We start from the raw sequence: 57,671 nt of genomic DNA, 5'->3' as shown, positions 1-57,671 counted from the left end.
GCCACATCTAGAGCTCCGGATGAGGAAGAATTGACTATGTTGAACAATTATTATTCCAGTATGCTCCTAAAGGTCGAAGGAGAAGGAATCGAGGCCCAAGAATACTTGTCCATTGGTGCCTTTGAAATGGATAAAAACATTTCGGAAAGCCAATTGGCCGCATTGGCCTTAACCGCGCACACCATTTTAAACTTGGATGAAACTATAACTAGAGGCTGATTATGAGTGAGAAAAAAATTATAGAGGAAAGGTCGTTGATATTAAATCGACGATCATTTTTGGGCAAAACAGCCCTAGGCGTGGGTGGTGTAGCGTTGGCCTCCTTATTGGGTGCAAACCTATTTAGAAAAGATAAAAATGGTATACTTACCAAGGATGATAGTTTAAACGGAGTAAAGGGCATCTTAAATTCCCTTCATCATCCTGCCAAAATTAAAAGGGTAATATATCTGTTTCAAAGTGGCGGACCGTCTCAATTGGAACTTTTTGATTATAAACCTTTGCTGAACCAAAGACGAGGTGAAGACCTCCCGGAATCTATTAGAAACGGGCAGCGTCTTACTGGCATGACCGCTGGACAGGACACATTCCCATTGGTAGGTTCCTTGCATAACTTTAGTCAACATGGCAAAAATGGCACCCATATAAGTGACATTCTTCCATATACAGCGAAAATGGTAGATGAACTCTGCATCATAAAGTCGATGTATACCGAGGCTATCAATCATGACCCGGCAGTTACATTTTTTCAAACAGGTTCCCAACAACCTGGAAGACCCAGTATAGGATCTTGGTTGAGCTATGGTCTGGGCAGTGAAAATGAAAACCTCCCAGCCTTTACCGTTTTATTGTCCCGAGGTACTGGAAGACCAAATGGACAGCCACTATACACCAGATTATGGGGCAACGGCTTTTTACATTCCCTTCATCAGGGAGTGCAATTTAGAGCCGCCAAAGACCCCGTATTATATTTGAATGACCCAAAAGGCATTACCAAAGAGGTTAAACGTGAAATGCTGGACAATCTAGCAGCATTAAACGATAAACATTATCAGGAATCAGGCGACCCCGAAATTAAAAGCAGAATTGCCCAATACGAAATGGCATATAGGATGCAAACATCCGTCCCAAATGTCATGGATACAACCAAAGAGCCCGATTATATCTATGAAATGTATGGACCCGAAGCCAAAATTCCGGGTACCTATGCTGCCAATTGCCTATTGGCAAGAAGATTGGCGGAACAGGACGTGCGTTTTATCCAGTTATACCACATGGGTTGGGATCAACACGACAATCTTCCAGGGGCAATTGCTAAACAGGCAAAAGATGTAGACCAAGCCTCAGCCGCTCTGGTAGCAGACCTCAAGCAGCGTGGATTATTGGAAGACACCCTGGTGGTTTGGGGAGGGGAATTTGGAAGGACCAATTATTCTCAAGGACTTTTAACCGATACCAACTACGGCAGGGACCATCATCCAAGATCTTTCACTATTTGGATGGCAGGTGGTGGAATTAAACCGGGGATTGTTTATGGGGAAACGGATGATTTTGGATACAACATTGTCAAAGACCCGGTCCATGTCCACGATTTCCAGGCTACAATGCTTCATTTATTGGGCATAGACCATGAAAAATTAACGTATAAGTACCAAGGAAGAAGGTTTAGATTAACAGATGTAGAGGGACACATTGTAAAAGATATTTTGACCTAATTTCAAATGGGATAATTCAACAATATGTTTAAAGGGTTTCATGTTAACGGTTGAAAGGCCTTTGAAATTTATTGGTAGAAACATAAGAAAATAACACAAAATAGACCAAGGTAAGGACACCCCGCTCCGGATGTTCCTATATGAAATATTGATAGAATAAATGATACTACAGATAATAAACATTGGGCGCCTTCACCCCCTATTGGTCCATTTGCCCATTGGCATACTTGTATTGGCTTTTCTAATGGAACTCTACTTTAGAAAAAAAGCTTCCGGAACAGAATACAACATAATTACATTTGCCCTTGCAATAGCATCATTGACCACGATATTATCAGTAGGTAGCGGTTGGTTATTGGGGGAAGATGGAGGTTATGATGAGACCTTATTATTCAGACATCGCTGGATGGCGGTAGGTTTGGCCGTTGGCGCCACCTTGCTCTATCTTATTAAGAAATATCCTAGAGCCTGGTCCAAAGCTATTTATCTGCCTCTATTTATAGCAGTAATTGGGCTCTTAAGCTTAACCGGACATTTTGGGGGGAGCATGACCCATGGCGAAGACTACCTTTTTAATAATAAAGAAACCAAAAAAATTGTTATTACTGACGTTAACAAGGCACTCGTTTTCAACGATATTGTAAAGCCAATTCTGGATAATAAGTGCGTAAGTTGCCACAATCCCAATAAAATTAAGGGAGGCTTAATTATGACCAACAAAGCGCAGCTCCTTATTGGTGGTGACTCAGGAAGTATTTTAGAGGCCAAAGAGGGTGAATTACCTAGTTTAACACATCACATTAAACTACCTATGGAAGACGAGGACCATATGCCGCCAAAGGGTAAAGTTCAACTTACTGCTCAAGAAATTGAATTGTTGGAATGGTGGATCGGGCATGAAAACTGCTTTGATTGCGTTGCTGGGACATTGGACAAAACGGAGAAAATCAGTGCTATTCTAAATTCATTGGAAGAGGACACCTCTACAAGGGCCCTTATTGCGAAAGAAGTGGAAATAGTTTCAGAGGATTGGTTGGCTACCATAAACATAAATGGCCCTGTTATTACAAAATTGGCTGCAAACAATCCATTATTGATAGTAAACTTGTCCGGTCTTAAAGATTTAGGAAAAAGTAATCTTAGGGTCTTAAAAAAGTATGCAGAGAATATTGTTGAACTCAATTTGAGTAACTCAAATTTTAATGATACTATTTCTTCCTATTTAGCTTCATTTAATAATCTCACCAAATTGCAATTGCAAAATACGTTGATAACAGACAAGTCCATGCAAACATTAAGTGATTTAAAACACTTGGAGTCACTAAATATATACGGTACCGAAATAACTGACCAGGGTTTGGAACAATTAAACACCCTTTCCAGTTTAAAAACTTTATATCCATGGAATTCCAAAATCACGAAGGAAGCCTTGGAGGGCTACAGCAGTAAACATCTGGCTGTTACGGTCGTAAGTTTAGATGAAGACCTCTTTACTCCGTCGAGCTTGGAACCACCTTCCATAATTGCAGATACCGATTTTTTTACGGATTCCATCGAAGTAACCTTAGATTATTTCTTTAAGGGAGTTGACCTCTATTACACTCTGGATGGGTCCGAACCGGACACTACTTCCATAAAATATAATAGCCCTATTGTACTCGACAAATCGGCCCAGATCAAAGCCGTTAGCTTTAAAAAAGGATGGGCATTAAGTCCAGTAAAAACCGTCAGTTTTAAAAAATCGAACATTCTTCCAAGTTCCATAACCCTAAACAATAAACCCAACGACAAATACAAGGGTAATGGAGGAAAAACCTTAATAGATCTAAAAAGGGGGTCTATTAATTTTGTTGATGGAAATTGGATCGGTTATGAAGGGAGTAGTTTTGCAGCAACCCTAAAACTCAAAAAGGAAGAATTGATTTCCTCGGTATCCATAGGCGCATTTTCTTCACCGGAGAAATGGATCTTCTACCCTGTAGGCTTTAAGATATGGGTCTCCACTGATGGCAGCAACTTTAAATTAGTACATACAGAAAAAATAAGGACTGAACGCCCCAATTCAGATACCAAATTCCAATTTTTTGACCTCAACATACCACCTACGAAATCCAATTTTGTAAAAGTAGAAGTAATGAGTCAACTTAAGAATCCTTCCTGGCATCCTAACCCAGGAGGCAAAAGCTGGTTATTTGTAGATGAGATCGTACTTAACTAATAATAATCCATATTCCCCTCCAAAAGTCTTGTGTAACAATTATTACATATAGATTTTCAGATAGTACTATCTTTGCAAATTAATTAAATCATATGGAATATATACTTCAACCATGGCCATGGTATGTTTCTGGGCCTTTGATCGCTCTAACAATGTTATTACTGGTCTATTTTGGAAAAACATTTGGTATGTCGTCCAACTTACAAACACTTTGCTCTATTGGTGGTGCTGGAAAATATTCAGACTATTTCAAGATCGACTGGAAGTCCCAACGCTGGAACCTGACCGTTGTTCTAGGTGCAATTATTGGTGGATTTATAGCAACCCAATTTTTGTCGGATGGTTCGGCAATTGCTTTGAGCAGTGAAACCATTTCCGATTTAAATACTTTGGGGTTTACTGAGGTTGGAGAATCACTCCTACCCCCTGAGATTTATAGTTGGGAAAATGTGTTGAGCATAAAAGGGTTATCAATCTTGGTCATTGCTGGATTTTTAGTAGGCTTTGGAACCAGGTATGCCGGAGGATGTACCTCGGGCCATGCCATTACTGGCTTAAGCAACCTACAATTGCCCTCGCTTATAGCTGTAATCGGTTTTTTTATAGGGGGACTCATAATGACCTTCTTTATTTTACCCCTCATTTTTGGGTCATAAACCGAATCGCGAGATTTACACCGTCCACGTGATGGCAAAATATTCAATTCAAAAATAATAATAACGGCAATCAATTAATAATAAGCTTCGGGCTGCAGAAATTGTTCTCAGCGAAAAGTATATAACATAAAAAAAATGAAATTCTTAAAATTCTTGTTAGTAGGTATCTTCTTTGGTATTGTTCTGGTTAAATCGGAAGCAGTATCATGGTATCGTATCTATGAAATGTTCAAGTTTCAATCTTTTCATATGTACGGAATTATTGGCTCTGCGGTATTTCTAGGCATACTATTTATATGGGTATTTAAGAAATACAAGATAAAAAGTATTGAAGGCGAAGCCATTGATCTGGTACCGAAGGATAAGGGGGTTGCAAGATATATACTTGGGGGCACCATCTTTGGATTTGGATGGGCATTGGCAGGAGCCTGCCCTGGACCTATGTACATTTTGGTAGGCACTGGTATTTTTAGTATGTTAATAGTCATTGCAGGCGCCTTATTGGGAACCTTTACCTACGGCTTACTACAGAACAAATTGCCTAATTAAGACAAAACCTCCCCCTTCAACAAAAATTCAGATCGAAAATTTACCACTAAGGAACAACCTAAAGTTTGGTGAAATTAATCATAAGAAACTAACCAGTCCTTAACTTAAAAGGCAGTTGGCTTGTTTCAATATAGAAGTACGGGCTTATGAAGCTATTCTCTGCTTAAACAATTTCAGCACTTAATCCCGCATTCAGAAGCTTACTACATCTAGGTTCCAAATCGTTATACTCCCCTGTTTTAACCGTACATTTTCCATTGTAATGGACAATTAAGGAGCATTGCTCCGCCTGCTCCGGAGTATGGTCACAGGCCATAATTAATGTTTCAATAACGTGATCAAAAGTATTAACCTCATCATTGAACAAAACAATCTCATTTTGTTTTAGCGTCTCCTCTTCCAAAAGCAATTCTTCCGAGACTTTTTCTTTGGTACTCATAGAATTCAATTTTAATACCTTCTAAAATACATATTTTACAGCAACCCAATTATTCTTTTCAAGGTTTTTTTCAAATTTTAACCCTTCTTCCGTACATCTTTCAGTAATCTGGGGTATATCCTGTACATAAAAGCCACTCAGGAACATAATTCCACCTTTTTTAAGGCATTTTACATAGGCCGGAATATCTTCCAACAATATGTTCCTATTTATATTGGCTATGATAATGTCGTATTTTTGATCCAACAGTAATTCTGCGGTACCTTCAAAAACATTGATATGGCCACAATTATTCCGTTCAATATTTTCTTGAGCATTAAGGTAGCACCAGTTATCAATATCTATGGCATCTATATTAATCGCCCCCTTCATTGCTGCCAAAATAGCTAAAACCCCGGTTCCACTCCCCATGTCCAAGACAGATTTACCATTAAAGTCATGATCCAAAATATGCTGTAACATCATATGGGTAGTTTCATGATGCCCTGTACCAAAACTCATTTTGGGTTCTATAATAATATCATATTCCACTTTGGGTTTATCGTGAAAAGGCGCTCTAACAACGCACTGATCACCCACCTGAATAGGATTAAAATTACTTTCCCATGTAGCGTTCCAGTTCTCTTGTTCTATCTCCAAAAAATCATAATCAATATTAAACAATGGATTTTCAAGAATCTGTAAGTCATCCAAAATATTGGGATTCCAATCTTCCTTTTTTATATATGCTTGAACCCCATCTTCTGTTTCCACGAAACTTTCAAATTGCACCTCTCCCAATTCCGCTATCAGGATATCTGAGGCGGGTTGAAGAGGATCTACCTTAAAATTATACTCAATATATATAGAATTCGACATTTTATTAAAATTAGCTAGTTGGATACCCTATTAGAGGAAAAGAACCCGTTGAATTATCAACGGGTCTTTTAAATTATTTTAATGTACAAAAACCTCAAAAAAGTGATTTTCAACAGAACTTGATATAATGTATTTTTCTTTACGCTAATGCTTTAATTATAGCAATAAAGTCATCAGCAACTAAAGCGGCTCCCCCTATTAGACCACCGTCTACATCCGGTTTAGAGAAAATCTCAACGGCATTGTTAGGTTTTACACTACCTCCGTAAAGTATGGAAACATTATTAGCTATGCCTGCGTCATAGGCATTGGTTATTGTATTACGAATAAACGCATGCATTTCCTGTGCTTGTTCCGGGGAAGCAGTTTCTCCCGTGCCTATTGCCCAAACAGGCTCATAGGCCAATATAATTTTATTCCAGCTAGAAGCATCCAAAGACAATAGCGCATTTTTTAATTGGCTTTCCACTACTTTAAAATGATTTCCAGACTTACGATCTTCCAATTCCTCCCCAAAGCAAAACATTACCCTCATGTTATTTGCCAAGGCAGCTACTACCTTTTTAGATAAAATTTCATCCGTCTCCCCAAAATAGGCCCTTCTTTCAGAATGCCCAATAATAACGGTCTCTATACCAATACTCAAAAGCATATTGGCCGAAATTTCACCGGTATAAGCTCCATTTTCAGCAAAATGCATGTTCTGGGCAATAACCTCGATGGAGGACGATTTCAAGTTGTCGACTGCTGCGGACAAATTCACAAAAGTTGGTGCCACCATTACTTCTGCCTTAGTATCCGGAAGTTTAGCGGAAAGTTCTGCCAACAACACTTCCGTTTCCCCTAAATTCTTGTTCATTTTCCAATTTCCTGCAACTATTTTACTTCTCATTTTAAATCTAATTTATATTGTTCTCTTTTCCTTAATCAAGGTCTTCTGCCTTTTATTTTCAGACAAATGCCTATTCCAACTATTCAAACTTTAAATCCTCCAAGTCATTGTAATGTACTTTTTGGATGATTGTACCATTCTCTAAAACCAAGACGCCCGGATTGGACCGTACGATCGTTTTCAATGTGGTTTCATCCGTAAAATAAAAATCGAAACCCAATTGATATTCCTTTTTCATTTTTTGGGTATACTCCGGACCGGAAGCGGACATTCCAATAACCTTATACCCGTTTTTTATTGCCTTATCCGTAACCGTTTTTACTTCACTAAAAACACTGTATTGGCTCTTTGCCAGATCATAGGCAATCACCATGACCAATTTAGGCTCTTGTAACATGGAAGCCGTAAAATCTTCCCCCTCCCGCTCAATGGCAAAATCATGTATGGGGGGCTCGTATCCCTTTTGAATTTCCTTAGTATCCACACCTATAAACTCGCCATCTACAGTTGGGTAATCTCCATTGGTCACCACTACTTTTTCTTCTCCGTCTACACTAAACTTCCAACTATAATCGAAAATGGCAACCGGTGCATTTTCAGGAACGCTCATGCCTTCTTCTATATTGGCTCCAATTTTATAGGGCCTAAAATCTATTACCGGTAAGTGTTTAAGTACATAATAGGCAAAGATAGTACTAACCAATAAACCAACACCAACAATAAGTCTTTGGCCTTTATCCCCGAAAGGGGATTTAATAAATTTTGCCCCCAAAAATAGTATTATGATAAGCGCCAATAAAATTATATCCTTGGTAAAGGATTCCCAAGGTGTTAATTTTATTGCATCGCCAAAACAACCACAATCGGTAACTTTATTGAAATAGGCAGAATAAAAGGTAAGGAAGGTGAAAAACACAATCATCAAAAGTAGACTCCATAGTGTAAATTTAACTCGAAAACCTATTAAAAGCATAACGCCCAGCAATACCTCCAGTATTACAACAAAAATAGAAATCCCCAAGGCATAGGGCATCAAAAAACCCAAATCAAGGACTCCAGGACTAAAATATTCCTCCAGTTTAAAGGAAAATCCAACTGGATCATTTAATTTAATTAACCCACTGATAATAAATAAAAAGCCGACTATAATTCGGCACAATGCCACTATATATTTCATATTCTAATTCAATTCTCTATTTGTGAATCCAAATCCAAATTGGACTTGAAATTTTATCCTTTTCTTAAATAAATAAATTTCATGTTAACACACCGTTCAGTTTCCAATATATTAAAATGGAATTCTAGGATTCTGTTTCTTTTCCTAAATGTATCATTGCAAATACGGCATAGTTGATCATATCTTGATAGTTGGCGTCTATCCCTTCACTGACCAATGTTTTCCCTTTATTATCCTCTATCTGCTTAACGCGCAACAACTTTTGCAAAATCAAATCTGTTAGCGAACTTACCCTCATCTCCCTCCAAGCTTCCCCGTAGTCATGGTTCTTGTTTTCCATCAAGGTTTTGGTAATGGAAATATGCCTATCAAACAAGGCCACCGCATCGGAAGGAGAAAGATCTGGTTGATCAACAATGCCTTTTTCGATTTGTATCAAGGCCATAATGGAATAATTAATAATTCCGATAAATTCAGAAATCTCATCCTCATCTATCTTGCGTACCTCATTTTCCTGCAAACTTCTTATGCGCTGTGCCTTAATATATATCTGATCAGTAAGTGATGGAAGCCTTAAAATTCGCCATGCACTGCCGTAATCTTGCATTTTTTTCAGGAAAAGGTCCCTACAAATTTTAATGACGGCATTGTATTGCTCGGAAGTATTATGCATTTAATCTTTCTAATTTGTGTAAATTTCGCTTAAAATTTTAAACTATTCAAAAATCGAGGTTTAAACTTAAATTCCCAAAGTTTTACGACCTTTTATCTTATAAAAATCATGACTATTAACTGTAAAGGAAATTTATTGGATTTAAGTACCCCAAGAGTCATGGGCATACTCAATATAACTCCTGATTCGTTTTATGATGGTGGCAAATATAAGAGTGAAACCGACATTATCGCCCAAGTAAATACCATGTTGGACAATGGCGCAACCTTTATAGATGTTGGAGCTTATAGTTCAAGACCAGGTGCAGACCATGTAGATGAGGAAGAAGAGTTGACAAGAATTATTCCGATTGTAAAACTATTGCTCAAGACCTTCCCCGACATCCTTTTATCTATAGACACCTTTAGAAGCAGGGTTGCCGATGAATGTCTTACCCTTGGGGCTGCTATAATCAACGATATATCCGCGGGAAATCTAGATTTGAATATGTTATCCATAGTTGGGCAGCACCGCGCACCGTATATTATGATGCATATGAAAGGTATCCCCAGTAACATGCAGGATAAAACCAATTATAGAGACCTTCTGGGAGATATACTTTATTATTTTTCCGAAAAAGTAGCCTTGGCAAGGACCTTCGGCATTAACGATATTATTGTTGACCCCGGCTTTGGTTTCGCAAAAACCTTGGCACAGAACTATGAAATTCTAAAAAAAATTAATTTATTGCACTCCCTGGAACTACCCATATTGACTGGTATCAGTAGAAAGTCCATGATTTACAAATTACTGGATACCACTGCTTCAAATGCCTTGAACGGAAGCACGGCCTTACATATGTATGTATTGACTAATGGCTCACATATACTGAGGGTTCATGATGTTAAGGAAGCAATGGAGTGCATTCGAATATATAAAGCCATTAATGCACCCCATACGCTTTAAGAAATAATTGAATTATTGATCAAAAGGAAATTTGTTTAAAATTGGACTAAAACATTTTTTATAAATTAATATGCGGTTATAGCTTATTTCCTATTTTTACCAAAACCACAGGATTGGATTTTTTAAACTTCTTAGATTTTAGTGTTACGGATATCATAGACATCTTTTTGGTGGCTGTACTCCTGTATTATGTATACCAATTGGTGCGCGGAACAGTGGCCATTAATATTTTTATTGGTATTGTCATTGTTTGGGCATTTTGGAAGTTGACCGAAGTCCTGGATATGAAAATGATAAGTAGTATGGTAGGTGGTTTTATGCAAGTGGGACTAATTGCCCTTATCATTGTTTTCCAACAGGAAATTAGAAAATTTTTGTTAATGGTAGGATCTACCAATTTTGCTTCCAAACGCAACTTTCTAAAACACTTTAAATTTCTAAAAGAAGACGGACTAACCATAGGCACTAATGTAGATGCAATTATAGCAGCATGTGAAAGAATGGGAAGCACCAAAACGGGTGCTCTTATTGTTATTGCAAGAAATAATTCCTTGGACTTCGTAAAGTCTAGCGGTGATAAGATGTATATAGAAATCACCCAGCCAATCCTTGAAAGTATTTTTTATAAGAATAGCCCCTTACATGATGGCGCTATAGTTATTGAAGATAATTTTATAGTAGCTACACGGGTAATTCTTCCAGTTTCTAATGAACGTTCCATACCGTTGCGTTTTGGATTAAGGCATAGGGCTGCCGTTGGCATTACCGAAAAGACCGATTCCCTATCCATTATTGTGAGCGAGGAAACCGGTATTATCTCCTATATTAAAAATGGGGAATTTGTACTTTTTAAAGATTTAACGGAACTGGGCAATTTAATAAAATCGGATCTGCACTAATCCCTTACCAGATATTCTAAACTTACGCCACCTCTTCTGCTAAAAATTGCGCTTCATACAGATTTTGGTAGTACCCTTTTTGCTTTAATAGCTCTTTATGTGTTCCTGTCTCCACGATTAATCCGTCCTGCATTACCAATATTTTATCGGCCTTTTTAATCGTTGCCAAACGATGGGCGATAATAATGGAAGTACGCCCCTCGGTAATTTTTTCTGTGGCGCGTTGTATCAACTGTTCGGAATAGGTATCTACTGAGGAAGTAGCCTCATCCAAAACCAGAATGCTGGGATTACTTACATATGCCCTTAAAAAAGCTATCAACTGACGCTGACCACTAGAAAGCATAGTCCCTCTTTCCTTAATATTGTAGGTATAACCCCCAGGAAGACTGGAAATAAACTCATGAACCCCTATCTGCTTTGCAGCCTGCTCCATAAGCTCTATAGTTATAGCATCATTCTTAAGAGAAATATTATTGGCAATGGTATCGGCAAATAGGAATACATCCTGCAACACCACGGCAATTTTAGATCTTAAAGAGTTTAATTTGTAGTCTGTTATATTGATTCCATCGATTAAAATAGCACCAGAATTAATTTCGTAGAAACGATTTAATAAATTAATTATAGTGGATTTTCCCGCACCTGTTGCCCCTACTATGGCAATTGTCTCTCCCGCCTTAACTTTAAAGGAAATTCCGTGCAGCACTTCTTCATTTTCCAAATAACCGAAACGCACGTTGTTAAATTCAATATCCCCTTTTATACTTTCCTTATCTATAGTTCCTATATCTTGAATGTTACTGTCCGTATCCAAAATTTTAAATACCCTATTGGCAGCTACCATCCCCATTTGTAGGGTATTAAACTTATCCGCTATTTGACGCAGTGGCCGGAACAACATACTGGATAGCAATATAAACATGAAAATGGTCCCGTATTCCTCTTGGTTAATACTGGCAACATTCTGCAATCCACCGTACCAAACAATCAAACCTACCGTAATGGATGAAACGATTTCAGCGACAGGAAAAAAGATGGAGTTGTACCACACTGTTTTTAACCATGCATTTTGGTGTTTCTCATTAATTTCCCTAAATTTTTCCTTTTCTATTTCCTCTCTTGTAAAAAGCTGTACTATTTTCATCCCGGTAATACGTTCCTGTACAAATGAATTTAGATTGGAAACCTGTGTCCTAACCTCAATAAAAGCCACCTTCATCGCTTTTTGAAACAATCTTGTAGCATACAGGATAATGGGTAGAACTGCAAATACGATTAAGGATAGCTTCCAATTAGCAACGAGCATTACTATGGCTACCACCAACATCTTTAGTAGGTCGGATACAATTACAAAGAATCCTTCACTAAAAATCTCTCCAATTCTTTGCATATCGGTCACAGCACGTGTGACCAATAGTCCTATGGAAGAATTGTCGTAATACTTCATCTTAAACCCCATAAGGTGATTAAACAACTTTATACGAATATCCTTAATAACCGATTCCCCCAGCCAGTTGGCATAATAATTAAAATATAACTGACTTAAAACTTCCCCTAATAAAACACCTACCATGGCAAGGGTCAAGGTCAATAATTTTTGACCATCCTTGTCGGTAATGGCGCTATCCACGATCTCACCCACCAAAATAGGGGTAAGCACAGCAAAACCAGATAGTAGGATCGCCGCTACGGCAACACCGTAAAAGGTTAATTTATATGGTCTAACATGTCTGAGCAAACGCTTAAACAATCTATAATCAAATGCTTTTCCTGTATCCTTATCCATTGTGATCAATAATATTTTTTGGATATTTTATCGCTGTCAAATATAATCCTTTTGCGGGCACCGATACCCCAGCATTGCACCTATCCTTACTGGCCAGAATAGACTCTATGTCCGTCAGGGAAGATTTACCCATACCAACATCTAAAAGAGTCCCAACAATAGCACGTACCATATTGCGCAAAAATCTATCGGCGCTAATGGTAAAAATCAACTTGCTACCCTCTTTTACCCATAAGGCCTTTCTAACATCGCATAGATAGGTTTTTACATCGGTATGGGACTTTGAAAAACATTCAAAATCCTTATGTTCCACTAAAATAGCAGCCGCTTGGTTCATCTGCTCTATATTTAACGGATATTTCACATAATAGGCCTCATCCGCCAAAAACGGATTCTTATCTTGTTCTACCCAGTATTCGTATATACGTTCCAAAGCATCAAAGCGTGCATGTGCGTCTTCAGGAACCTTAACAATTGCTATTACAGCGATATCTTCAGGCAGAAAAGCGTTTAAACGGTAAAGTAATTCTGTACTGTTAAAAAGTTCTTTAACATCAAAATGTGCGAACATTACCTTGGCATGGACCCCTGAGTCCGTCCTCCCCGCCCCCGTCAAGGACACAGGTTCCTGCAAGATCAAGGAAAAGGCATGTTCCAAAACCTCCTGAACGGTTATCGCATTGGGTTGCTTTTGCCAACCGTGATATGCCTTGCCTTTATAAGAAAATTGAACGAAATATCTCAAATGAATGCTTTAGTTTTGTAATTGGCAAAGATACTTGTTCTGATGGAGAAAAACAGCTTGTGAAAATGTTTTACCAAGATGAAATTGTAGTTTTGCACACATGTAATTATGTTTTTGGCTAGACCAGTTTAACAATCCCAATAATTAAACCTAGCATTCAACCAGCCTTAATTTTCTACAGTGCCTTATGAAAAAAATACTCTTGCTATCCGATACCCATGGCCATATGGACGAAAAAATCCTAAAATACGCCAAGGCAGCAGATGAAGTTTGGCATGCAGGGGACATTGGCAATTTTGAGGTAATGGATACCCTACAAAAAATAAAGCCGGTAAAAGGAGTCTACGGAAATATTGATGATCATAAGATCCAATTGGAATACCCTTTGGACAACAGATTCAAATGTGAGGATGTTGATGTCTGGATAACCCATATTGGAGGATATCCCAATAAATATAATGTACGGATTAGAGAGGAGATAAAAAAAAATCCCCCTAAGCTCTTTATCTCCGGACACTCACATATCCTAAAGGTAATGTGGGACAAAAAGTTAAATCTTCTACATATGAACCCAGGTGCTTGTGGTATACACGGTTTTCATCAAATACGGACTATGTTGCGGTTTGCTATAGACCAAGAGAACATTAAGGATTTGGAAATCATTGAGCTAGGGAAAAGAGGATAATTACTAGGGGGCTCTATGACCCTAAAGAATTAAACATTATATCCCGCAGAAAAAGCGGAATTAGTTCATCCAACTGCTTTAAATTCGTGGCAAGGCAACTTTTTAAAACAGATATTCACCAATAAAAAACCCGGGCACTACCCCGGGTTCACGCACTAATACTACTAAGATGTTAGGTTTAACGTAAACGATCCACAGATTTTACAAGATCTTCATCCTTTTTTATTGCCCTGTTGGCCAGGACTAAAAAAACGATAGAAAATACAGGAATCAGCATCCCAATACCCTTCTCAGAAACAATAGTTTCTCCGGATAAGTTTAGTGATCGGTAAACGAAAAATCCTAGTAAAAAAAGATTCAATATCATATTCAACCTGTTTACTACAAATTGATTTTGTCTATTCTTAAATAAAACTATAGCTACCAGTCCAAGAACTGCAACAATATAAAAAGCAATGGAAACGAAAACCTCGTTTTCAGCGAATATTTCTTTTCCAGCAGCATCAGACCATAGATTCATAAAAAACGGTACAACCGCCCCTAATAGTATAACTACGATTAAATAAAGTGTCTGAATTCTTTGAATCATGCTTTTAAATACAATTGAGAAGCAAAAATAAGCGTCTTTTTAAAAATTATCACCTAAATATTGAAAATAATTTGTAATATTGCTACGTTATAAGTCAGATTACTTACCAACAGGGGATTTCATTCTCTTTTTTATCCATAACAAGAACAACATACACTTCATATTTTCGTAATAAGTATAATTTATTCAAAACTTAATGTTTGAGATTTCAGATTTAAAATCAAAAAAGCTTCCTGAGCTTCAGGAAATAGCCCAGGGCCTTAATGTTGCCAAGTTTAAAACTTTAAAAAAGCTAGATTTGGTATATCAAATTTTGGATGTACAAGCATCCAATCCCAAAATTGTCCAAGAAATAACCGAGATAGCTACAGAGGACAGCACCACTTCCAAGCCCAAGAGGTCTAGAATAGCTAGTGACAAATCTAAGCCAGCTACCGTGAAGTCTCCAGTGGTTAACATACCAGAGACAAAACCTATAGAAATAATAGAAAAAACTACCTCGCAGGAAGAAATACCCGCGACAGTTGAGGAAAATAAAGAAGACAAGAAAGAGGATAGCAAACCCGAAAGAAAACCTCGCCAGCACAATAAACCCGTTCCGGCTAAAAAAGAGTTTCAGAAGGCTGCGCCTCAACAAAATGCAGTACAACAGAATACGCCACAACCTAACAAACCTCAGCATAAAAAAAATCCACACCATCAAAAAAGTAGCGTTGACAAAATCAACAGTAATTTTGATAAGGACCTGAAAAATAAATACAAAGAACCTGAATTTGAGTTCGACAGTATTATTGAAAGTGAAGGTGTTCTGGATATTATGCAGGATGGGTACGGATTTTTAAGATCTTCGGATTACAACTACCTTTCTTCTCCAGATGATATTTATGTATCCCAATCCCAAATAAGATTATTTGGACTAAAAACTGGGGATACCGTACTTGGGAATGTACGTCCGCCAAAAGAAGGTGAAAAGTATTTTCCGCTTATTAAAGTGAATAAAATAAACGGGATTGACCCTCAAATTGTTAGGGACAGGGTATCTTTTGAACATTTAACCCCATTATTCCCTCAAGAAAAATTTAACCTTGCCGAAAGGCAAAGTACCATTTCCACGAGAATAATAGATTTATTCTCCCCTATCGGAAAAGGACAAAGGGGCATGATCGTTTCCCAGCCTAAAACTGGTAAGACGATGCTCTTAAAGGATATTGCCAATGGTATTGCCGCCAATCATCCTGAAGTTTACCAAATTATTCTTTTGATAGATGAACGCCCAGAAGAAGTTACGGACATGCAGCGTAATGTTCGTGGTGAGGTTGTTGCCTCTACATTTGACAAGGAAGCTACAGAACATGTTCGGGTTGCCAATATTGTTTTGGAAAAAGCAAAACGTTTGGTAGAATGTGGACACGATGTGGTTATCCTATTGGATTCCATTACTCGTCTGGCACGTGCCTACAATACGGTACAACCAGCTTCAGGAAAGGTATTGAGTGGTGGTGTGGATGCCAATGCACTTCACAAACCAAAACGTTTCTTTGGTGCTGCACGTAATATTGAAGGCGGAGGTTCCTTAACTATTATTGCAACTGCACTTACCGAAACCGGTTCTAAAATGGATGAAGTAATCTTTGAAGAGTTCAAAGGAACAGGTAATATGGAATTGCAATTGGATAGAAAAATATCCAATCGTAGAATATTCCCTGCTATAGACCTTACATCTTCGAGTACAAGACGTGATGATCTTTTATTGGATGAAAACACCATTCAAAGAATGTGGATCATGAGAAAGTACTTGGCAGATATGAATCCTGTAGAAGCTATGGAATTCATTGAACAGAGATTTAGGCAAACCAAGAACAACGAAGAGTTTTTGTTGACCATGAATCAATAAATTATAATTGCACTATTCCCATAAAATGGGAAAAAGTTTAAAATCCCATTTGGTTGAAAAGCCAAATGGGATTTTTTTTGTTTTCAATTCTAACCATAAAAATCAACTTATTTCATAATGTCATTTTTTTAGATGTACAATATTCATTAATTTAACATATAATTTAACAAGAGTTTTCCCCCAATACTCTTACCTCTAAAATTTTATTTTTAATAACATTAACTGTAAAAATTTAACTTATGAAAAATCTAAAAAGAATTTATCCCAAATTATGCTTCGGAGCCGTAGTTGTTTTTGGCCTAATGTCCTGTGAACAAAAAAAAGAAAAACCGCCTGTTCAAGAACCTGAACCCAAGGAAATTGAAGCTCCCAAACAGATCGTTACCGTAGACCAAGCAAAAACTATGTACAACGCATACGGTGAACGCCGGGTTAGCCTAATTGAACAATACGAAAATGAACTTGCACCGGAGAAAAAATTTGACGTGGCCCGGTTTGGATATTATGATTACAATACCATTAAGGAATACATGCACTATATTGAGCAGGAGGCAAAAAAGGCAGATGTGAAGATTTCTTCCCTACGTTTTTATTTTTCAAATTATCCAGATAAAAAATCTTTTGAAGATGGTCGGGAAATAAAACATCCAAAACAAAATTCATTTTTCATCATCCCTGCCGTCAAGGATAAGAATGATCGAGAATACGGATTTTATATAAGGGAAGAAGACGATGGCACCAATGTTCCCGTATTACTTACCGATAATCTGGAACCCAAAAAAGATGGAGACATGGACAGGCAACAGTCGGGAAAACCCAAATCCGAGGCTTCTTTTATGCCAACGGCCTCCCCCGCCCCGTACTATGTTAAAAACAAAAGTCTTGTTTTAAACGAGGCCAATATGGTACCTCCACCCTACCACGAAGATTAACATAGCTCATAAACCCAAATCAAAGTAAAAATGGAAGTATTGGATACTATTTTAGAGAATGCCAGTGAGCCTCTCTATGCGGTAGCCTTATTAATGGCATTAATAAGGTATCCTAAATATTACAGCAGTCCTTTAAAGTATTTTCCCGTTCTTTTAATGTATACCTTCTTAACGGAATTATTAGGTTATTTTACAAAGAACTACGAAGTGTTCCATATTTCCATTTTTACTACTATTGTTAATCACAATGTAATTATTTATAATATTTACAATTTAGTGTTCTTTATCTACTTTTTTTTTGTGTATTGGAGTTATATAGAAAGTAAAAAGTACAAAAACTATATCTTATATTGTGGAATATTATTTCTGATCATTTCCTTTATAAATCTTTTTTTTCAAAACTTTAAATTGGAATCCCAGATATATAGCTATTTGACGGGTGCACTCATAATTTTGATATGCATAATTCTGTTTTTCTGGGAACACCGCCATGTATCAAAAAAATTGGATTATAGATATACAGGTATTAAATGGATAAGCATTGGTCTGCTAATTTTTTATGTAGGATATACCCCCATTAAAGCTTCCCGATTTTATAATTATTTAAACCAATTAAACGAATTTGTACATTTTAGAAGATTCCACCTAACGTTGATTATTTTAATGTATCTCTGTTTTATCATAGGATTCTATAGAATGAAACGCAAGTTCTGGATTTAATTTGTCCAAGTATTTCACATAATCCAAATGCTTTGAAAAAAGGTCTCTTTCTACGCTATATTTTAATGTAAACGGTCTTTTTGTTCACAAACTCCAACATCCCTTCCATAGACAGTTCCCTGCCATATCCTGATGCTTTAGTGCCCCCAAAAGGCAATCTGGGGTCCGACTTTACCATTTCATTTATGAAAAATGCCCCATCGGGTATTTCTCCAATTATTTCTCTTGCCGATTCTATATCCTCTGTAAATAGCATGGAGCCAAGGCCAAATTTGGAGTTCGCGGCCAAAGCAATGGCTTCGGTCCTATCTTTTGCTTTTACGATAGCCGCTACTGGGCCAAATAACTCCTCATCAAATGCCGGCATCCCGGGAACAACATCTGTAAGTATTGTAGGCTCATAGTAGGCCCCGTTCCTGTTATTACCATATAAAACTTTAGCCCCTTTATTAATCGAATCCTGTACTTGCTTGGCCAAGGTTGCTGCAAGATCCTCTTTGGCCATTACCCCTATATCAGTTTGTTTATCCATTGGATCTCCGGATTTCAGGGTCTGGATTTTATTGCGAAATTTCATTATAAACTCATCATAAATAGCTTCTAACACTATAAATCTTTTTGCCGCAATGCAGCTTTGTCCCGTATTCTGCATTCGGGCCATTACCATGGTATCCATATAGGTATCCATATCGGCATCTTCCCAAACAATACAAGCATTATTACCTCCTAGTTCCATAACAGATTTTTTTAAATGCTTACCCGCCTGAGCAGCTATTGCCCTTCCTGCTTTCTCACTCCCCGTTAAGGTGACACCCTGGACAACAGAATTACCTATTATGGATTCAAGCTGCTTATGGTCCGCTAGGATAAACTGAAAACTACCCTCTGGATAACCTGCCGTTTTAAATAATTCTTGAAGTGCCATGCCACAGCCAGGAACATTGCTTGCATGTTTCAAGATCACAGTATTACCAGCTGTGAGCGTGGGCGCCGCAAAGCGGATAACCTGCCAAAAAGGGAAGTTCCATGGCATAATGGCCAATACACAACCGATAGGGTCATAACTTATAAAACTTTCTTCCGCCTCTGTATCTATAAGGTCATCGGCCAGAAATTGAACCGCATTTTTAGCATAAAAATCACAGGCCCATGCGCATTTTTCAATTTCCGCTAGACCTTGGCTTATGGGCTTCCCCATTTCTTTGGTCATCAATTGGGCATAAACTTCTTTATTTTTCAGCAAAGCTTTTCCTAAATTTTTTAAAAGTCCAGACCTATGTTCCACACTTTCATTTTTCCAACTTTGAAATACAAGCTCGGCCTTATCCAATACTGTTTTAATATCCCGATCTGAAAACGTGTTATATTTTTCCAACGCCTTACCATTATATGGGTTTACTGATTCTATATATTCCATATTGTTTCGATTTTAAAGTTAAAGTTCCTGAACTACATTTATTTTTCAACACCATATAACAGCGACAAAGGGTATCCACCTTGAATACCACCTACACTAATTAAACAATGTTAAAATTTTTTCCCGATCGTATTTATTATCGATGTTACCCTCTACATCCATTTTCAAGGCTTCCAATTCCTTTGTAACTTCCTCCCTACTTTCTGTTGAAATTTGTGAATCCTGTGCTATATATTTCAAAGCTCCCAAAAGAGCAAGAACCACTGAGCTATCCTTGTTGGCATACAACCTGATAGGCTGTACAATAATTTGTAATAATTCCTTGGCAGTAATGTTATTTCGAACAAGAATAATCTTACCTCCCTTCAACGAATTGGAAGTTTTATTCGGAAACCTCATGATCTTTATGAGCAAAGGCGCCAATTTATTAATAGCATCAATAGCTGTTCCTGGATCGTTTATTCCCGGCGACATAGCTTTGACCGCAATTTCCATCAATTTTATAAATCCGTCGATACCCCTACTTTGATCATTTCTATTACTGGAGATATTTATACACAGTAACAAGTCTTCCAAATCTCCATCCTCGAGCGAATTCTGAACCTTAATGATTGGCATACCTTCCCATAAATGTTGCCCAACATAAGGCAGTATTTCTAAATGATGGCCATGCTCAACCAAGGAATCACTTAACAATGAGGCATCAAATCCTCTAAAATAGCCAGACTTATGGGAATAAATAGTTTCAAAATTGTCCATTCTTAATTTTTGAAGACCCACTTTTAAAGAATTAAAATCCTCATACTCCTTATCTAAATGTCTTGAACTGGACCGAAAAATATTATCAATTATATTTTGAATTTGAATGGATACCGAAATGCTATGGATAAAATATACAAATAAGCCTATACAAAACACTGCTGAAATTGCCGCCAACATAGTTGAAAACCCCACCGAATGGGTGTCTATTCCATGAGCGCCCAGAACTATCAGAATTATGATACAGTACAATAATGTACCTATATACACACCCAGAATTAATTGATGCTTTCTATTGGAAATTAAACTTGGCAATAATCTTGGCGAAAAATTGGCCGAGGCTTGGCTTAGTACTACCATAACCATAGTAAAACTAAATACTGTTAATGAAAGAATTCCTCCAATTAAAGTTGTTAATATGGACCGAGCCGTTTCATAATCTTCTATAAATAAATAGGGTACTTTCTCTTTCAAGTTTTTGGCCAACTCCAAACTTTCCAATTCCAATACTATAAAGGCCAAAAGAAAAAATCCGAAAGAAATGAGCACTGGATAAAAGGCTATACTCTGTAACACCTTACTATAAAGCGTCTTCAATATTTTAATAGCCGATCTCCACATATTGCCCAATTTACGAGTTCTTTAAAGGTAGTAAATCCCTTTTTTGCGAGTAGCCCAATGCCAAGAAATAGTATCACATATGATTGAAAACAAATGAAATATAACTTATTTCAATTCCCCAAAATGGCAGCTACTTTGCATAAGAGCTAATAATAATTAGAATAGAGCACAGTTATTTTTACAATCTTGGATAAATTTGTTTTAAAGAAAAGAAATTGCCTACTTCGATTTGGCAATTAGAAAAACCTGAATTTCGGGGGACATTTAGGAAAATGTAATAAAAGTATTCTTCTGTGAATTACTTTAAACTACAAAAGTAAGTCACGATAAGATGGTTTGGTTGGTTGTAAATGAATGGTTCCGATAGCTAAAAACGTCGGAACCATTTTTATAACATTGTATCCCAATAATTCAGGATATTTCCGCTCCGTTGGAGGGAATCAAAAAAATCTTCTTAACTTCTGAACCAATGATTAAAAAAATACACCTATGATTTTTAATATTGACAAGGCTTGGGGTGATATGATTAACAGACTGTCTTCCTGGGTAGATGGTTTAATAGTGAATTTACCCAACATAATTCTAGCACTGGTAGTATTTATAATCGTTATTATACTTGCAAAATATGTCGCCAAAATAACATGGAAGCTACTTGGAAATAGCAATTTACAAAAATCCATGAAAAAAGTTATTGCCAAATTATTGTCAATTTTGGTAATTCTAACGGGATTATTTTTAGTACTTGGTATTTTAGATTTAAGCAAAACCCTGAATACTATTTTGGCAGGTGCCGGAGTTGCTGGTCTGGCGGTAGGGCTTGCCTTGCAAGGCGCATTGGCCAACACATATTCGGGCATAGTACTGTCCTACATAAAACACATTAAATTTGGGGATTGGATAGAAAGTAACAATTATGAAGGCGAGGTGGTCGATATAGATTTGCGAGCAGTTACCATTAAACAATCGGATAACAATTTGGTCTACATTCCTAATAAATTGGTATTAGAGAACCCCATAAGAAACTTTTCCACCACATCCCAATCCCGTGTAATTCTTAGCTGTGGTGTCGCCTATTCTTCAGACCTGGAATTTGTTCGTGAATTGGTATGCAAAACCATTACGTCCAATTTTGACAATATAGAAAATGCTAAAGAAGTAATTTTTCTTTATACCGAATTCGGGGATAGCTCCATTAATTTTGAAACAAGGTTTTGGATTAAATCCACTTCATCCTTAGAAGTATTAAAAGCCAAAACCATTGCTATGATAGCCATTAAAAAAGCATTTGACCAAAATGGAATCAACATTCCTTTTCCCATCCGTACATTGGATTTTCCTAAAGATTTTATGAAGAAAAGCTAATGTTTTTCCAAAAATAAAAGATTCTTTTACGACTAGAATTTCCTTTCCTTTTGCGAAACATATGCAAGAATCACCTGCAATGCATTAATGAACTTCCATAATTCATCATACAATAGATTTTTAGCTACCTAGGGCTTATTTGTAAACACCTAATTTAAGGGTGAAGAAAAAAACACCTCCTAAAGAAAACTAAATGGATGTGACAAAAATTATATTTTTTAGGGTTAATACGCTACTTAACAACCTATTAACTTTGGGCCATAAGATGCTATGCGGAAGACATCAATAAAAAAACTTTCGCTAACTTTTAAAATCACATATAAAATGAGGACATACACTGATACAATAGGTGAAAAATTAAATGATCTTTTAGAAAAAACCTACGATGCCGAAAAGGGATATAAAAAGGCTTTGGACAATACGGAAAATCCTTATCTAAAATCCTTCTTCGTTAAAAAAAGTACTGAAAGAAATACTTTTGGATCGGCACTGAAAAGTGAAATCACTAATTTAGGTCAAAAATGGGAAGAAGATGGAAGTGTAACGGCTGCGTTGCATAGAACATGGATGGACGTTAAGGCCCTTTTTTCAGCGGACGACGATGAAGCAATGCTGGAGGAGGCCATTAGAGGAGAAAAAGCGTCTGTACAGGAATATAGGGAGGTACTCTCGGAAACAGATCTACCTCCTAGTACAGCTACCCTTTTAACGCAACAAATGAACCAAATTCAAGCAGATTTGAACCAAGTAAAACGCTTGGAAGATTTAAGTTAATCTACAGCAATAATCCTGTTCGTTAAGAGGATGGTTGGCATCCTCTTTCATTTTTGACTTTTAACATAAAGGATTTTAGTATGTTGTTAATTAATTGTTTTTGCGAAACGAAAGTTCCCGTGAAGATTAGATTTTACTTAATTTATTTTTATGTATCACAAACTATCCAATACAGCTAGTAGGTTAACATTGGAAAAAGAATTTAATAGGCGCTTTAAATACCCTGATTTATTTGGTAAACAGGTGTTGATCAACGGTTTGGACGAAGTAACCATTCCTATAATAACCATGGAGGAAGAAGAATTACTCGTTCCGGCTATTTGGGGACTATTGCCAGAAGGCTATAGGGATGATTGGAATGTATTCCAGGATATCTTCAATTCCTTAAACCTCAATATTAACTCCATGAACAACCCCTCCTGGTATTCCAGTGCCCTAATGCAAAGAAGGTGCTTAATCCCCGTTACTGGATTTTTTACATCCTACTTAATCGATGGAATTCTATATCCCTACTATTTTCACAGAGCCTCCGGATTACCATTTTGCTTAACAGGTATATACAATAAATTGGACGATGGATTCTTAACCTGCTCTATAATAACAACACACACCCACCACAACCTAAAAACGGTTCAGAATATAGATGGAACCGTACCCATGATGCTTCCAAAAGAATTAAGCAGTTCATGGCTAGCGAAAGATTTAAATGAAAAAGAAATCCAAAATCTTTTAAATGCTACCCCTAACTTCAAGCTCATAGCCCACCCTATTTCAAAAGAATTCTTTAAAAACAATATATCATACGCCTCTATGTTAGAACCTGTATACTATGAGGCCGCGCCAACTGGAATGATTCTCAAACATGGAATTGAGTTACTTTCCTTATAGTAAAGTCATTGGCTACCATATGTGAACCCAGTCCCGGTTTTATTTATCCTTTCAAAAAAAGTTAGACCAAAGCTCCCCCACCTAGCAATAGCTAATTACCCATAAAAAGGTTAGGAACAACCCGAATGCAATGCTGAAAAATCAATTAACTGCAATTCAAATAAGAAAATGAACTTGCTAATTATTAACGCATTACACATTCGGAAATCACATCTATCTGAGTTAAACATTAACTGGATACGACAAATAAACCCGGGAAAAAACTTGGACATTTGTATATAGGGCAATGAAAATGGCCCATAATATTAACCTTAAAAACATACACTATGTTACGTTGGACAGTCACATTCGTAATTTTAGCAATAATAGCCGCGATTTTTGGATTCGGCGGGATAGCAGCAGGAGCTGCAAGTATTGCTAAAATCCTATTTTTTATTTTCTTAATACTATTTGTAATCTCTTTATTTACGGGAAGAAGCAAAATTTAAAAGATAGAACCATACACCATAAATCAACCTATGGTATTTAAACTAGTACAATTATATTAATCTAAAAACTACATAGACATGAGAAAATCGTTATTATATCTTGCATTCACACTATTATTCACCATTTCCTTTTCAGCATTGAATGGCTGCAGGGAAGATAAAACTGCCGGAGAAAAAATCAAAGAAGGAGTAGAAGAGGTAGGCGATGGCATTAAGGAAGGCGTGGAAGAAATTGGGGATGAAATAGATGATGCCACGGACGACAATTAAATAACCTATAATCATTGGTTTAAATTTATACTAAACGGACATTTTCCTATCTGGACCTTGTCCGTTTTTTAATTTTAAATAAGAATCGCATATCCTTAAGCACTATAAAATAATAGATGCATAAAAATCGGTTATAGACAATTTGTACTAAGGTAAATGGATTTTAACCAACCTCACTTGTGAACATACACGGGCACAAGTAGGTACTTAATGATATATGGAATTGAATTTTAAAAGTGCCTCATACATTAAACCAAAAGACCTAGAACAGGGAATCTGTTTATAAAAGAATAGTTTAGGAATTTTCTTGCATATCAAAAAATTATCATCTTTGTTTATACGTCCAATTCAATTACTTTTATAGGACTGGAATTGGCCATTATAACCCGTGATAATAAACCATTGATGAGAGTTTATCTAAAGTTCGATTTTAATGCTATCTGCAAAACTGTTTTGCGTGAACAATTGGACATCCTAGGATTAGATTATACGATACATGGCGTAGGAGAAGTTGAATTTAACAGACCACCTACAAGAAATGAAGAAGAGAAAATGGCCAATATATTGGGCAATTATGGCATAGAAATTATGGATGATCAACAAGTGGCCTTAGTTCAGCGCATAAAGGATACCGTTACGGAATGGATTCATCATGAAGAAATTCCCAAACGCTATAATTTCTCTACATATCTTTCCGAAAAATTGGATTATACTTATACTTATTTATCTTCAATCTTCTCGGAAACTACCTATTCCTCCATCGAGAATTTTGTGATTTTAAAAAAAATAGATTTTGCAAAAAACCTAATTAGTCAAAATAATTCAACCCTAACAGAAATAGCTTTCAAACTTAATTATAGCAGTGTGGCCCATTTATCTGCCCAATTCAAGAAAACTACTGGCCTAACCCCCTCTACATTTCTGAAAATAATTCAGAAACGAAAAGAAAGAGCCTTAACCCAAGAATAACCAAACAAAACTATGCCTTTACATACCATGTATATTGCCCTGGCCGATGATGATGAAGATGACCGAATGTTGTTTAAGGAGGCTATAGAAGAAATTAAGATTAAGACCAATCTATCATTATTCAACAATGGCCAAGAATTAATGGAATACTTGATCTTGCCCGATGTGCTATTACCACAAATTATATTTCTGGATTTGAACATGCCTATCAAAAATGGAATGCAATGTCTCAATGAAATTAGAAACAACCCCTGCCTAAAGGAGCTAATGGTCGCCATCTATTCCACGTCTTCCTCAGAAGCCGATATTGAAGAGACTTTTATAAACGGGGCCAATATCTACATTAACAAACCAAACAGTTTTGGAGGGCTTAAAAATGCAATAGACAAAGTTTTACAGTTAAATTGGCAATACCACACCTCAGCTTTAAACAGGGATAATTTTTTATTACGGATCTAAAGGTCTAACAGTATGACATTAAAAAAGTTGGCTTCTTCATCAAAATTTTTTACGGTCCTGCTTATCTTGGCCGTTGCCCTATTAATGTTCATTGGGAGTGTTAGTTACAAACAGGTTTTACGGCTAGGTAAATCAGCAGACTGGGTTTCCAAAACTTTGCAGATCAATAAGGAAATAAACCAGCTTTTTTCTTACTATGACCAAATGCAATCTACGGAATTCAAAAACGTATTGCTACAGGATACCTTGGGGATATCCACCTTTGAAGTTTACAAACCCGAGGTATTGGCGTCTTATAGAAAATTAAAAGAACTCACAGGCCATAATCCTGCACAACAAAAAACGCTTCTCAAGGTAAGCTATTGGCAGGATAGCCTTTACCAGGCCCTTAGGGTCATGTCACAAATCCCCTACCAAAAATTAACTTATTCCAAAAGTGATCAAAAAAAAATAGCGGATGTCTCCAGTGCTGTTACCCAATTAAACTTGCTTGAAAATCAAATGCAACGAGAAATTCAGTTGCAGCTTGCACAACGAACGAAGAACTATAGATCACAAATCTTTTTTACCCCTATAACGACACTATTGTTGGGTATTTTCGCCTTGTTTATATTCGTTATTTCCTATTTGCAGATTAATGCACAACGCAGGAAAAAGGCTACTGCAGAAAAATTCATGCATAACATTCTTGCCAGCACAGACAACATTATCAGCTATTTCTTGCCCATTTATGATGCATCAGGTAAAATCAAGGATTTTAACATCGAGTTTACCAACGAACAAATAGAGGCCGTATTGGGGAAAAAACCAAATAAGATAGCTCATAAAAAAATGTCGGAGCTCATTCCCATAAATTTTGAGAATGGTATTTTTGAAGAACTAGCAGCTGTTATAAAAGAAGGAGCTCCTAGAAAATTTGAAAAGTTATTTGATTATGGCGGAAATTCCTTTTGGTTTAAAACCACCGCAGTAAAAATGGAGAACGGAGTCCTAACCACCTCCACCGATACCACCTCGGAGAGGCTACATTCTCTGAACTTGAAAGTCTTGAACGAAAAATTAGAATCACAAAACAAACAACTTGAAGAAACCACAGCATTCTTGAACAACGTTCTTGAAAGTACAAGCAACACGGTTAGCCACTTAAACACGGAGCGCGATGCCGAAGGAAATGTAATAGATTTTAAATATTTGTTTACCAACAAAGAAAGCGAAAACCTTACTGGAAAATTGACAAGTGAGGTCATCGGTAATTCAATCTCTAAAATCTATCCTTTTGTACATTCATCCGGATTGTACGACCTAATGGTAAAATGTGCTGACACAGGAATTATAGAAACCCATGAAACTCAGTATGTATTGAAAGGAAAGCCTGTTTGGATACATACTACCTTAAACAAATTACATAACGGCATTACCCTCACTTCTTATGACATTACCCAAATTGTAACTACGAAACAGCGGCTGTTGGAGCTTAATGAACAATTAATGGTTCAGAATTCCATTTTGAACGATGCTGAAGCAGAAGCAAAAATTGGCAGCTATCGTTTGAACATCAAAAATATGGAGTCGCACATGTCCGATAATTTTTATCGACTGTTGGAATGCGAACTCAACGAGTTCAAACTCACCCCTGAAAACTATAGACCTTATATTCATCCAAAAGACCTTAAGATTTATGACGAGAAAGTAAAATTGGCTCTAGAGGATAATGTAATTAGTAATTTTGTTTACCGTATCATCACAAAAACTGGGAAAGTTAAATACCTTCAGAATACAGGGCACTTCCTACAAAGCGAATTTATAGGGGTAGTAAAAGATATAACCAAAGAGCTTAAAAACGAACAAAAATTAAAAGATAAAAATCTAGAACTGAAGCATTCCAATAAGGAGCTGGAATCCTTTAATAGAGTTGCTAGTCATGACTTACAGGAACCATTGAGAAAGATACAGTTATTTATTTCCCGGATATCAGATAGCAGTTCCAATAATTTTTCCAAACAGGAAGAAGAGTATCTAGATAAAATAAGATCGTCAGCCAACAGGATGCAGACTCTTATTAAATATCTTTTATCCTATTCCCGATTAAATATTACCAAAAAGGATTATTTATTGGTAGACCTGAACCTTGTTTTAGAAAAGGTTCTGGAAGATCTTGAAGCCCCAATTAAAGAAACAGGAATGGAAATCATAATTGGAGACCTACCCGAGATAAGTGGGGTTCCATTCCAATTAGAACAACTCTTTAATAACCTAATTTCAAATTCGGTCAAATATCACAGTTTACAACAAAGGCCTCAAATTAAAATCGACTGTGTAAAACTGGAACGCAACCAAATTACAGATGATTTCCATAAAAAGGCCAAACAATATTACTGTATATCAATCGAGGACAACGGTATTGGTTTTGACCAGAAGAATGCCGATAAGATATTTGAACTTTTCCTTCGCCTACACTACAAAAATGAATATTCGGGTTCAGGTATTGGTTTGGCAATCTGCAAGAAAATAGTTAATAAGCACAAAGGGCATATCGTGGCTAAGGGTGAACCCAATAAGGGAGCTATTTTTTACATTTATTTACCCGCCTAAATTGCACTGGCTTCTTTTTCCCTAGTACTAACGGATTCTCTCTATTAGTTCCCTAAAACTACATCCGGAATACTCCAATCCCCCCTCCTTCCTTAATATTTAATTTCCAAAAACATTGGTTCAAACCACAAAATAACTGTCGTATTAACTAAAAACGTTCCTTTTTCGTAGAATTATATAACAGAATTTAAAAATTGTATAACAGAAAAGCATCCGTCTATATCGAAATTTGTACAACACAGAAATTAACATATAAAGACAACTACCATGAAAAAGTCAGTATCGCAATTTTCTTTGAATTTGTATTCTAAAGTTGGTAAAAGTTGGACTTTGGATTCCAACTCTAAAACGAATAACGATTTACCTGAAAATTTCATCTTGGGAATGACCAACAATAACATTGAATCAGACTAAGATTCAATCTAATTTGTACAATGGCTATGAAAGTCTTTGTAGTTACCAAATGCACGTAATGTCCAAAACGTTGATTATTTCAGCCTTAATAATGCTCATTATCTGGGCCATTGGATTATTCGTGTACGACATGGGGATTAAAATACATTTTTTCCTACTGACGGCTGTAGTATTATTTATTACAAAGGTAATAAGAGAAAAATAAAGCATTTAATTTAAAACACAGAACCATGAAAATAGTATATCTAAAATCGAATAATATAGACAACATATTTAATCAGTTACAGCAAGATTTAGGAGGTAATCTGGTTACTCGTCCACAGGAATATAATCTAATACTTGACAATAAATTTGTTCGTGGAGAAATTAGAGGCATATCATTTAAGAACAATTTATCCTTTATGGAATTCGACCTTGTTTTTAACGAGGATACCGTTATCATCAACAATATGCCTGTCTCCAATCCTATCCATTTTATGTACTGTGCAAAAGGAAAAGTAACCCATAGTTTTGGAATAAAGGGAGAAAAAAGACTATTGAATCAGTTTCAGACGGGAATTTTCTCATGTGACCCCAGCAAGGACACCACCTTATTCTTTGAAGCAAACGTAAACGTTAAGATTTCCAACATTATGGTGGACACCCATAAGGTTACCTCAGATAATGAAGGGGGCGACCTATTACAAAGGCAAATATTAAAGACTTTTATGCCTAAGAAAGATTGTGAAACTTTTGCTTATACAGGGTCCTTTAATTTACAAATTGCAGAGAGAATGCAGGAATTGGAGGCCATTACCCAAAAGGGATTGGTAAGAAACCTACTTATCCAGGGTATAGTGCACCTCATATTGGCTATGGAGATTCAACAACATAAAGAAGACAAGAAAAATGTAAAAAATAATTTTGGATCAATGAACAAAGAGGAGATAGAGGATATTAAGGAAATGGCCAATTTTATAAAAAATTATCCAGAAATTCAATATAGCCTAAAATATCTAAGCTCAAAAACAGGCCTTTCACCCGCAAAGCTACAAGAAGGTTTTAAGTTGTTATTTGATAGGACAGTAACAGACTACATAAGGAACACAAGGATTGAAACTGCAGAACATCTTATTAAAACCTCGGATCTCAATATTTCTGAAATTGTCTATAGTGTAGGCTTGACTAGCAGGAGTTATTTCTCTAAGATATTTAAGGAAAAGTATAATTGTAGTCCCAAATACTATCAGGACCACCAAAATCCGATAGCTGTAACAGCATAATATATAGTTTGATACGTCTCTCAACAACCAGTCATATCGGCTGGTTTTTTTATTTCCGATCAGTAAAAAATACTATCGAAAGTCAAGTTATTACAGCCATTAGCGCCAATGAAAAATCATAGCCAACCAAATGCTATGACCGGGCTCTAAATTATCATTGATATAGGCATGGGCGTACATAAGAGCATTAAGATTTGCATTAAAAAAACGGCAAGAATTTTCATTCTTGCCGTTCCCAATAGTAGTGATAAATAAAATTATTCTACACAAATGTTTTTAAGGAAGCCCTTAGCATCCAAGACATCTGCTCATGTAACTGCATTATTCCAGTAATAAAATCAGCAGTTCCCTCATCATTGTGTTCTTCTGCATTCTCCCCAATACTTTTTCTAATAAACTGTATAATAGTCGTATGGTCCTTTAACAAACCCTCCATTAAGCTAGCGCTATCATTCTTTTTTGGACTTTTATCCTCCAAATGGGAAAGTTCTAAAAACTCATTTAATGTCCCCGGGGAATAAAACCCCAACATACGAATACGCTCCGCTACTTCATCAACGATTTCTTCTATTTTGTTGTATTCTTCCTCAAAAAAGACATGCTTGGTATGGAAATCGATTCCTTCCACATTCCAGTGTGCATTTCTTAGTTTGGTATACAACAGATATTCGTCCGCTAAAAGTTTACGGAGCATTTCTACTACGGCCTTTCTATTATCTTTCTTAATTCCGATATCGGTCTGTGTTGTTTTCATAATAATTTTTAATTTTTATTAATAATAACAAGTTAAGACCCATGGGTTGGAAACGTTGATTTGAACCATTTTTTCTTTTGCTCAATTAAATTTGAACTGTGATAAATCCATATGGACCTCCTGCATAAATCTAGCCATTTCTACGCCTTATTTTACTCCCATTTCTGTTCCCAGGGTCTTAGGGATTGGGGCTTCTGCATAATCAAAAGTTATTCGAAAACTAAAAACTGGAATGTACCTGCAATTTTAAAAGTTATCCGTTTAGTCCTGAAAAACTATTCTTTTTTGCCGTCTCCTGTAAGTGTATTTACAATACCATCCTTGACATTGAGCCATAAATAATTAAAGAACGATTTGGTCCCATCCCTTTTTGCGAAAATCTCCCCATGCCTATAGCCCATAGCATCTGTTTTAGAACCATCGTTTGTAAACATATTTCCAACAAATGTCAATAATTTATTCACTCCCAATCTATCTTTTTTCAAGACTTTAAAGTGAAAATCTTCATACTTCATTTTCATATCCCCGCTAGCACTTATAGCATCCCCACTAATCGTAAAATAAAGCTCTTTTATATCCCCTTCAGCCTTAGCTCGAAGATTCGATTGCAGGAATTGATTAAAGCTCTCTGAATCAAAATCCTTAACTTCCCCTGAGATATAAAATGCATCGTTCTCTTTACTGGTGTCAAAATTCCAACGGAGCTGAATTTGGGCCTTCCCCATAAGTTTGGCTCTTGCTTCTATCTTGGTCTCCTCAATATTTTCATAGGTATTTGAAATGTTGTTCAAAGTTGCATTTAAATCAGAAAACACAAGCTCTCCTGCTGTAGTTCCCTTTTCAACCAATTCCGCATATGTTATATGACCATTGGCAATATCGACCTCAGAAATATCCAAATCTATGGGCAACTCTCGTAACATTCGGCTATATAACTTTTTTTGCTCCCAATCATCTTGAATCAACTTATCGCGGTATAGAAACAGTGTCGGGTTATGGATTTGTACCAGATTGGTCCTTAGATAAAATTGGTCCGAATTAAATCCGAAATCCATTTTTGACAATTTAACCTGAGGAATCTCCAAATCTATATAGTCATGTTCTTTGTCCAATTCCCTGGAAAGGGCAACCTTATTGTATTTTGAGCTCAAGGATAGATTATTTAATTGCACATCTTTATTTTGTATGCTTACTCCCCGTACTGTTAAAGCTTCAAAGGGTCCGAGATCTACAAATAATTTACCTGTACTCAAGTTGTAGTCGCCAAAAGAGAACGGTATTTTCCTTCCAATAAAATCTTGGTCCGTTTTTAAATTCTCGACAAATAAATTCACCTTCTCCACCAAAAAATCTAAAGAATCCGCACCTTTTTCAATTACCTGGAATTCCCCATCCACAATGGCCAAGTTGGCTATAGATAAAACAGTTTCCATTACAAAGCCTTTTGTCCTAATGGTGTCATGTTTTGTAGATAATTGACCAGGGTAGTAATTTACTTTTGGACGTAATAATTTAATTTCATTGAGGCTAAAGGTATTTCCAAATAAATAATTTAGATATCCAAGGCCATCCAAATTTAGCATCTCCGAACGCAATTCTAAATGTTTATCTCCAGTACCCTTATCTCTCAATTCCAAAATAACATCCCGTAATTCAATGGAACCCGCCAACACATTAACCCCCATTTGCTTATAACCCAAGTGAATGTGATCGGGTATTTTTACGTTAAGCAAATTCACAATATACCTTTTGGCTCCGAATTGCAAGATTACAATTATCAATAAAATCATTGCCATCACGATAGCAATTATTCTAAATGATCTGTTTTTTAAAATGTGGATTGTCATGTTTTGGAGTAAAGTACCATTGACAACAAAATTCGAACTTTAAACATTATTAATTGGTCCAACAAAATTTAAAATTGACTGAATTAAACAATAAATTTCAATTTCATCTAATGAGTTATAATTTGGTTGGATGGAGGACTTATTGAAGCCGAATTTTCACTAATCTTGCAGTTAAATTTAATCAAACATAATTATGAAAAAAATATTGAGTTTACTTACAGTTTTAACACTGACTATTGTTGCGGCCAACGCCCAATCCATTTCCCAAAATGCTTTAGGATTAAGACTTGGAGACAATGACGGATTTGGTGGTGAAATTTCCTATCAGGCACGTTTAAGCACTACCCATAGACTAGAAGTGGATCTAGGTTGGAGAGATGGCAAGAATTATGATGGCTTTAAGCTTGCCGGCTTACACCAGTGGGTATGGAACATTGAAAATGGTTTTAATTGGTATGTTGGTCTTGGCGGTGGCGTTGGATCCTATAGTTTTAATGATAATAAAAACTTTAATGACGGTAATGATTATACTGATACTTTTGTGTTTGGCGCAGGTGATATAGGTATTGAATACAATTTTGACATCCCGTTACTAATATCTTTAGACTTTAGACCAGAAATAGCTTTTGGCGATGAACGTTACAACAATAACGATTTAGGTCTAGATATTGCACTGGGATTACGATATCAGTTTTAATCTGGATCTTTTCCAATTAATAAATACCCTAGAGTCAAATTCTTTGATATCTAGGGTATTCTTGTTTTATGAGCGTTTAGTGAAACCGCCTAAAAAAAATTACATAAATTATTGCCTTCCCTTGCCCATTTACCATCACATAGTTTATAGGTATCTTAAATCCTACTATCCACATTAATAATAGGATTCTTTTTACCTCCCGCTGCTCTGTCACAACCTATTAGGTAGATATTCTTTTTTCAGGAGTTAAAATTCCCCAAATCGCAAGAACGTATTCCAGTAGTTGTTATTCTAACAATAATACTTGTTCCTTCATTAGAGTTTGTCTTCAAAGTTTTTTAAATTACTGAATTAAAATCATTCAAATTTTTATTAAACATGAAAAAACTAGAGGGACAGGTAGTAATCGTTACAGGCGGGGCAAGAGGAATTGGTGAAGGAGTCTGTAAGGTCTTTTGTAATGAAGGGGCCACCGTAGCCCTATGGGATGTTTTACAAAATGGCCAACAAACCGCAGAGAACATTACAAAGGCCGGTGGCAAAATATTCTATCAAAACGTAGATGTAACTGACCAAGAATCCGTTGACAATGCCGTTACCAAAATTATAAGCGATTATGGAAAAATAGATATCCTGATCAACAACGCGGGAATTATTCGTGACCGTTCTATTTTGAAAATGAGCCGTGAGGAATGGGACCAGGTTATGCGGGTTAATGTAGATTCCCTTTACATCACTGCTAAAGCGGTAGTACCTCATATGAAGGAGGCCAATTATGGGCGGATCATTTCTGCATCTTCCATAAATGCCTTCCAAGGCGCCTTTGGACAAACCAATTATAGCGCAAGTAAGGCTGCAATAGTGGGGTTTACCCACTCCTTATGCAGGGAAGTAGGAAAATACAATATTACCGTTAATGCGGTAGCACCTGGATTTATAAAAACTGAAATGACCGATTCCATGCCGGAAGATGTTATTCAGGCAGGTATTTCCACCATACCAGTGGGTAGAATAGGTACCCCAGAAGATATGGGTAACGCTTATCTCTTCCTGGCCTCCAAAGAAGCTGGGTTTATAAGTGGACACACCTTGCACGCCAATGGTGGTGCCATGCCCGTGTAGTAGAATTGCAAAAGACCTAGGAATCGAGAAGTTCCAGATTCTATTCTTTAATTAAATATATTACACATTTCCCTCCAAAAGCAACCATCATGACAACAAGAATAAAGCAAAAATTCGATTTAAAGGACAAAGTGGCCATTGTTACGGGAGCGAGCAAGGGAATTGGTGAATCAATAGCCAGAGGTCTGGCCGAATATGGTGCAAAGGTCATCGTTAGTTCTCGCAGCCAAGAAGCTGTTGACGACGTTGCCAATAGTTTAAAAACAGATGGATTTGAAGCCAAAGGAATAGCCTGCCATGTTGGTGATGAAAAACAAGTGCAAAATTTAATAGAGCAAACTGTCAAAGCATATGGAGGTATTGACATATTGGTGAACAACGCTGCTACTAATCCGTTTTATGGAACTTTGGACACTATGGACCATATCCTATTTGATAAGATAATGGACATAAATGTTAAGGCTCCCTTCCTATTGGCCAATCATTGTTATCCCATCATGAAAAAAAGAGGAGGCGGAAGTATCATCAATATAGCTTCCGTAGAGGGAATGAAACCAAGTGCTGGATTGGGATTATATAGTGTAAGCAAAGCGGCCGTAATCATGCTGTCCAAATCCCAAGCTGTGGAATGGGGTAAATTTGGAATCCGTTCCAATGCCATCTGCCCAGGCCTGATCAAGACTAAATTTAGTTCGGCCTTATGGCAGAATGAAAAAATATTGGACCAAGTAACCCGTGATTTACCCAGTGGAAGAATGGCACTACCAGATGAAATGGCCGGTTTGGCGTGCTTTTTGGCTTCAGACGCATCTAGTTATTGTACAGGTTCGGTATTTACTGCTGATGGAGGCCATATGATAGCTGGTGGATTCAATTAACAATCGCATAAAACCATGCATTTCAATCAAATAAAAGAATTTTTTCTAGATTTAATACATAAAAAATGGCTGAAGAAAGAGTAATAGACAAGGCATATTCCACAGAAATTCCACATCTATCAGATTTGAATCATTACCTAAATAAGGAGCTGGGATTATCCAATTGGATGACCATAACCCAAGAAATGATCGATACCTTTGCCAGAACGACGGACGACAACCAATGGATACATATAGATCCCGAAAAATCTGCAAAATACTCACCCTACAAAAAAACGGTAGCACATGGCTTTCTAGTCCTATCCTTGGCTTCAAAATTCTGTTATGAAACCTTCAAAGTACAGGACGTTGCCATGGGAGTAAATTACGGTTTGGACAAAGTGCGATTTATGAATGCCACACTAGTAGGTTCCCTATTAAGGGCCCGTGTTTCCTTACTTGAATTTACTCCATTTGAAGGTGGTGGCAAATACAAATTAAAGTTAGTCTTTGAGTTAAAAGGAGAAGAAAAACCGGCCTGTGTTGCCGAATTTATAGCTCAAGTCTATTGTAATCCAAATAGAAAGCAAGAAGATTCCCCAATCAAAAAGGAAACTACCAAGAACATCCAAAAAAACCATAACAATACCGTTCTATTTGAAAAAGAAGGTGACATCGGAATTATAACCCTCAATAGGCCCGAAAGGTACAATGCGGTTACCGATGATGTGGTAAACGGGATTACAGACGCCATTAACCTAATCCGCAAAGATGATGACATCCGTGCCGTAGTAATTACTGGTGCAGGAAAAGGGTTTTGTGCCGGTGCCGATATGGCTGTCTTCGGTCAAATTACCCCTGAAGAAGGCCGTGCCTATATTACTAAAACCTACCTACCTTTAATGCGCACTCTTTTTACACTTCGTAAGCCCATTATTGGAGCAATAAACGGAACTGCTGCAGGTGTAGGGGCTTCTATTGCCTTGGCCTGTGATTTTAGGGTAATGTCTGAAAGCAGTGCCTTATTATATGCCTTTGTAAATATAGGTTTGGGTCCTGACGGTGGAGGAAGCTGGCTTTTGGCCAGACAAGTAGGATATAGTAAAGCCCTGCAGATAGCGGTGGAAGGAAAAAAAGTAAGGGCGCAGGAGTGCTTAAGCCTTGGCCTAACGAATAAATTAGTTGAAAATGATACCGATTTGCTTTCGACCACTAAAACTTGGGCCCATGAATTGGCTAAACGCCCAACCCTAGCAGTAGGTATTACCAAAGAAGATATGTTCTATGCCATGGGCCATGATTTATATGAAACGATAGCTTTTGAGGCAGACAAACAAGTTACCACTTTTGGAAGTCACGATTTTGCAGAAGGTGTAAGTGCTTTTTTGGAAAAACGTCCAGCCAAATTTATTGGCAAATAGTAGTGTTGCAATAGAGATCCAGTGACTACAAATAAAATATCCTAAGCTGGTTTTTCCTGTAGATAGAAGCTTCCAAAAAAAATAAAAGTGCCATGAATTTCGAAGATATAAAAAGCAACATCAGAGTCTTTGTTCAAGAAGAATTGTTTCCCTTGGAACCATGGATTTTAAATTGCAGTTGGGAGGAAAAATTACCAAAACTGAATGAACTTCGCAAAAAAGTAAAAACGCTGGGCCTTTGGCTGCCACAGATTCCTGAAGAATACGGTGGCTTAGGACTTACAAATTCCGAGCACGGAGAAATCAGTGAAATCCTAGGGGCTAGTCCCTATGGACATTACAGCTTTAATTGTCAGGCACCAGACGCTGGCAACATGGAAATATTGATCGAGTTTGGCACCAAGGAACAAAAAGAAAAATACCTTTTCCCACTTTTAGCAGGAGACATTAGAAGTTGTTTTGCCATGACCGAACCCAACTATGCTGGCTCCAATCCGGTAAATATGGGTACAATGGCATATAAAAAAGAAGGCAATTACATTATAAATGGTCATAAATGGTTTACCACTGGCTTTGATGGTGCAGCTTTTGCCATTGTTATGTTGGTCACAAATCCCGATGCTACAGATGCCCACAAAAAAGCTAGTCAGATAATTGTGCCAACAGATGGTGCAGGCGTGAAAATGGTTCGAAACATATCCGTTATGGGCCATTCCGGTAGTGGGTGGGAAAGTCATTCCGAAATTAAATTCCAGGATGTCATAGTCCCACAATCAAATTTACTTGGTGCCGAAGGCGGAGGATTTACCATTGCCCAAAACCGATTAGGTCCAGGACGCATTCACCATTGCATGCGATGGATGGGGATTTGCGAGCGCTCTTTTGATCTAATGTGCAAACGTGCCGTTTCTAGGGAATTGGCCCATGGTAAAACATTGGCAGATAAACAGACCGTTCAAAACTGGATTGCCGAATCCAGGGCCGAAATTAATGCTGCCCGATTGTTGATTCAGGATGCGGCAAAAAAAATTGATACACAAGGGGCCTACAAAACAAGAAAAGAGATATCCGTAATAAAATTCTATTGCGCCAACGTGCTTCAGAATGTAGTAGATCGGGCTATCCAGGTGCATGGAGCCCTAGGCCTTACGGACGATACCATTTTGTCTTTCTATTACAGACACGAACGCGCTGCCCGAATTTATGACGGTGCGGACGAGGTACACAAAAGCAGTTTGGCCAGACAGATTCTGAAAGAATATAGAACATAAGAACCAATAGGTTCAAATAACCTGCTTGGTCTAAAAAAACCAATAACCATGGTGAATACTTGGAACGATAAATCAGCAACCGTCCGCAAAGGTGAAGAATTGCAAATGAATAATTTGCAATCCTATTTAGAGCAATACTTGTCCGTCGATGGGGAATTAAAGATATCCCAATTCCCAAGTGGTTATTCCAACCTGACCTATTTGGTGCAATTCGGCAATATGGAGTATGTTTTGCGAAGACCGCCCATTGGGGCCAATATAAAATCTGGTCACGATATGAAGCGTGAATACGACATTTTAACCGCCTTAAAACCAAATTATGGTAAAGTACCCACTCCAATCCTTTATTGTGAAGATGAAAGCATCCTAGGCTGCCCCTTCTACCTCATGGAACGGGTGGAAGGTGTTATCTTAAGAGCGAAAATGCCTGCTGCTATGCTTCCCGATCCAGAACTAATGCTGGGCATATCAAACAATTTTGTAGATACCTTGGTAGACCTGCACCAGCTGGACATTAAGGAAATTGGCTTGGACGATTTTGGTAAACCTGAAGGGTATATGGAGCGTCAGGTTGATGGTTGGACCAAACGATATTTCAAATCCAAAACCGACCTTGTACCGAAAATTGAAGCAGCTGCAAATTGGTTAGAAGAGAATATGCCAAAAGAACCAAAAAGCTATACCTTGATCCATAACGACTTTAAATATGACAATTTAGTGTTGGACCCTCAAGATTGGACTCAGGTAAAGGCTGTACTGGACTGGGAAATGGCCACGATAGGAAATCCCTTAATGGATTTGGGCACCACTCTGGGTTATTGGGTAAATCCCAACGATCCCGATTTTATGAAAGTATTGAACCTTACACCTACAAATCTGCTTGGAAACCTATCTCGGGAAGAATTGGTTCAGCAATACACGCTTAAAAGTGGACGGGAAGTAAACAATATTGTTTTTTACTATGTTTATGGATTATTCAAAATAGCAGTGATTATTCAACAAATATACTACCGTTACAAAAAAGGGGTTACTCAGGATCCTCGATTTGAAAAACTTATTGACGGAGTCAGGTTATTGGGTGAAATTTCTAACCAAGCCATTACCAAAAATCGACTAGATCATCTATTTTGAACAAAGATTGTTTACACAAATAATTAAAATATTTTTTTTATTACCTTCCATCCCTTATAATCAATAGATAGTTCCATGATCAAACCCAAACCCGCAACAAATCACATTCTTAGAATTCTAATGACCATTTTGTTCGTTGCCTCGTTTTACAGCAATAGCTGGAGCCAAGAAGACTTAGGCAAAACCCCTAATTTCATTATTATCTTTGCGGATGATTTGGGGTATGGGGACCTAGGAACCTATGGCCACCCTACCATTAAAACTCCGCATCTGGATCAAATGGCTGCCGAAGGTCAAAAGTGGACCAATTTTTACGTAGGGGCCAGTGTCTGTACGCCTAGCAGGGCAGCCTTATTAACAGGACGGTTACCCGTAAGAAGCGGAATGGCAAGTGATACAAAAAGAGTGTTGTTTCCAAACTCTAAATATGGTTTACCAAGCTCCGAGATAACCTTGGCAGAGCAACTGAAGAAAGCTGGATATAATTCCGCCTGTATAGGCAAGTGGCATTTAGGACATAAGGAAGAATACCTGCCCACCAACAATGGTTTTGATTATTATTTTGGCATCCCCTACTCCAACGACATGGATTTTGTAGGAGAATGGGCAGAATTCAAAGAGGCCAGAGGAAATTTAGCTACAGAAAATTTTAATGTTCCCTTAATGAGGAATACCGAAATTATTGAAAGACCCGCCAATCAAAATACCATCACGAAAAGATATGCGGAAGAGGCTATAACTTACATCAAAAAAAACAAGAACAACCCTTTCTTTATTTATTTGGCCCACAATCTGCCCCACATACCCCTATTTGCCTCAAAGGACTTTTTGGGCAAAAGTGAAAGGGGAATTTATGGTGATGTGATTGAGGAAATTGATTATGGCATAGGCCAAATAATTGCCACCTTAAAGGAAGAAGGATTGGACAAGAACACCATTGTCGTCTTTACTTCGGACAACGGCCCTTGGCTTTCCTATGGGATTAATGGTGGAAGTGCAGGATTACTAAAGGCCGGCAAAGGTATGACTTGGGAAGGTGGCATGCGCGAACCTTGTATTTTTTGGTCACCAACGAATATTAAACCTGCCGTGGTAACCGAATTGGGCACCACTATGGACCTTTTCTCCACCTTTAGTGCCCTGGCCGGTGTACCAATGCCCAAGGACAGGATTATGGATGGTTTTGACCTAAGTGGCACCTTATTAGGAGGCGAACCATCTCCAAGAGAAGGTGTCTTCTACTATAGGGGAACACAGTTGTATGCGGCCCGACTTGGAGATTACAAAGCGCATTTTATTACGGAGGGTTCCTATGGTCAGTTTGGCAAAAAGGAAGTACATAATCCACCACTATTGTACAATTTAAATGTGGACCCATCGGAAAACTTCGATTTAGGGGCCAGTCATCCAGAAATCATTACCGAAATCAATGCTATGGTAAATGAGCATCAATCGAAAATGGTAAAGGGAAAAGACCAACTGGCAGATATAGAATAAATAGCTGCAGCAAAACTTAGCGATTGCCTTTTGGAGATTAATCAATTGTAGTTTTACGCAGAACTTGGGCAAGCAATTTCTATTGCTCGGGTCTGTTCGCCCGTTTAGCGGCAATTATACTTAAAATCAAAATCTGTGTAGCATGGAATATCATAAGAGGCAGTAATATAATGCCTATGGAAGCCATATTACCAAACAAGATTTTAGAAAAAACGGTACCGTGAACCAAGGATTTTTTGGTCCCACAAAATTGAGCCGTAATTTGATCTTCCGTATTAAATTTCAATTTTTTGGCCACAAAACCTGTTAAATAGAACACTATATAAAACAATACCAGCACAGCAATAAAAAGAACTAATAAATCCTTTAGGGATACTGAACTAAATATGTTTTCATCAAACGACCCTGAAAAACTTTTGTAGATAATGAGTAGGATAATGGATTTGTCAAACAAGCTAAGCCGCTTATTATATTTCTGTGCAAATTCCCCAAGGTAACGCTGAAGTAAAATCCCCAATACTACCGGTAAAATTATTTGTACTATTAGCTTTGTATAAATTTCGGCAAAATCCAAATCTGCCCCAGCATCCTGAACAAAGACTCCCATCCAAAGTGGCGTAATTGCAATACCGATTATACCTGATATACTAGCATTGAAAATTGCGGCCGGGATATTGCCTTTGGCCATAGAGACCATAACCACTGAGGACGAAACTGTGGAGGGTAGAGCTGCTAAAAAAAAGAAGGCCAACCATAGGACCCCATCCTCTTCGCTTCTCAAAAATGGATAAAAAGCCAAAACAATTAGTGGAAAAACAACAAACGTGGTAGCCTGAACTAACAGATGCAGTTTCCAATTTTTTAGCCCTGATTTTATTTTAGAAGGACTCAATTTAAGCCCGTAAAAAAAGAAAATCAAAAAAATACCCATAGCGCTAATCGCATCGATCGGAATTTTACTTTCTTGTGTTCCCCATTCCGGAAAAAAATAAGCTATCCCTATAACAGCTATAATGGATAGGACAAACCCATCAATCTTAATTTTCATTTATCTAAAAATTTTTATTAATCTAAAAATAAGAATACTAAAAAAAATGCATAAATCAACCGCTGCGTTTTCGCATAAAGAATTAATTTATTTAGCGCTCTTTTCATGTTCAATTTTAGTTTTCTTAATGAAAGAGGGATTACTCCTTCAATATTAATCCAAGTCATTTTTTTTAATAAGAATTAACATTTTTCTACTTAAGGAAAATAGCCACTGTAATTGCTCTGTTACCAAGTGAGCCTCTTGAAGATTCCGCTCCGATTGAATGTCCAACTTTGGAAAATCCGCAATGTTCTTAGGTACAAAAGTCGGAAGCTGTTCTTTAGAAATTTTGCCCCCTGGAAGGTCTATGGACGTATCGCCTGATTTCGAATCATTTAGGGCAAAAAGTACTTCCACCAAATTTTTATCAATATTAGAAATAAAGTCTTTGAACTTTAACGACGCTTCAGTGGTAGGATTGTTCTGGATATAGGTGCTAAATGAAGCCAAGGACGATAGAAAACTATGGTTCAACACTACCAATTCATAAATTTTATCCAAATTTCTTTGTTTGGATACAGGTTCCTGTGCCATTCGCTGAAAAGCAGAACTAAGGTTGGAAGTTTCGACAAAAGCGTCTTTGCGCGAAACTTTGTAGTTGGTAGTTACTTTTCCTTTGCGTTCGTAAAAATCGGCAATTTGGACAAGGAATTCCCTATTGGCCCTGACACTATTTTCTATTTGTTGTCTAATTTCCATGAAGCCCCAAGCGGGCCAAATCCACAACATGGCGATAAAAGAAAGTCCGGCACCGATCAAGGTATCCAATAATCTGAATTGTATAACTGTTAATACATCTGGGCGTATAATGGCGTATATAAACACAACGCTCAAAGTTATAAAGGTTGCCCCTGCCCTATAATTCTTTTGTACCATTGAAAAGGCTATAACCAACGATACCACTCCCAATGCACCAAACACATAGGGGTTCTGAATAATAAATACAAAACCCGTTGCTATGGCACAACCTGCAAGAGTTCCAATAATTCTATCCTTTGATCGTGATTTGGTAAGCCCATAACTGGGTCTCATGATTACGATTATAGTTAGAAGTATCCAATAGGGGTTTTGAAAATCGAAGAAAGTGCCCAGTGCATAACCGATCATGACTGTAACCGCCAACCGCAACGAATGCCTAAAAATGGTAGACTTAAAACTAAGGTTCCTTAGCAAAAGTTTGGGGTCATAATCCTGGTGCACTATAAACTTCTTGGAAGCAGCCTGGTCTACTAAATCAACCGAACCCATATCCGGATTGCCTAGCAGCCATTTTATCTTTTTAAGTTTTTCAAATTGTTTTTCCTGATATTCCAGCAGGTTTTGAAGCATTATAAATCCTTCGTAATCCTTTGCTTCCCCTTCTATTCTAAAAAAAGCTACTTCCTCTTTCACTTTTACAAAACATTCTGCCAATTTAGAATTTCTGGGAAATTTGCTTTGGTCGGATCCCACTTCGGCCATAATACGTAATTGAAGGGACATTTCGAAGATTAGCTTCTGAAAACTCTTTACATATTCAGGGTGGTGGTTAAAAAGCGCATCCATTTTATCATAATTAACCGGGTTGGCGATGGCAGTTTCAAGCATATCCACCAATTCAACAAACACCAATAGACGCTTCGCCTGATAATTAGATCTACCTGAACTTCTACGTGAAAGAAGTAAAATTTCCCTCAGGGTTTCATGATGCTCAATTAGCTTACTTTGTATTTCGTATAATTTGGATTGCAATTCATTTCGGTCCGCATGTGGACCAACCAAATTACCACGGGTTTCAAGAAATTCAGCAGTGAGGGCAAAAGTTTCACCAAAAAGTTCTTCAGTCTGCGCTTTTGGATTTATACGGTACCAAAGTGTTGCCAACAACAAATACCAAAGTCCGCCTACACCTACCAAAAGGGCATATTCATAAATTTCCAATTCTTGGGAATCATGGGCGAAACTCAACACCAAGGCCAACAATCCCGAAAAACTAATGAGGGAGGCCCTAAACCCATAAACCGAAATAAACGCAATAGCAAAGGTCAATATCCCTAAAATAGGGGGCAGAAACCAAGTCTCTAACTTTAAATACCCTCCAATAAAGCTCACCAACATAACCAATACTGCGGAAAACAGGATTCCAAACTTTTTGTGACGGTAACTTCCACTGACATCACTTGGTGAACTCCAAAAAGCCCCTAAGCAAAGTGCCAGTCCAATTTCAAAATGCCCAAGTCCAATGCCCACTACGATCGGTAGGGTAACGGCAATACCAATGAGGATGGCCTTTGAAAAATTAGAACTTTTCAAGAACTGCAACAGTTCCTTACTATTTTCAGTAATGGTTAATGCAATTGATTTCAAAATATAATTATTCAGCCTTAAAGATACGATTTGGCCCAATGACACCAAATTTTCAAACTCCGTATACTTGTGGCCCAGACCTCGATTTTTGTCATAATTATCTCCCCCCCAATTAATTCAGGCTATATGGAGTTTCTTTTAAAACTTTGAAATGAGCCATAAAAGGAATACTTTCGGATAATCATCAATGGAATAAATGAATCTTGTTAAAAACGTCTTTAGTATAAAGGACCTTGAAAATCTTTCCGGGATAAAGGCCCATACTATCAGGATATGGGAAAAACGATATAATCTTTTTCAGCCGAATAGGACAGACACTAACATAAGGTATTATGATGTTGAAAATGTGCAGAAACTTTTGAATATTACCTACCTCTACAATAACGGTTATAAAATTTCCAAAATTTCAGAATTAGATCCAAATCAAATCCCAAAACTGATAAAAGATTTAGTTTACTCTCAAAACATTGATGGCCACTTTATGAATTCCTTTAAAATGGCCATGCTAAAGTTTGACCAGGCTCTTTTTTTAAATACCTACAATACCCTTCTAAAAGAAAAGTCGTTTAAAGAAATATTCTATGAATATTTTATTCCATTGTTAAATGAATTGGGGATTTTATGGCAAACAGATACAATAACTCCATCTCAAGAACATTTTATTTCTGGCTTAATTAAACAGAAAATTTTGGTTAATAATGAAGCCCTTCAAATCAAGGCACCTACCAATACTTCCAAAACCTTTGTACTATTTCTTCCAGATAATGAAATTCATGAAATTGGATTGTTATATATAAATTATGAAATTTTGAAGCATGGTTATTATGCCATTTATCTCGGGCAAAGCATTCCCACCACCAGCCTAAGGGATTTACAACAACTGTACGACAATATCGTTTTTATTTCGTATTTTACTATAAAACCCTTTAAAGATGAAATTAACGAATATCTAAAGGACTTCCATGACAATTTGCTTATAGACTTCAAAACTGAGCTTTGGATAATAGGGAAAAAGTTAAAGGAAATCAATATAAAAGAATTACCTAATACCATATTTCCATTTTTCAGTATTGAAGATTTAGTGGATAAACTATAGAAAAAACAGGTGTATTGCCTATTACCTACTATTTTAATCAAGGTTTCATAGTTTGCCTTGCCACTGAAGAATATTCACATGAATTTATAATACACCGCGATAACCTAATTAGCTATTATTATTTGAGAAACCTGCTTTTTAGTTTGTAATTAGATTGCTGTGCCTAAGACGTCCGAATATTCCCAAAACTATAAAGAATTTCCATTTTTATAGTTATGACCTATTTATAATGTATTAATTTTTGTTTAATTATTTTAATAAAAGATTAAACATTTTGTATCTTTCGCAGTACAATATAAACCAAGGAGCATTAGATAACAATTCGGAAGTAGGACATACTTACATTACCTAGGACAATACCAAATTAGGACCTACTCCTTTGCCAAAGTAAACAACCTCAATAATTTTAATCATTTTGCGTATTCGTTTTTCCAATAAAAATTGGGGCATTACCACTGAACTGAATATTTTCAGACTCGATCGACTTTACAAGCTCAATATATACCATGTCAAAAGATAGAATAATCAACATAAAAGCAATAGAAAAATCAGCGGCAACATCTAGGTTAAAAATTCTAGTAACGGGTTCGACCGGTTATATTGGGAAACGTTTAATTCCTATCTTAATCAATGAAGGGCATCATGTGGTCTGTGCGGTCAGGGATAAATTAAGAGTGGATAGTACTCACCTCAATGACGGGAATATCTCTATTGTTGAAGTCGATTTTCTAAAATCGGAAACACTTAAGAACATTCCAACGGATATTGATGTGGCCTATTACCTAATCCACTCCATGTCTAATTCTTCTGATAATTTTGAGCTATTGGAAGCCGCCTGTGCTGCCAACTTCAAAAGGTCTATGGCAAAGACCCAGATAAGACAGGTAATTTATCTCAGTGGGATTACCAATGAAGAACTACTTTCTAAACATTTAAAATCCCGTAAAAATGTAGAAGAAATTTTAGTTTCTAGTTCTTACAACCTTACCGTTTTTAAAGCTGGAATAATCGTTGGATCCGGAAGTTCTTCTTTTGAAATCATTAGGGATTTGGTTGAAAAATTACCCATTATGGTAGCTCCAAAATGGCTCAATACTAGAACTCAACCCATTGCCGTTAGGGATGTTTTGTCTTTTTTGTCAAAAGCTAAGGATAGAATTGAACTTTACAATACCTCCTATGACATTTTTGGCCCAGAAATTTTGACCTATAAGCAAATGCTTCTTGAGTTTGCGCAAATAAGGGGATTGAAACGCTATATCATAACCGTTCCCATTATGACACCTAAACTTTCCTCTTATTGGCTATATTTCGTCACCTCCACTTCCTACAGACTGGCAACCACCCTAGTAGATAGTATGGGGATCCAAATCGTTGGAAGACCTAGTAACATTAATCAGCTTATGGAGGTTAACCCGATACCTTATAATCAGGCTGTACAACTGGCTTTTGAGAAAATTGAACAAAACAGCATAGTATCCAGTTGGAAAGATTCCATGGTAAGCAGTGGTCACTTAAAAGGTAATCTTTATAAATACGTGAATGTTCCCAAGTACGGTTGCTTTAAAGACTACAAGGAACGAAAAATTAAGAATGAGGCGATCACCATCAACAAAATTTGGTCTATCGGAGGAACTACTGGCTGGTATTACGGAAATATTCTTTGGAAATTAAGGGGATATATAGACAAGATGGTAGGCGGTATAGGCCTTCGTCGGGGCAGAACAAATATAACAGAATTGGATGCCGGTGATGCACTTGACTTTTGGCGCGTTATTTTTAGTGATAAAACCGAAAAAAAACTATTGTTATACGCCGAAATGAAACTGCCAGGAGAGGCATGGCTCGAATTCAAGATTGAAAATGGGCTCCTTAAACAAACGGCCACTTTTAGGCCCAAGGGCTTGCCTGGAAGATTGTACTGGTACCTTGTTTATCCGTTTCATGGCTTTATTTTTAATGGTCTTATCAATAAACTTGTTTCTAATCCAAACAAGCCTTAAATAGTTAATACTTATAACGTTATAAGAAAATAGAATTCATTTTTGTTTAATCAATTTTAAAATTCATTAAACATTTTGTAATTTTGAATACTTAGTGTAAAGGATGATTTTAGATACCACATATAAAACTAGGGAGATTGAACACCTAATCAATGATTTGGTAGGTAAGTCATTCAATTTTATCAAAATCTTTAAAATGAATGGCACTGGCTCAAAACAACTTATTATAGAAGAAGCCAGTTCAAATATGGACACTTATCTTAATACCCCTTTCGACGCCACTTTTGTAAATATAGAATTACGTCCGTTGGGTATCCTTGCTAAAATCAACAAGGTTAATAAGAGTTTTACCTGGGTAATTCCATATTACCAATTGGATATTGACCAAGGAAGTTTTCTAAGTATACAGGCTCAGAACCGATACATTAAATTTAGGGATAATCAAATATTTCAAGATAGTAAAGCATTCTTTGATAAGCTGTTGGAACAAAAATATGGCTATGAAACAAATTATGGTACATCAAATTATGACCAATTTACAGGAAGAATAATATAGATTATATCTTTATTAAGCCTGTGAAATCTTACACCATTCAATTATTGCTCAGTTGAATACAGCCACGGCTGGCACTTAAAAGTGTACAGCGCCAACTGAAACCTTAAAATGAGGAAACAAAGCCCTTTGGGCACTATATATTACAAGTAGTAATACGTAAAGTCGAAAACGCACAAGCACAAGTAATTAGGCAGCTAATGTAGCATGCGGTTTTCAAGAGCTAACATTACGGCGCAATCCCGATTAAATGCCTATAAACAATAACAATTCAAAACAGGCTATTAACATGGAAATTATTAATCAAGCATTAGAATTTGAACAAAGAAAACTAAAATCGCTTTCAACTAGCGACAGAATTGAAATTTCTAGAGAAGCAAAATCCTTGATCCTCAGCTTAAATGAAATTTATAGGCTGACCAAGGACAATAATATTATGGATATAATGAAACGCTTAACCGTCATTAAACGAAAAGTAGAAAAAAGGTTAAAAGGCAAACCCCTGGTTACCAACATATAGTATAATCAAAAATGAAAACAATAGTCATTATTGGAGGTAGCAAAGGAATAGGTAATGCAATTGTTAGAACTTTGATTGATTCCCATAAAATAATCAATATTAGTAGGTCATCGCCAGAACAAATCCACGCTAATTTAACTCATTTTAATTGTGATGTCCTCAGGGACGAGTTGCCAGAAATTACAGCTATGGATGCCTTGGTATATTGTCCTGGAAGTATCAATTTAAAACCTATTGCACGATTAAGTTTAAAGGACTTTAGGGATGACTTTGAAATAAATGTTATTGGCGCTGTAAAGGTTATTCAAAAGTATTTGGACGTGTTAAAAAAAAGCGAAATGCCCTCGGTATTACTCTTTAGTACGGTAGCTTCTAAATTAGGCATGCCTTACCACGCCAGTATCGCCACGGCCAAATCTGGTGTTGAGGGTTTAGTAAAATCCCTGGGTGCAGAATTGGCACCAACAATACGCATAAATGCCATTGCCCCAACAGTTACAGATACCCAATTGGCCTCAAAGCTTCTGCGCAATGATAAGATGATCGAAAACATAAAAGAGCGTCATCCATTAAAGAAATTCCTAGACCCTATGGAAGTTGCAGGAATGGCGGAATATTTATTATCGGACAAAGCCACTTCTATCTCGGGGCAAATCTTTGAAATGGACTGTGGAATTGTAACTTTTAAGATCTAGACATACTGTCTCAGTCCAAATTATTGGCCAACTTCCCTCAAAATAGATATAATTAGTGCAGTTGAACTTAACCCCTAACTGTTGTTATTTTCCTTTTTATATATTCATGGCCTTAAAAGTTATTTTAAAACCAAAATTACCTTCATAACGATTTTCCAATTCATTAAAGTTTATTATATCCACAAGAAAAATGGGAAATGATGCACTAAAAAAATATCCAAAAATACCCTATCTTTAACACTGACTGTCTGATAATTACATAATTAATTCGGAATAGATGAAGTGTTCTTTACTTTTGGCATTACTTTTTTTATTCTTAGTAGGACATACCCAAAACCATCCAGGAACAAAACTAAAGATTAAAAAATTCCATGGCGAAATTGTGTTGGATGGCGTCTTGGACGAAACTGCTTGGAAGGAGGCCGACGTAGCCGACAATTGGTATCAAAACTTTCCTGTTGATAGTTTACCATCTCCTTTTCAAACGGAAGGGCGCATGACCTATAACGATGAATTTCTATATGTATCATTTGTCTGTTATGATGATGACACGCCAGATGTTGTAAGTACACTTCGAAGGGATTTCAAGTATTCCATAAACGACAATGTATCCTTTATTTTTGGGCCTTACAACGACAGACTTAACGGGTATTTTTTTAACGTTACCGCCATTGGGGCACAAAGGGAAGGCACTGTTTCCAGTGGAGGAAATGGTGAAAATGCCTTCAATATATACTGGGACAACAAGTGGTATTCCAAGGTAGTTCGTTACAAGGATAAGTGGATTGCCGAATTGGCAATCCCATTTAAAAGTTTTAAGTATAAGAGCGATGTTAAGGAGTGGAACGTCACCTTTGACAGGCTGGATAAAAAACGAAATATTAAGTCGGCCTGGGTCCGTACACCCAGACAGTTCTATACGGGCACCTTTGCCTATGCCGGTCAGCTAGTATGGGAAGATCCAATTCCCAAGGCCAGTACCAACATTTCTATCATACCATATATATCAGGTGGGGCATTCCAAGATAGGGAGCTGGATCCTATTGAATCCTCTTCAGAACTACAGACCGGTTTCGATGCCAAGATTGGCATTACACCCTCTATGAATTTAGACCTCACCGTAAACCCAGATTTCTCGCAGATAGAAGTTGATGAACAAATACTTAATCTCTCCAGGTTTGAATTTCGGTTCCCCGAACGAAGACAATTCTTCTTGGAAAATAGCGATCTTTTTGACAATGCTGGTTTTGATTCTGCCAGACCATTTTTCTCCAGACGCATAGGCATCATACAGGATACCTCCGGAATTTCCCAAAAAGTACCCATAATGTACGGGGCCAGACTCAGTGGTACAATAAATGAAAAATGGCGCTTAGGGGTCATGAATATGCAGACAAAGAAAATGTTGGAATTGGGACTACCTGCCCAAAACTACACTGTGGCAACAGTACAAAGAATGTTTCATGAACAATCCAGTTTTTCTATGACCCTTGTGAACAAGCAAAGTTTAGGGGTTACCCAAAGTGATTCCTTAAGATATTACCATCCGAGTATTTTTGGGAGACCTGCTATGGAAGGTCAGCTTAGGCCAAACACATACAATAGGGTCATAGATGCCGACCTTGTGCTAAGAAGTAAAGATAATAGATGGTACCACAGTTCCTTTTTAGCTCAATCCTTTGATGATAGAAATAAGGCAAAGACCATGTCAGGTTCAGCATTTTTTCAGTATTCCGATCGTAGTCTCTTAGCTAATTTGGGGACCTTTTTTGTTAATGAAAACTTTAATGCCGAAGTTGGCTATGTACCGGGAAGTATGGTATATCCAGGACAAATGGGTTATTATTCCGAGCTGACTTATAAATTATACCCAGAGAACAATAGTTTGTTATATTCAGGGCCCCAAGCTGGAATAAATGACACCTATTTACCTGACGGCACCATGGTGGACAGGGAATATTCTATAGGATATGCATTTGAGTTTAAAAACTCATCTAACCTAAGCTTGGATTTCGGACATGTTTTTCAACAACTAACTTTTGATTTCAATCCAGTGAACGATGCGGAGGCCCGAAAATTTTTGAATGGAGAGGAATATAGGTGGAATACTATTTCTACCACTTTTCAAAGCAATACTACAAGGAAAATGAATTTCCTTGTGAATTCTACGTATGGTGGATTTTACAATGGCACCAATCTAAATATAGCTGGACAACTCGATATGCGCTTTCAGCCCTATGTAAATATTGCTATGCGTTTTGATTATAATAATGTAAAACTGGACGAAGACTATGGAAGTGCAGAGTTAATACTTTTAGGTCCAAAGTTGGATGTTACTTTTACCGATAAACTCTTTTTTACCGGTTATTATCAGTATAATAATTTAACGGACAATATGAACTTGAATGCTAGGTTTCAATGGCGATATAAACCAGCTTCGGATTTCTATATAGTTTATACGGAAAATTATTTTCCTGCCAATTTTGCGAGCAAGAATAGGGCTTTGGTTTTTAAACTTACCTACTGGTTCAATCTATAACCAATCCCAAATGCCCTGCAAAAGGGCGAAAAAATAATCTTACCCATTACGAAAAGGAATTGCCTAGGTGTAATGCAGTTTATCAATTCACAGCTAAGATGGGCTTCATAAGTTGCTCCCAGTTCAATTTTACTTATTTTTTTGTAAAAATGTGATGTTGCGTCGCTGTAAAATAATCACGAAAAATTTGGTTCAACTGATGGTTATTCCTACTTGCTATTACTCCTAAATGAGGAAAAATTTCTATGATACTCCTGGAAATACTTTTCACGGAATTTGCGGCTTCATTGTGTATCAGTTCAATGTACTCCGTTTTAAAAACCATTCCGTCATCAATAGATTTCTCAATCTCCGCAGCGTAAGTAAAAATATTGTGATTGGCAGTCTCAATAACACCCTTCAACTCAATCGTTTTCACATCTGACACACTTAGGACAGCTTCTTCCAAAAAATGTTCGGCCATTCCAATATAGTTTATCCATAGTGTTACATCGGCAAATAGACCAAATGGAATCTTAAAAATAGAATGAGGTAAATAATTCTCGCTATACAGAAAGCTACAAGATTTATGAACCAATCGATCCTTCACTTCAAAAGAATGGGTAGCTGACGCTTTAAGTCCCATTGTATTCCAATCCTTAATAATCTGGACCTCATCTTTCGGAATAACAAATGACCTCACTTTTGGTGAACCATCATCATTTATCAATTTAATTCCGTTTTCTATAATTTCGGCATTTAGAGTAAAATGTGTAAGATAAGGAGCTCCGGTAGCATAGCCCCATTTACCGGATATGCTATAATAATCATCACATATTACAGCAGTTCCAGAAACACCTCCACTTCCTCCCAAACAAACAGGAACTTTGGAATTTATAAAAATCTCACGGGCTTTACTCTCCTCAAAGTTTCCAATAAAATAGTTGGCACCACTGCACAGTGTAACCGTCCAGCCAAGGCTGGCATCGATCCTAGCCAATTCCTTCAGCTTATGAAGTCCGTAGGCAAGGGACAGCTCCAATCCCCCATAAGTTTTAGGGACCCATATACTCCATAAGTTTTCTTTGCCTATCCAATCCAAAACTTCCTTAGAAAATATTTCTACTCCTGAACAAAGTCTCCTAAGCTCTTGCTGTTTGTCTATTTGTATCATGCATAATTATTTTTCTCCATTTAAAATATCCTGAGGTCCCCACTATAAACAAGAAAATGGTAAGTCCGCCATATATATAAAGCTCTTTGTAGAAGAGAAGTGGAATGGCAATGACATTGCTAATATTTAGGTAGATCCAATTTTCCATCTTTCTTTTGGCCATGAGCCACATCCCGGCCCATGCAAAGGCGCTTACGGCTGCATCCCAGACGGGAACATCTGTATTAGTGTAAAATACCAGCCAGTAGCACATAAGTGCGAAACAAAGCACTACAATTCCAATTGCCGTAATTCGTTCCGAGGTGTTGGCATAAGAAATTGGTGTTTCTTCTTTTTGTATACCGAATTTCCAATAAAACCAACCATAGACACTCATAACCAGATAATAAAGGTGGAGTATAATATCTCCATACAGTTTTGACTGATAAAGTACCCAGATACCGATTAGAATTGAAGCAATCCCAAATAAATAATTATGGATATTGTTATTCCGTGCCAACAGAACCTGTGTTACGCCTAAAACAGTTCCCAAGGTTTGCAACAAGGTAAGATGCGTAAAAAAATTCTCCATCGATTCCCATACTTAAGTTAATGAAATGGAAAGATGAAGATAGTATCGATTAGCTAGATTGCTTCCTCGAATTAAAATCCCTACGCCGGCATTATCCGGATCAGGTTCAGAGTTAAAACCCCTGGGTATCATCTCAGCCCGCCCATATTGCAAGCACCCCATTTCAATAACAAAACTAAACCTAATTTGTGATTTGATATTCATATTAGAGCAATTAATTTTAAAAAACCGCTGTAGAAGAAAATCCAACTATAAAAACAGCTGTAGAAGTTGATATGCCAAGGCCAGTAAATTAAGGTTACTTAGGTCTTAATCCTTTTTCACCAAGGTATTTAATACCAAGGCTGAGATAATCATAAATAATCCAATAAAGCTATAAATAGAGTAGGCTTCATTGAACCATAAAACACCGATTAAAATAGTGAAAATCACCTCAATGTACTTTAAAGGAGCTACAAGATTTGTTTTTGCTATTTGAAATGCCTTGGTCATATATAATTGCCCCATAAAACCAAAAACACCTAGAATAAGTAAAAATGCCCATTCATATCCTGTGGGCTGTACCCATACGGTTATCGCCAAAAGTCCCCCAATAACAGTACCTACGAACATAAAATAATTTACAACGACCGCAGGGTGGTCTGCCACTCCTATTTTTCTAATAACTACATATACCATTCCACTAAAAACGGAGGCAGTTAAGATTAAAGTTAGTCCTGTAGAATTGATATTGCCATCAAATCCTTTTAAAACCAGTACCCCTGCAAAAGCAGTTAGAAAAAAAAGCCATTGAATTTTTTTTAATTTTTCCTTTAACACGAAAACGGCAAAAATAGCTGCAAAAATAGGGGCCACATAACGTAAGGAAACAGCTGTACCCACGTGTAGGTGTTTTAAGGAAAGAAAAAACAAACTCATAGCCGTTAAACCTAGAATAGCTCTTAACAACATTAATCTCCGTTTGTTACCCAATATCGGAATCCCTTTGACCAAAATAAAGGTTGTTGCCAATACAAAGGAGCCAAAACACCTGAAAAATACAATCTGAAATGTCGGGATACGGGCCAAATATTTTACGGAAACATTCATCAAGGCAAATGAAAAGGTGCTGATGACCATAAAAAGCACTGCTTTTTTAAAATCTAATCCGGATGGTTTACTCCATTTAATATTCAACAAAATAGTGCTATTGTTTGACCAATATCTAAGTGCATTGGATTAAAAGCACAAAGGTATGAATACCTCCCCTTTACTTAAGACAATAGCCGTATTAATTCTAAGATTCAATGATTTTAGAATTCCGTATTGCCTGAAGTCTGTAAACCTGACAGGGCAGCGAAATTACTTCACAGCGTCGAGAGCTGCTGGTTTTTTATTTTCCTTTGACCAGATGATTTCAATTTCAAATTTGCTTCTGTTAAATTAACAAATGGGTTGTCCGTTTTTGACATCTTGTTGTCCGTTGCCAGCCTAAATTCTAGGATACATTTGTATTATAAAACATTAACAATGGAAAAAAACATAGCTATTCTAATGGCAGATTTATCGGGATATTCCGCACTTACGGAAACCCATGGTGCCACCTCTGCTGCTGATTTAATTGACAAATATATACGTATCGCAGAAAATTGCCTAGTTGGCGATAGCAAAATGCACCAACGCACAGGGGATGAAATAATGTTCGTCTCCGACTATCCTGACTTTTTACTTGCCACTGCTCTTAATTTAGAGGCCAACACAACAAATGAAGAAAATTTTCTTCAGATACATGGGGGCTTACATTTTGGTAAAGTTTTGAACCGGACGGATAGTTATTTTGGATCAACTGTTAATCTGGCGTCCAGAATTGCCGCTAAAGCCCTGGCAGGTACCTTTTGGTGTTCTGATGACTTTGTAAAATCATTAACGAATAAATCTATTTGTGCATTTAAATCGAAAGGCAGTCATCTATTTAAAAATATTAATGGCCAAAAAGAAATATATGAAGTAAGTATCGAAAAAACAACGACCACTCTTGTCGACCCCATTTGCCGTATGTTGATCGTCAACCCTCAATATGCAATCCATCATCCAAATGAAAACGAACTCTATTTTTGTTCTACACAATGTCTCGAAGAATATAATAAGAACCACAATAGTGTTCATTATACAGAAATGCTAGATCAATCTGAAAATCAGCTAATTCTTAATTAAATCTATTTAAAAAACAAACACTATGATACCAATCACTATTGGAATTTCCTCTGGACTCCTCATTATTTTACTGTTTAGCATAGTAAAGCATTTGGACAAAAAAATAGTCTATGGGCTTATCCTATCCGGAATTGGATTTCTCTATGTAGGTTTTGTCTGGACAGATATACAGGCTTTGGTGGTAAATGCCTTCCAAGCAGTTTTGTTCCTGTTTTTGGCCTATTATGGCATTAAAAAGGGTGTTCATATACTTGCTATGGGTTATTTTCTACATGGATGTTGGGATGTTGCCTATAATCTTTTTTCAGACCCAGGATTGATTCCTCCAAACTATGATATGTTTTGCTCATCACTTGATTTTACTGTTAGTGCTTATATTTTAGCCTTCAACAACCAGTTTACAATAAAAAGATTTAACCAATAAATAGGTATTATGATTACTGCCACACTACTTATTAAAAATATGGTCTGCAACCGCTGTATACTTGCTGTCGAGAATATTTTAAAAAATAATATAATCCCTTTTCAAAAAGTCAGTATTGGGGAAATAAGGTTAATGATAGCGCCTTCAACAAAGGAAAAAGAGCAGCTGAATGAAGAACTCAAAGCACTAGGCTTCGAAATTATTGATAATAATACCGGGCGGCTTATTGAGAAAATTAAAAACCTCGTAATTAAAAGGGCTCGTAATGAAGTGGATGAAAAAGCCATAAAAATAAATTTGTCCACTTACCTCTCCGAGAACGTTCATCATGAGTATACATACTTGAGTAGTTTATTCTCATTGGTTGAAGGAAGAACAATTGAGAATTATTTTATTGAACAGCGCATTGAAAAAGCGAAAGAGTTGCTGACCTATGACCAAATGACATTATCTCAAATTGCCTATGAACTAAATTATTGTGGAGCAGCCCATCTATCAAAACAGTTTAAAAATATTACTGGTTTAACTCCCACTTTTTTTAAGGGAATGGGTATTGCCCACCGTTTCCCTATTGACAAGATTTAACCCAAAACTATACAATCAATTCCCAAAGAAGTATAACAAATACATCCTTGCAAAGGCTACTTTTACTTCATTAAAAAACAATAAAAAACATAATTATGAAATCAACAATAGTGAGCAATAGCTCTCAAAAAACAGACAATGTAAAATGCGGGAATCCAAATTGTAAATGTGTTAATTGCAATTGCGGTTCAACATGTACATCTGCAAATTGCATTTAGACAACTCTTGATTAAATTTTAAAGGCCGTTCACTAGTGGACGGCTTTTTTTGTCTAAATAGATATGGATATCCTTTGGTATATCAAATTGGGTTTCTGGCAATCAAACATAACTGTGGGAAATTAACACTTTTAGAATTCATTTTTTTACTCGTCCGTTTTTGACACAAAGTTGTCTTTAAAGGTGCTAAAAGCCCGGATATCTTTGTATTCCACTTTAACAATTAAAAATAAAATGATGACAAGCAAAACTGTTTTAATTAAAAAACTAAATTCAACTACAAGTATAATATTTCTTGTGTTTTTGTTCGGCTTGGATACTTCGGACCAAATTGCGCCAGGCGTTTCGGTTTCATTGCGCCAGTGATTTCGGTTCAAACTGCGCCACTTCCCTGAGGGATTTCGGTTCGTTTTGCGCCACTTTGAAGGATCGAGCAAT

At 36.9% G+C, this 57,671-nt stretch carries 55 protein-coding genes and 1 riboswitch (1 of these 56 running past the window's edge); of the genes, 37 read left to right on the top strand and 18 right to left on the bottom strand.

Features of this window, described 5'->3' with window-relative positions; translation table 11 throughout:
- The 5 genes from CWD90_RS18205 to CWD90_RS18185 all read left to right on the top strand — a co-directional run.
- Positions 1-219, top strand: the 3' portion of a protein-coding gene (locus tag CWD90_RS18205; protein WP_103477501.1) for a PSD1 and planctomycete cytochrome C domain-containing protein. It extends 2,154 nt beyond the left edge of the window; 219 of the gene's 2,373 nt are visible here — the last part of the coding sequence; its start codon lies beyond the left edge, outside the window; its stop codon occupies positions 217-219.
- Between the two features lie 2 nt (positions 220-221).
- Positions 222-1,715 carry a DUF1501 domain-containing protein gene (locus CWD90_RS18200; protein WP_103477500.1) on the top strand — a complete coding sequence of 498 codons (1,494 nt, stop codon included), beginning with the start codon at positions 222-224 and terminating at the stop codon, positions 1,713-1,715.
- 160 nt (positions 1,716-1,875) lie between these two features.
- Entirely contained in the window at positions 1,876-3,933 is a 2,058-nt protein-coding gene (locus CWD90_RS18195) for an FN3 associated domain-containing protein (protein ID WP_103477499.1), read from the top strand.
- Between the two features lie 92 nt (positions 3,934-4,025).
- Positions 4,026-4,589: a YeeE/YedE family protein gene (locus CWD90_RS18190; RefSeq protein WP_103477498.1), complete on the top strand. Its 564-nt coding sequence runs from the start codon at positions 4,026-4,028 to the stop codon at positions 4,587-4,589.
- Positions 4,590-4,724: 135 nt separating this feature from the next.
- Positions 4,725-5,138 carry a DUF6691 family protein gene (locus tag CWD90_RS18185; RefSeq protein ID WP_103477497.1) on the top strand — a complete coding sequence of 138 codons (414 nt, stop codon included), beginning with the start codon at positions 4,725-4,727 and terminating at the stop codon, positions 5,136-5,138.
- 163 nt (positions 5,139-5,301) lie between these two features.
- Here the strand turns inward: CWD90_RS18185 and CWD90_RS18180 are convergent, their stop codons facing one another.
- The 5 genes from CWD90_RS18180 to CWD90_RS18160 form a co-directional block, all read right to left on the bottom strand.
- Positions 5,302-5,577, bottom strand: coding sequence for an ATP-dependent Clp protease adaptor ClpS (locus tag CWD90_RS18180; protein ID WP_103440092.1), 276 nt, complete (start codon positions 5,575-5,577; stop codon positions 5,302-5,304).
- A 21-nt stretch (positions 5,578-5,598) separates the two neighbouring features.
- Positions 5,599-6,435, bottom strand: coding sequence for a 50S ribosomal protein L11 methyltransferase (gene prmA / locus CWD90_RS18175; protein ID WP_103477496.1), 837 nt, complete (start codon positions 6,433-6,435; stop codon positions 5,599-5,601).
- Between the two features lie 139 nt (positions 6,436-6,574).
- Positions 6,575-7,327 (bottom strand): triose-phosphate isomerase, encoded by a 753-nt coding sequence (gene tpiA / locus CWD90_RS18170; RefSeq protein ID WP_103477495.1) that lies wholly within the window; start codon positions 7,325-7,327, stop codon positions 6,575-6,577.
- 79 nt (positions 7,328-7,406) lie between these two features.
- On the bottom strand, positions 7,407-8,504 hold the full coding sequence (locus CWD90_RS18165) for a BT_3928 family protein (RefSeq protein WP_103477494.1): 1,098 nt from the start codon (positions 8,502-8,504) through the stop codon (positions 7,407-7,409).
- Positions 8,505-8,628: 124 nt separating this feature from the next.
- The gene (locus tag CWD90_RS18160) at positions 8,629-9,177 is read right to left on the bottom strand and encodes a DUF1599 domain-containing protein (protein ID WP_103477493.1); all 549 of its coding nucleotides are present in this window, start codon (positions 9,175-9,177) and stop codon (positions 8,629-8,631) included.
- A 108-nt stretch (positions 9,178-9,285) separates the two neighbouring features.
- Here CWD90_RS18160 and folP point away from each other — a divergent pair, with 108 nt between their 5' ends.
- On the top strand, positions 9,286-10,122 hold the full coding sequence (gene folP, locus CWD90_RS18155; protein ID WP_103477492.1) for a dihydropteroate synthase: 837 nt from the start codon (positions 9,286-9,288) through the stop codon (positions 10,120-10,122).
- 113 nt (positions 10,123-10,235) lie between these two features.
- A complete protein-coding gene (locus CWD90_RS18150) occupies positions 10,236-11,021 on the top strand; it encodes a diadenylate cyclase (protein ID WP_103477491.1) in 786 nt (261 codons plus the stop codon).
- 22 nt (positions 11,022-11,043) lie between these two features.
- On the opposite strand, the gene CWD90_RS18145 is transcribed toward CWD90_RS18150, so the two are convergent.
- Positions 11,044-12,810, bottom strand: coding sequence for an ABC transporter ATP-binding protein (locus CWD90_RS18145; RefSeq protein WP_103477490.1), 1,767 nt, complete (start codon positions 12,808-12,810; stop codon positions 11,044-11,046).
- Positions 12,803-13,555: a tRNA pseudouridine(38-40) synthase TruA gene (truA, locus tag CWD90_RS18140; RefSeq protein WP_103477489.1), complete on the bottom strand. Its 753-nt coding sequence runs from the start codon at positions 13,553-13,555 to the stop codon at positions 12,803-12,805. Before truA ends, CWD90_RS18145 begins: the two co-directional genes overlap by 8 nt.
- 187 nt (positions 13,556-13,742) lie before the next feature.
- Here truA and CWD90_RS18135 point away from each other — a divergent pair, with 187 nt between their 5' ends.
- Positions 13,743-14,240, top strand: a complete 498-nt coding sequence (locus CWD90_RS18135) for a metallophosphoesterase family protein (protein WP_103477488.1) — start codon at positions 13,743-13,745, stop codon at positions 14,238-14,240.
- A gap of 178 nt (positions 14,241-14,418) precedes the next feature.
- On the opposite strand, the gene CWD90_RS18130 is transcribed toward CWD90_RS18135, so the two are convergent.
- Positions 14,419-14,829, bottom strand: a complete 411-nt coding sequence (locus CWD90_RS18130) for a DUF4293 domain-containing protein (protein ID WP_103477487.1) — start codon at positions 14,827-14,829, stop codon at positions 14,419-14,421.
- 196 nt (positions 14,830-15,025) lie between these two features.
- Between CWD90_RS18130 and rho the strand changes: the two genes are divergently transcribed.
- Both rho and CWD90_RS18120 read left to right on the top strand, forming a co-directional pair.
- Positions 15,026-16,723: a transcription termination factor Rho gene (rho, locus tag CWD90_RS18125; protein ID WP_103477486.1), complete on the top strand. Its 1,698-nt coding sequence runs from the start codon at positions 15,026-15,028 to the stop codon at positions 16,721-16,723.
- 239 nt (positions 16,724-16,962) lie between these two features.
- Complete coding sequence (locus CWD90_RS18120) at positions 16,963-17,655, top strand: hypothetical protein (protein WP_103477485.1); 693 nt, start codon at positions 16,963-16,965, stop codon at positions 17,653-17,655.
- 775 nt (positions 17,656-18,430) lie between these two features.
- Here the strand turns inward: CWD90_RS18120 and CWD90_RS18110 are convergent.
- Together CWD90_RS18110 and CWD90_RS18105 are read right to left on the bottom strand one after the other, a co-directional pair.
- On the bottom strand, positions 18,431-19,792 hold the full coding sequence (locus tag CWD90_RS18110; protein WP_103477483.1) for an NAD-dependent succinate-semialdehyde dehydrogenase: 1,362 nt from the start codon (positions 19,790-19,792) through the stop codon (positions 18,431-18,433).
- 96 nt (positions 19,793-19,888) lie between these two features.
- Positions 19,889-21,148, bottom strand: a complete 1,260-nt coding sequence (locus tag CWD90_RS18105) for a DUF2254 domain-containing protein (RefSeq protein WP_157941267.1) — start codon at positions 21,146-21,148, stop codon at positions 19,889-19,891.
- Positions 21,149-21,661: 513 nt separating this feature from the next.
- On the opposite strand from CWD90_RS18105, the gene CWD90_RS18100 reads away from it, so the two are divergent.
- From CWD90_RS18100 to CWD90_RS18055, 11 genes are all read left to right on the top strand, one after another.
- Positions 21,662-22,534, top strand: a complete 873-nt coding sequence (locus tag CWD90_RS18100; RefSeq protein ID WP_103477481.1) for a mechanosensitive ion channel family protein — start codon at positions 21,662-21,664, stop codon at positions 22,532-22,534.
- 324 nt (positions 22,535-22,858) lie between these two features.
- Positions 22,859-23,308, top strand: a complete 450-nt coding sequence (locus CWD90_RS18095) for a ferritin-like domain-containing protein (protein WP_103477480.1) — start codon at positions 22,859-22,861, stop codon at positions 23,306-23,308.
- Positions 23,309-23,458: 150 nt separating this feature from the next.
- A complete protein-coding gene (locus CWD90_RS18090; RefSeq protein WP_103477479.1) occupies positions 23,459-24,196 on the top strand; it encodes an SOS response-associated peptidase in 738 nt (245 codons plus the stop codon).
- A 326-nt stretch (positions 24,197-24,522) separates the two neighbouring features.
- Positions 24,523-24,684, top strand: a complete 162-nt coding sequence (locus CWD90_RS18085; protein ID WP_031443085.1) for a DUF1328 family protein — start codon at positions 24,523-24,525, stop codon at positions 24,682-24,684.
- 78 nt (positions 24,685-24,762) lie between these two features.
- Positions 24,763-24,954, top strand: coding sequence for a hypothetical protein (locus CWD90_RS18080; RefSeq protein WP_103477478.1), 192 nt, complete (start codon positions 24,763-24,765; stop codon positions 24,952-24,954).
- Positions 24,955-25,359: 405 nt separating this feature from the next.
- Entirely contained in the window at positions 25,360-25,923 is a 564-nt protein-coding gene (locus tag CWD90_RS18075) for a helix-turn-helix domain-containing protein (RefSeq protein ID WP_103477477.1), read from the top strand.
- A 12-nt stretch (positions 25,924-25,935) separates the two neighbouring features.
- A complete protein-coding gene (locus CWD90_RS18070; protein WP_103477476.1) occupies positions 25,936-26,382 on the top strand; it encodes a response regulator in 447 nt (148 codons plus the stop codon).
- Positions 26,383-26,394: 12 nt separating this feature from the next.
- Complete coding sequence (locus tag CWD90_RS18065) at positions 26,395-28,974, top strand: ATP-binding protein (RefSeq protein WP_103477475.1); 2,580 nt, start codon at positions 26,395-26,397, stop codon at positions 28,972-28,974.
- Between the two features lie 267 nt (positions 28,975-29,241).
- The gene (locus CWD90_RS23110; RefSeq protein WP_157941266.1) at positions 29,242-29,388 is read left to right on the top strand and encodes a hypothetical protein; all 147 of its coding nucleotides are present in this window, start codon (positions 29,242-29,244) and stop codon (positions 29,386-29,388) included.
- Between the two features lie 49 nt (positions 29,389-29,437).
- Positions 29,438-29,593, top strand: a complete 156-nt coding sequence (locus CWD90_RS23750; protein WP_353057379.1) for a lmo0937 family membrane protein — start codon at positions 29,438-29,440, stop codon at positions 29,591-29,593.
- A gap of 25 nt (positions 29,594-29,618) precedes the next feature.
- Positions 29,619-30,650: a helix-turn-helix domain-containing protein gene (locus tag CWD90_RS18055; RefSeq protein ID WP_103477473.1), complete on the top strand. Its 1,032-nt coding sequence runs from the start codon at positions 29,619-29,621 to the stop codon at positions 30,648-30,650.
- A gap of 262 nt (positions 30,651-30,912) precedes the next feature.
- Here CWD90_RS18055 and CWD90_RS18050 read toward each other — a convergent pair whose 3' ends face one another.
- Both CWD90_RS18050 and CWD90_RS18045 read right to left on the bottom strand, forming a co-directional pair.
- Positions 30,913-31,404, bottom strand: coding sequence for a Dps family protein (locus CWD90_RS18050; RefSeq protein WP_103477472.1), 492 nt, complete (start codon positions 31,402-31,404; stop codon positions 30,913-30,915).
- Positions 31,405-31,679: 275 nt separating this feature from the next.
- Positions 31,680-33,251 carry a hypothetical protein gene (locus tag CWD90_RS18045; protein ID WP_157941265.1) on the bottom strand — a complete coding sequence of 524 codons (1,572 nt, stop codon included), beginning with the start codon at positions 33,249-33,251 and terminating at the stop codon, positions 31,680-31,682.
- A 193-nt stretch (positions 33,252-33,444) separates the two neighbouring features.
- Here CWD90_RS18045 and CWD90_RS18040 point away from each other — a divergent pair, with 193 nt between their 5' ends.
- From CWD90_RS18040 to CWD90_RS18010, 7 genes are all read left to right on the top strand, one after another.
- Entirely contained in the window at positions 33,445-33,948 is a 504-nt protein-coding gene (locus CWD90_RS18040; protein ID WP_103477470.1) for a hypothetical protein, read from the top strand.
- Positions 33,949-34,326: 378 nt separating this feature from the next.
- Entirely contained in the window at positions 34,327-35,070 is a 744-nt protein-coding gene (locus CWD90_RS18035) for an SDR family NAD(P)-dependent oxidoreductase (protein WP_103477469.1), read from the top strand.
- 89 nt (positions 35,071-35,159) lie between these two features.
- Complete coding sequence (locus CWD90_RS18030) at positions 35,160-35,948, top strand: glucose 1-dehydrogenase (RefSeq protein ID WP_103477468.1); 789 nt, start codon at positions 35,160-35,162, stop codon at positions 35,946-35,948.
- A 65-nt stretch (positions 35,949-36,013) separates the two neighbouring features.
- The gene (locus CWD90_RS18025) at positions 36,014-37,348 is read left to right on the top strand and encodes an enoyl-CoA hydratase-related protein (protein WP_103477467.1); all 1,335 of its coding nucleotides are present in this window, start codon (positions 36,014-36,016) and stop codon (positions 37,346-37,348) included.
- Between the two features lie 92 nt (positions 37,349-37,440).
- The gene (locus CWD90_RS18020; protein WP_103477466.1) at positions 37,441-38,619 is read left to right on the top strand and encodes an acyl-CoA dehydrogenase family protein; all 1,179 of its coding nucleotides are present in this window, start codon (positions 37,441-37,443) and stop codon (positions 38,617-38,619) included.
- A gap of 48 nt (positions 38,620-38,667) precedes the next feature.
- Positions 38,668-39,750, top strand: a complete 1,083-nt coding sequence (locus CWD90_RS18015) for a phosphotransferase family protein (RefSeq protein WP_103477465.1) — start codon at positions 38,668-38,670, stop codon at positions 39,748-39,750.
- Positions 39,751-39,825: 75 nt separating this feature from the next.
- Positions 39,826-41,247, top strand: coding sequence for a sulfatase family protein (locus tag CWD90_RS18010; RefSeq protein WP_103477464.1), 1,422 nt, complete (start codon positions 39,826-39,828; stop codon positions 41,245-41,247).
- Positions 41,248-41,326: 79 nt separating this feature from the next.
- On the opposite strand, the gene CWD90_RS18005 is transcribed toward CWD90_RS18010, so the two are convergent.
- Complete coding sequence (locus CWD90_RS18005; RefSeq protein WP_103477463.1) at positions 41,327-42,295, bottom strand: bile acid:sodium symporter family protein; 969 nt, start codon at positions 42,293-42,295, stop codon at positions 41,327-41,329.
- Positions 42,296-42,448: 153 nt separating this feature from the next.
- Positions 42,449-44,683 (bottom strand): FUSC family protein, encoded by a 2,235-nt coding sequence (locus CWD90_RS18000; protein WP_103477531.1) that lies wholly within the window; start codon positions 44,681-44,683, stop codon positions 42,449-42,451.
- Positions 44,684-44,879: 196 nt separating this feature from the next.
- On the opposite strand from CWD90_RS18000, the gene CWD90_RS17995 reads away from it, so the two are divergent.
- The 6 genes from CWD90_RS17995 to CWD90_RS17970 all read left to right on the top strand — a co-directional run bounded on the left by CWD90_RS17995 (position 44,880) and on the right by CWD90_RS17970 (position 52,089).
- The gene (locus CWD90_RS17995) at positions 44,880-45,779 is read left to right on the top strand and encodes a MerR family transcriptional regulator (RefSeq protein ID WP_103477462.1); all 900 of its coding nucleotides are present in this window, start codon (positions 44,880-44,882) and stop codon (positions 45,777-45,779) included.
- Positions 45,780-46,285: 506 nt separating this feature from the next.
- Positions 46,286-47,782, top strand: a complete 1,497-nt coding sequence (locus CWD90_RS17990; RefSeq protein WP_103477461.1) for an SDR family oxidoreductase — start codon at positions 46,286-46,288, stop codon at positions 47,780-47,782.
- 103 nt (positions 47,783-47,885) lie between these two features.
- Complete coding sequence (locus tag CWD90_RS17985; protein WP_103477460.1) at positions 47,886-48,338, top strand: hypothetical protein; 453 nt, start codon at positions 47,886-47,888, stop codon at positions 48,336-48,338.
- A gap of 286 nt (positions 48,339-48,624) precedes the next feature.
- Positions 48,625-48,855: a hypothetical protein gene (locus CWD90_RS17980; RefSeq protein WP_103477530.1), complete on the top strand. Its 231-nt coding sequence runs from the start codon at positions 48,625-48,627 to the stop codon at positions 48,853-48,855.
- A gap of 11 nt (positions 48,856-48,866) precedes the next feature.
- On the top strand, positions 48,867-49,550 hold the full coding sequence (locus tag CWD90_RS17975; protein WP_103477459.1) for an SDR family NAD(P)-dependent oxidoreductase: 684 nt from the start codon (positions 48,867-48,869) through the stop codon (positions 49,548-49,550).
- Between the two features lie 277 nt (positions 49,551-49,827).
- Positions 49,828-52,089 (top strand): carbohydrate binding family 9 domain-containing protein, encoded by a 2,262-nt coding sequence (locus CWD90_RS17970; RefSeq protein WP_103477458.1) that lies wholly within the window; start codon positions 49,828-49,830, stop codon positions 52,087-52,089.
- 133 nt (positions 52,090-52,222) lie between these two features.
- On the opposite strand, the gene CWD90_RS17965 is transcribed toward CWD90_RS17970, so the two are convergent.
- From CWD90_RS17965 to CWD90_RS17955, 3 genes are all read right to left on the bottom strand, one after another.
- Entirely contained in the window at positions 52,223-53,242 is a 1,020-nt protein-coding gene (locus CWD90_RS17965; protein ID WP_103477457.1) for an acyl-CoA dehydrogenase family protein, read from the bottom strand.
- Positions 53,211-53,813, bottom strand: a complete 603-nt coding sequence (pnuC, locus tag CWD90_RS17960; RefSeq protein ID WP_103477456.1) for a nicotinamide riboside transporter PnuC — start codon at positions 53,811-53,813, stop codon at positions 53,211-53,213. Before pnuC ends, CWD90_RS17965 begins: the two co-directional genes overlap by 32 nt.
- A gap of 60 nt (positions 53,814-53,873) precedes the next feature.
- Positions 53,874-53,984: riboswitch (TPP riboswitch) on the bottom strand.
- 138 nt (positions 53,985-54,122) lie between these two features.
- Entirely contained in the window at positions 54,123-54,992 is an 870-nt protein-coding gene (locus tag CWD90_RS17955) for a DMT family transporter (RefSeq protein ID WP_262494962.1), read from the bottom strand.
- A 330-nt stretch (positions 54,993-55,322) separates the two neighbouring features.
- On the opposite strand from CWD90_RS17955, the gene CWD90_RS17950 reads away from it, so the two are divergent.
- The 3 genes from CWD90_RS17950 to CWD90_RS17940 are packed head-to-tail and all read left to right on the top strand — an operon-like array spanning position 55,323 to position 57,015.
- A complete protein-coding gene (locus tag CWD90_RS17950; RefSeq protein ID WP_103477455.1) occupies positions 55,323-56,006 on the top strand; it encodes an adenylate/guanylate cyclase domain-containing protein in 684 nt (227 codons plus the stop codon).
- Positions 56,007-56,028: 22 nt separating this feature from the next.
- Entirely contained in the window at positions 56,029-56,430 is a 402-nt protein-coding gene (locus CWD90_RS17945) for a DUF6010 family protein (RefSeq protein ID WP_103477454.1), read from the top strand.
- Positions 56,431-56,439: 9 nt separating this feature from the next.
- Entirely contained in the window at positions 56,440-57,015 is a 576-nt protein-coding gene (locus tag CWD90_RS17940) for a helix-turn-helix domain-containing protein (protein WP_103477453.1), read from the top strand.
- A 364-nt stretch (positions 57,016-57,379) separates the two neighbouring features.
- Here CWD90_RS17940 and CWD90_RS23305 read toward each other — a convergent pair.
- Positions 57,380-57,671, bottom strand: a 292-nt coding sequence (locus CWD90_RS23305; RefSeq protein WP_205161267.1) for a hypothetical protein, incomplete at its 5' end; no start/stop codon positions are given.

Origin of the sequence: Arenibacter catalasegens, from assembly GCF_002909235.1 — a bacterium.
GTDB lineage: Bacteria > Bacteroidota > Bacteroidia > Flavobacteriales > Flavobacteriaceae > Arenibacter > Arenibacter catalasegens.
This window is presented reverse-complemented; position numbering and strand designations above follow the sequence as displayed.

Bases quoted from the DNA above. Each gene is read 5' to 3' on its own strand.
- CWD90_RS17940 (WP_103477453.1), top strand. From the start codon at position 56,440: ATGATTACTGCCACACTACTTATTAAAAATATGGTCTGCAACCGCTGT.
- CWD90_RS18200 (WP_103477500.1), top strand. From the start codon at position 222: ATGAGTGAGAAAAAAATTATAGAGGAAAGGTCGTTGATATTAAATCGA.
- rho (WP_103477486.1), top strand. From the start codon at position 15,026: ATGTTTGAGATTTCAGATTTAAAATCAAAAAAGCTTCCTGAGCTTCAG.
- CWD90_RS17980 (WP_103477530.1), top strand. From the start codon at position 48,625: ATGGAAATTATTAATCAAGCATTAGAATTTGAACAAAGAAAACTAAAA.
- CWD90_RS18035 (WP_103477469.1), top strand. From the start codon at position 34,327: ATGAAAAAACTAGAGGGACAGGTAGTAATCGTTACAGGCGGGGCAAGA.
- CWD90_RS18095 (WP_103477480.1), top strand. From the start codon at position 22,859: ATGAGGACATACACTGATACAATAGGTGAAAAATTAAATGATCTTTTA.
- CWD90_RS17975 (WP_103477459.1), top strand. From the start codon at position 48,867: ATGAAAACAATAGTCATTATTGGAGGTAGCAAAGGAATAGGTAATGCA.
- CWD90_RS17985 (WP_103477460.1), top strand. From the start codon at position 47,886: ATGATTTTAGATACCACATATAAAACTAGGGAGATTGAACACCTAATC.
- CWD90_RS18165 (WP_103477494.1), bottom strand. From the start codon at position 8,504: ATGAAATATATAGTGGCATTGTGCCGAATTATAGTCGGCTTTTTATTT.
- CWD90_RS17970 (WP_103477458.1), top strand. From the start codon at position 49,828: ATGAAGTGTTCTTTACTTTTGGCATTACTTTTTTTATTCTTAGTAGGA.
- tpiA (WP_103477495.1), bottom strand. From the start codon at position 7,327: ATGAGAAGTAAAATAGTTGCAGGAAATTGGAAAATGAACAAGAATTTA.
- CWD90_RS17945 (WP_103477454.1), top strand. From the start codon at position 56,029: ATGATACCAATCACTATTGGAATTTCCTCTGGACTCCTCATTATTTTA.
- CWD90_RS18040 (WP_103477470.1), top strand. From the start codon at position 33,445: ATGAAAAAAATATTGAGTTTACTTACAGTTTTAACACTGACTATTGTT.
- CWD90_RS18070 (WP_103477476.1), top strand. From the start codon at position 25,936: ATGCCTTTACATACCATGTATATTGCCCTGGCCGATGATGATGAAGAT.
- CWD90_RS18100 (WP_103477481.1), top strand. From the start codon at position 21,662: ATGATTTTTAATATTGACAAGGCTTGGGGTGATATGATTAACAGACTG.
- CWD90_RS18055 (WP_103477473.1), top strand. From the start codon at position 29,619: ATGAAAATAGTATATCTAAAATCGAATAATATAGACAACATATTTAAT.
- CWD90_RS18005 (WP_103477463.1), bottom strand. From the start codon at position 42,295: ATGAAAATTAAGATTGATGGGTTTGTCCTATCCATTATAGCTGTTATA.
- CWD90_RS18135 (WP_103477488.1), top strand. From the start codon at position 13,743: ATGAAAAAAATACTCTTGCTATCCGATACCCATGGCCATATGGACGAA.
- CWD90_RS18145 (WP_103477490.1), bottom strand. From the start codon at position 12,810: ATGGATAAGGATACAGGAAAAGCATTTGATTATAGATTGTTTAAGCGT.
- CWD90_RS18025 (WP_103477467.1), top strand. From the start codon at position 36,014: ATGGCTGAAGAAAGAGTAATAGACAAGGCATATTCCACAGAAATTCCA.
- CWD90_RS18065 (WP_103477475.1), top strand. From the start codon at position 26,395: ATGACATTAAAAAAGTTGGCTTCTTCATCAAAATTTTTTACGGTCCTG.
- CWD90_RS18120 (WP_103477485.1), top strand. From the start codon at position 16,963: ATGAAAAATCTAAAAAGAATTTATCCCAAATTATGCTTCGGAGCCGTA.
- CWD90_RS18020 (WP_103477466.1), top strand. From the start codon at position 37,441: ATGAATTTCGAAGATATAAAAAGCAACATCAGAGTCTTTGTTCAAGAA.
- CWD90_RS18180 (WP_103440092.1), bottom strand. From the start codon at position 5,577: ATGAGTACCAAAGAAAAAGTCTCGGAAGAATTGCTTTTGGAAGAGGAG.
- CWD90_RS18090 (WP_103477479.1), top strand. From the start codon at position 23,459: ATGTATCACAAACTATCCAATACAGCTAGTAGGTTAACATTGGAAAAA.
- CWD90_RS18190 (WP_103477498.1), top strand. From the start codon at position 4,026: ATGGAATATATACTTCAACCATGGCCATGGTATGTTTCTGGGCCTTTG.
- CWD90_RS18030 (WP_103477468.1), top strand. From the start codon at position 35,160: ATGACAACAAGAATAAAGCAAAAATTCGATTTAAAGGACAAAGTGGCC.
- CWD90_RS23110 (WP_157941266.1), top strand. From the start codon at position 29,242: ATGAAAAAGTCAGTATCGCAATTTTCTTTGAATTTGTATTCTAAAGTT.
- CWD90_RS18130 (WP_103477487.1), bottom strand. From the start codon at position 14,829: ATGATTCAAAGAATTCAGACACTTTATTTAATCGTAGTTATACTATTA.
- CWD90_RS18160 (WP_103477493.1), bottom strand. From the start codon at position 9,177: ATGCATAATACTTCCGAGCAATACAATGCCGTCATTAAAATTTGTAGG.
- CWD90_RS18075 (WP_103477477.1), top strand. From the start codon at position 25,360: ATGAGAGTTTATCTAAAGTTCGATTTTAATGCTATCTGCAAAACTGTT.
- CWD90_RS17950 (WP_103477455.1), top strand. From the start codon at position 55,323: ATGGAAAAAAACATAGCTATTCTAATGGCAGATTTATCGGGATATTCC.
- folP (WP_103477492.1), top strand. From the start codon at position 9,286: ATGACTATTAACTGTAAAGGAAATTTATTGGATTTAAGTACCCCAAGA.
- CWD90_RS18050 (WP_103477472.1), bottom strand. From the start codon at position 31,404: ATGAAAACAACACAGACCGATATCGGAATTAAGAAAGATAATAGAAAG.
- CWD90_RS18195 (WP_103477499.1), top strand. From the start codon at position 1,876: ATGATACTACAGATAATAAACATTGGGCGCCTTCACCCCCTATTGGTC.
- CWD90_RS18015 (WP_103477465.1), top strand. From the start codon at position 38,668: ATGGTGAATACTTGGAACGATAAATCAGCAACCGTCCGCAAAGGTGAA.
- CWD90_RS17965 (WP_103477457.1), bottom strand. From the start codon at position 53,242: ATGATACAAATAGACAAACAGCAAGAGCTTAGGAGACTTTGTTCAGGA.
- CWD90_RS18085 (WP_031443085.1), top strand. From the start codon at position 24,523: ATGTTACGTTGGACAGTCACATTCGTAATTTTAGCAATAATAGCCGCG.
- prmA (WP_103477496.1), bottom strand. From the start codon at position 6,435: ATGTCGAATTCTATATATATTGAGTATAATTTTAAGGTAGATCCTCTT.
- CWD90_RS18010 (WP_103477464.1), top strand. From the start codon at position 39,826: ATGATCAAACCCAAACCCGCAACAAATCACATTCTTAGAATTCTAATG.
- CWD90_RS17995 (WP_103477462.1), top strand. From the start codon at position 44,880: ATGAATCTTGTTAAAAACGTCTTTAGTATAAAGGACCTTGAAAATCTT.
- CWD90_RS18185 (WP_103477497.1), top strand. From the start codon at position 4,725: ATGAAATTCTTAAAATTCTTGTTAGTAGGTATCTTCTTTGGTATTGTT.
- CWD90_RS18110 (WP_103477483.1), bottom strand. From the start codon at position 19,792: ATGGAATATATAGAATCAGTAAACCCATATAATGGTAAGGCGTTGGAA.
- CWD90_RS18045 (WP_157941265.1), bottom strand. From the start codon at position 33,251: ATGACAATCCACATTTTAAAAAACAGATCATTTAGAATAATTGCTATC.
- CWD90_RS23750 (WP_353057379.1), top strand. From the start codon at position 29,438: ATGCACGTAATGTCCAAAACGTTGATTATTTCAGCCTTAATAATGCTC.
- CWD90_RS18080 (WP_103477478.1), top strand. From the start codon at position 24,763: ATGAGAAAATCGTTATTATATCTTGCATTCACACTATTATTCACCATT.
- pnuC (WP_103477456.1), bottom strand. From the start codon at position 53,813: ATGGAGAATTTTTTTACGCATCTTACCTTGTTGCAAACCTTGGGAACT.
- CWD90_RS17990 (WP_103477461.1), top strand. From the start codon at position 46,286: ATGTCAAAAGATAGAATAATCAACATAAAAGCAATAGAAAAATCAGCG.